The organism is Devosia sp. A369, from assembly GCF_054489345.1.
Window position 1 is genome coordinate 1 of the sequence record NZ_JBTMWV010000020.1, and the last position, 53,486, is coordinate 53,486.

Annotated in this window: 48 protein-coding genes, 1 tRNA gene, 1 pseudogene, 1 riboswitch and 1 other annotated feature; of the genes and pseudogenes, 18 read left to right on the top strand and 32 right to left on the bottom strand. The window is 63.4% G+C overall.

The window, feature by feature from the left end:
• Nucleotides 1-279: 279 nt before the first annotated feature.
• Together ACX3OZ_RS17530 and ACX3OZ_RS17535 are read right to left on the bottom strand one after the other, a co-directional pair.
• Nucleotides 280-2,307 carry an AAA family ATPase gene (locus ACX3OZ_RS17530; RefSeq protein ID WP_459105081.1) on the bottom strand — a complete coding sequence of 676 codons (2,028 nt, stop codon included), beginning with the start codon at nt 2,305-2,307 and terminating at the stop codon, nt 280-282.
• A gap of 337 nt (nt 2,308-2,644) precedes the next feature.
• Entirely contained in the window at nt 2,645-2,860 is a 216-nt protein-coding gene (locus ACX3OZ_RS17535; protein WP_459105082.1) for a hypothetical protein, read from the bottom strand.
• Between the two features lie 345 nt (nt 2,861-3,205).
• Here ACX3OZ_RS17535 and ACX3OZ_RS17540 point away from each other — a divergent pair, with 345 nt between their 5' ends.
• Both ACX3OZ_RS17540 and serA read left to right on the top strand, forming a co-directional pair.
• The gene (locus tag ACX3OZ_RS17540) at nt 3,206-4,387 is read left to right on the top strand and encodes a phosphoserine transaminase (protein WP_459105083.1); all 1,182 of its coding nucleotides are present in this window, start codon (nt 3,206-3,208) and stop codon (nt 4,385-4,387) included.
• A gap of 126 nt (nt 4,388-4,513) precedes the next feature.
• On the top strand, nt 4,514-6,097 hold the full coding sequence (gene serA, locus ACX3OZ_RS17545) for a phosphoglycerate dehydrogenase (protein ID WP_459095679.1): 1,584 nt from the start codon (nt 4,514-4,516) through the stop codon (nt 6,095-6,097).
• 220 nt (nt 6,098-6,317) lie between these two features.
• On the opposite strand, the gene ACX3OZ_RS17550 is transcribed toward serA, so the two are convergent.
• Nucleotides 6,318-7,280: a DMT family transporter gene (locus ACX3OZ_RS17550; RefSeq protein ID WP_459095680.1), complete on the bottom strand. Its 963-nt coding sequence runs from the start codon at nt 7,278-7,280 to the stop codon at nt 6,318-6,320.
• A gap of 163 nt (nt 7,281-7,443) precedes the next feature.
• Here ACX3OZ_RS17550 and ACX3OZ_RS17555 point away from each other — a divergent pair, with 163 nt between their 5' ends.
• Both ACX3OZ_RS17555 and ACX3OZ_RS17560 read left to right on the top strand, forming a co-directional pair.
• Entirely contained in the window at nt 7,444-8,733 is a 1,290-nt protein-coding gene (locus ACX3OZ_RS17555) for an adenylosuccinate synthase (protein ID WP_459095681.1), read from the top strand.
• 48 nt (nt 8,734-8,781) lie between these two features.
• Nucleotides 8,782-10,767 carry a hypothetical protein gene (locus tag ACX3OZ_RS17560; protein WP_459105084.1) on the top strand — a complete coding sequence of 662 codons (1,986 nt, stop codon included), beginning with the start codon at nt 8,782-8,784 and terminating at the stop codon, nt 10,765-10,767.
• 4 nt (nt 10,768-10,771) lie between these two features.
• Here the strand turns inward: ACX3OZ_RS17560 and ACX3OZ_RS17565 are convergent, their stop codons facing one another.
• The 3 genes from ACX3OZ_RS17565 to thiB form a co-directional block, all read right to left on the bottom strand.
• A complete protein-coding gene (locus tag ACX3OZ_RS17565; protein ID WP_459095683.1) occupies nt 10,772-11,410 on the bottom strand; it encodes an ATP-binding cassette domain-containing protein in 639 nt (212 codons plus the stop codon).
• Complete coding sequence (locus ACX3OZ_RS17570; protein WP_459095684.1) at nt 11,397-12,989, bottom strand: ABC transporter permease family protein; 1,593 nt, start codon at nt 12,987-12,989, stop codon at nt 11,397-11,399. The genes ACX3OZ_RS17565 and ACX3OZ_RS17570 overlap by 14 nt, the downstream gene beginning before the upstream one ends.
• A gap of 79 nt (nt 12,990-13,068) precedes the next feature.
• On the bottom strand, nt 13,069-14,076 hold the full coding sequence (gene thiB / locus ACX3OZ_RS17575) for a thiamine ABC transporter substrate binding subunit (protein WP_459095685.1): 1,008 nt from the start codon (nt 14,074-14,076) through the stop codon (nt 13,069-13,071).
• A gap of 70 nt (nt 14,077-14,146) precedes the next feature.
• A riboswitch (TPP riboswitch) is annotated at nt 14,147-14,243 on the bottom strand.
• Nucleotides 14,244-14,263: 20 nt separating this feature from the next.
• Here thiB and ACX3OZ_RS17580 point away from each other — a divergent pair.
• On the top strand, nt 14,264-14,974 hold the full coding sequence (locus tag ACX3OZ_RS17580) for a thiamine diphosphokinase (RefSeq protein WP_459095686.1): 711 nt from the start codon (nt 14,264-14,266) through the stop codon (nt 14,972-14,974).
• Between the two features lie 78 nt (nt 14,975-15,052).
• On the opposite strand, the gene rpoH is transcribed toward ACX3OZ_RS17580, so the two are convergent.
• Entirely contained in the window at nt 15,053-15,922 is an 870-nt protein-coding gene (gene rpoH / locus ACX3OZ_RS17585) for an RNA polymerase sigma factor RpoH (RefSeq protein ID WP_459105085.1), read from the bottom strand.
• 239 nt (nt 15,923-16,161) lie between these two features.
• Nucleotides 16,162-17,190 carry an RluA family pseudouridine synthase gene (locus tag ACX3OZ_RS17590; RefSeq protein WP_459105086.1) on the bottom strand — a complete coding sequence of 343 codons (1,029 nt, stop codon included), beginning with the start codon at nt 17,188-17,190 and terminating at the stop codon, nt 16,162-16,164.
• Here ACX3OZ_RS17590 and ACX3OZ_RS17595 point away from each other — a divergent pair.
• A complete protein-coding gene (locus ACX3OZ_RS17595) occupies nt 17,189-17,542 on the top strand; it encodes a hypothetical protein (protein ID WP_459095689.1) in 354 nt (117 codons plus the stop codon). The genes ACX3OZ_RS17590 and ACX3OZ_RS17595 overlap by 2 nt on opposite strands.
• Nucleotides 17,543-17,560: 18 nt before the next feature.
• On the opposite strand, the gene ACX3OZ_RS17600 is transcribed toward ACX3OZ_RS17595, so the two are convergent.
• Both ACX3OZ_RS17600 and ACX3OZ_RS17605 read right to left on the bottom strand, forming a co-directional pair.
• Entirely contained in the window at nt 17,561-18,505 is a 945-nt protein-coding gene (locus ACX3OZ_RS17600; protein ID WP_459095690.1) for a hypothetical protein, read from the bottom strand.
• Between the two features lie 153 nt (nt 18,506-18,658).
• Nucleotides 18,659-19,228 (bottom strand): DUF1134 domain-containing protein, encoded by a 570-nt coding sequence (locus tag ACX3OZ_RS17605; RefSeq protein ID WP_459105087.1) that lies wholly within the window; start codon nt 19,226-19,228, stop codon nt 18,659-18,661.
• A 144-nt stretch (nt 19,229-19,372) separates the two neighbouring features.
• On the opposite strand from ACX3OZ_RS17605, the gene ACX3OZ_RS17610 reads away from it, so the two are divergent.
• The 3 genes from ACX3OZ_RS17610 to ACX3OZ_RS17620 all read left to right on the top strand — a co-directional run bounded on the left by ACX3OZ_RS17610 (nt 19,373) and on the right by ACX3OZ_RS17620 (nt 21,055).
• A complete protein-coding gene (locus ACX3OZ_RS17610) occupies nt 19,373-19,840 on the top strand; it encodes a YHS domain-containing (seleno)protein (RefSeq protein ID WP_459105088.1) in 468 nt (155 codons plus the stop codon).
• 54 nt (nt 19,841-19,894) lie between these two features.
• Complete coding sequence (gene chpT, locus ACX3OZ_RS17615; RefSeq protein WP_459095693.1) at nt 19,895-20,608, top strand: histidine phosphotransferase ChpT; 714 nt, start codon at nt 19,895-19,897, stop codon at nt 20,606-20,608.
• A 78-nt stretch (nt 20,609-20,686) separates the two neighbouring features.
• A complete protein-coding gene (locus ACX3OZ_RS17620; RefSeq protein ID WP_459095694.1) occupies nt 20,687-21,055 on the top strand; it encodes a response regulator in 369 nt (122 codons plus the stop codon).
• A gap of 35 nt (nt 21,056-21,090) precedes the next feature.
• On the opposite strand, the gene ACX3OZ_RS17625 is transcribed toward ACX3OZ_RS17620, so the two are convergent.
• The 3 genes from ACX3OZ_RS17625 to ctrA form a co-directional block, all read right to left on the bottom strand.
• A complete protein-coding gene (locus ACX3OZ_RS17625) occupies nt 21,091-22,353 on the bottom strand; it encodes an RNA polymerase sigma factor (protein ID WP_459105089.1) in 1,263 nt (420 codons plus the stop codon).
• Between the two features lie 259 nt (nt 22,354-22,612).
• Nucleotides 22,613-23,479, bottom strand: coding sequence for an alpha/beta fold hydrolase (locus tag ACX3OZ_RS17630; RefSeq protein ID WP_459105090.1), 867 nt, complete (start codon nt 23,477-23,479; stop codon nt 22,613-22,615).
• A gap of 160 nt (nt 23,480-23,639) precedes the next feature.
• Nucleotides 23,640-24,347, bottom strand: a complete 708-nt coding sequence (gene ctrA, locus ACX3OZ_RS17635) for a response regulator transcription factor CtrA (protein ID WP_459095697.1) — start codon at nt 24,345-24,347, stop codon at nt 23,640-23,642.
• A 421-nt stretch (nt 24,348-24,768) separates the two neighbouring features.
• Between ctrA and fliI the strand changes: the two genes are divergently transcribed.
• Nucleotides 24,769-26,097, top strand: coding sequence for a flagellar protein export ATPase FliI (gene fliI, locus ACX3OZ_RS17640; protein ID WP_459105091.1), 1,329 nt, complete (start codon nt 24,769-24,771; stop codon nt 26,095-26,097).
• 52 nt (nt 26,098-26,149) lie between these two features.
• A complete protein-coding gene (fliJ, locus tag ACX3OZ_RS17645; protein WP_459095699.1) occupies nt 26,150-26,563 on the top strand; it encodes a flagellar export protein FliJ in 414 nt (137 codons plus the stop codon).
• A gap of 200 nt (nt 26,564-26,763) precedes the next feature.
• Here fliJ and ACX3OZ_RS17650 read toward each other — a convergent pair whose 3' ends face one another.
• The 11 genes from ACX3OZ_RS17650 to fliF form a co-directional block, all read right to left on the bottom strand.
• Nucleotides 26,764-28,248, bottom strand: a complete 1,485-nt coding sequence (locus tag ACX3OZ_RS17650; RefSeq protein ID WP_459105092.1) for a SulP family inorganic anion transporter — start codon at nt 28,246-28,248, stop codon at nt 26,764-26,766.
• Nucleotides 28,249-28,314: 66 nt separating this feature from the next.
• Nucleotides 28,315-28,370 (bottom strand) — a sequence feature (sul1 is cis-regulatory element that is thought to sense ions involved in sulfur or methionine metabolism; They are found in Alphaproteobacteria).
• 46 nt (nt 28,371-28,416) lie between these two features.
• The gene (locus tag ACX3OZ_RS17655; protein ID WP_459105093.1) at nt 28,417-29,340 is read right to left on the bottom strand and encodes a PRC-barrel domain-containing protein; all 924 of its coding nucleotides are present in this window, start codon (nt 29,338-29,340) and stop codon (nt 28,417-28,419) included.
• Nucleotides 29,341-29,412: 72 nt separating this feature from the next.
• Nucleotides 29,413-30,063, bottom strand: coding sequence for a PRC-barrel domain-containing protein (locus ACX3OZ_RS17660; protein WP_459105094.1), 651 nt, complete (start codon nt 30,061-30,063; stop codon nt 29,413-29,415).
• Between the two features lie 419 nt (nt 30,064-30,482).
• Nucleotides 30,483-30,917, bottom strand: coding sequence for a GNAT family N-acetyltransferase (locus tag ACX3OZ_RS17665; protein ID WP_459095703.1), 435 nt, complete (start codon nt 30,915-30,917; stop codon nt 30,483-30,485).
• A 201-nt stretch (nt 30,918-31,118) separates the two neighbouring features.
• Nucleotides 31,119-31,406: a putative quinol monooxygenase gene (locus ACX3OZ_RS17670; protein ID WP_459095704.1), complete on the bottom strand. Its 288-nt coding sequence runs from the start codon at nt 31,404-31,406 to the stop codon at nt 31,119-31,121.
• A 2-nt stretch (nt 31,407-31,408) separates the two neighbouring features.
• Nucleotides 31,409-33,553: a flagellar biosynthesis protein FlhA gene (gene flhA, locus ACX3OZ_RS17675; protein ID WP_459095705.1), complete on the bottom strand. Its 2,145-nt coding sequence runs from the start codon at nt 33,551-33,553 to the stop codon at nt 31,409-31,411.
• Nucleotides 33,554-33,740: 187 nt separating this feature from the next.
• A complete protein-coding gene (gene flbD / locus ACX3OZ_RS17680; protein ID WP_459095706.1) occupies nt 33,741-35,108 on the bottom strand; it encodes a sigma-54-dependent transcriptional regulator FlbD in 1,368 nt (455 codons plus the stop codon).
• An 11-nt stretch (nt 35,109-35,119) separates the two neighbouring features.
• Nucleotides 35,120-35,410 carry a flagellar motor switch protein FliN gene (fliN, locus tag ACX3OZ_RS17685; RefSeq protein ID WP_459096091.1) on the bottom strand — a complete coding sequence of 97 codons (291 nt, stop codon included), beginning with the start codon at nt 35,408-35,410 and terminating at the stop codon, nt 35,120-35,122.
• 56 nt (nt 35,411-35,466) lie between these two features.
• Entirely contained in the window at nt 35,467-36,120 is a 654-nt protein-coding gene (locus ACX3OZ_RS17690; RefSeq protein WP_459095707.1) for a FliH/SctL family protein, read from the bottom strand.
• Between the two features lie 3 nt (nt 36,121-36,123).
• Nucleotides 36,124-37,197: a flagellar motor switch protein FliG gene (gene fliG, locus ACX3OZ_RS17695; protein WP_459095708.1), complete on the bottom strand. Its 1,074-nt coding sequence runs from the start codon at nt 37,195-37,197 to the stop codon at nt 36,124-36,126.
• Entirely contained in the window at nt 37,197-38,825 is a 1,629-nt protein-coding gene (gene fliF / locus ACX3OZ_RS17700; RefSeq protein ID WP_459095709.1) for a flagellar basal-body MS-ring/collar protein FliF, read from the bottom strand. Before fliF ends, fliG begins: the two co-directional genes overlap by 1 nt.
• Before the next feature lie 157 nt (nt 38,826-38,982).
• Here fliF and ACX3OZ_RS17705 point away from each other — a divergent pair, with 157 nt between their 5' ends.
• Nucleotides 38,983-39,597, top strand: a complete 615-nt coding sequence (locus ACX3OZ_RS17705; RefSeq protein ID WP_459095710.1) for a glutathione S-transferase family protein — start codon at nt 38,983-38,985, stop codon at nt 39,595-39,597.
• A gap of 445 nt (nt 39,598-40,042) precedes the next feature.
• Here ACX3OZ_RS17705 and sciP read toward each other — a convergent pair whose 3' ends face one another.
• The 3 genes from sciP to ACX3OZ_RS17720 all read right to left on the bottom strand — a co-directional run bounded on the left by sciP (nt 40,043) and on the right by ACX3OZ_RS17720 (nt 42,742).
• Complete coding sequence (gene sciP / locus ACX3OZ_RS17710; protein WP_035102845.1) at nt 40,043-40,321, bottom strand: CtrA inhibitor SciP; 279 nt, start codon at nt 40,319-40,321, stop codon at nt 40,043-40,045.
• Between the two features lie 261 nt (nt 40,322-40,582).
• Nucleotides 40,583-41,293, bottom strand: coding sequence for a flagellar hook assembly protein FlgD (locus ACX3OZ_RS17715; RefSeq protein WP_459095711.1), 711 nt, complete (start codon nt 41,291-41,293; stop codon nt 40,583-40,585).
• A 12-nt stretch (nt 41,294-41,305) separates the two neighbouring features.
• Nucleotides 41,306-42,742, bottom strand: a complete 1,437-nt coding sequence (locus tag ACX3OZ_RS17720) for a flagellar hook-length control protein FliK (protein ID WP_459105095.1) — start codon at nt 42,740-42,742, stop codon at nt 41,306-41,308.
• Nucleotides 42,743-42,999: 257 nt separating this feature from the next.
• On the opposite strand from ACX3OZ_RS17720, the gene mnmA reads away from it, so the two are divergent.
• Complete coding sequence (mnmA, locus tag ACX3OZ_RS17725) at nt 43,000-44,151, top strand: tRNA 2-thiouridine(34) synthase MnmA (RefSeq protein WP_459095713.1); 1,152 nt, start codon at nt 43,000-43,002, stop codon at nt 44,149-44,151.
• A gap of 168 nt (nt 44,152-44,319) precedes the next feature.
• On the opposite strand, the gene ACX3OZ_RS17730 is transcribed toward mnmA, so the two are convergent.
• The gene (locus ACX3OZ_RS17730) at nt 44,320-44,520 is read right to left on the bottom strand and encodes a hypothetical protein (protein ID WP_459095714.1); all 201 of its coding nucleotides are present in this window, start codon (nt 44,518-44,520) and stop codon (nt 44,320-44,322) included.
• A 141-nt stretch (nt 44,521-44,661) separates the two neighbouring features.
• Between ACX3OZ_RS17730 and ACX3OZ_RS17735 the strand changes: the two are divergent.
• The 3 genes and pseudogenes from ACX3OZ_RS17735 (at nt 44,662) to ACX3OZ_RS17745 (ending at nt 48,049) form a co-directional block, all read left to right on the top strand.
• Nucleotides 44,662-45,173, top strand: a pseudogene (locus ACX3OZ_RS17735) (RNA polymerase sigma factor).
• Nucleotides 45,174-45,367: 194 nt separating this feature from the next.
• Nucleotides 45,368-47,188, top strand: a complete 1,821-nt coding sequence (locus ACX3OZ_RS17740; protein WP_459105096.1) for a vWA domain-containing protein — start codon at nt 45,368-45,370, stop codon at nt 47,186-47,188.
• A 192-nt stretch (nt 47,189-47,380) separates the two neighbouring features.
• A complete protein-coding gene (locus tag ACX3OZ_RS17745) occupies nt 47,381-48,049 on the top strand; it encodes a hypothetical protein (protein WP_459105097.1) in 669 nt (222 codons plus the stop codon).
• Between the two features lie 186 nt (nt 48,050-48,235).
• On the opposite strand, the gene ACX3OZ_RS17750 is transcribed toward ACX3OZ_RS17745, so the two are convergent.
• Nucleotides 48,236-49,186 (bottom strand): ring-cleaving dioxygenase, encoded by a 951-nt coding sequence (locus ACX3OZ_RS17750; RefSeq protein WP_459095717.1) that lies wholly within the window; start codon nt 49,184-49,186, stop codon nt 48,236-48,238.
• A 270-nt stretch (nt 49,187-49,456) separates the two neighbouring features.
• Here ACX3OZ_RS17750 and ACX3OZ_RS17755 point away from each other — a divergent pair.
• Nucleotides 49,457-49,533, top strand: a tRNA-Met gene (locus tag ACX3OZ_RS17755).
• Nucleotides 49,534-49,904: 371 nt separating this feature from the next.
• Complete coding sequence (locus ACX3OZ_RS17760) at nt 49,905-50,117, top strand: cold-shock protein (protein ID WP_046171438.1); 213 nt, start codon at nt 49,905-49,907, stop codon at nt 50,115-50,117.
• Between the two features lie 998 nt (nt 50,118-51,115).
• On the opposite strand, the gene ACX3OZ_RS17765 is transcribed toward ACX3OZ_RS17760, so the two are convergent.
• The 3 genes from ACX3OZ_RS17765 to ACX3OZ_RS17775 form a co-directional block, all read right to left on the bottom strand.
• Nucleotides 51,116-52,147 (bottom strand): autotransporter outer membrane beta-barrel domain-containing protein, encoded by a 1,032-nt coding sequence (locus tag ACX3OZ_RS17765; protein ID WP_459096095.1) that lies wholly within the window; start codon nt 52,145-52,147, stop codon nt 51,116-51,118.
• Nucleotides 52,107-53,198, bottom strand: coding sequence for a hypothetical protein (locus tag ACX3OZ_RS17770; RefSeq protein WP_459105098.1), 1,092 nt, complete (start codon nt 53,196-53,198; stop codon nt 52,107-52,109). The genes ACX3OZ_RS17765 and ACX3OZ_RS17770 overlap by 41 nt, the downstream gene beginning before the upstream one ends.
• 184 nt (nt 53,199-53,382) lie before the next feature.
• The coding region (locus ACX3OZ_RS17775; protein ID WP_459104487.1) for a transposase domain-containing protein at nt 53,383-53,486 on the bottom strand (104 nt) is incomplete at its 5' end.

The window sequence follows — 53,486 nt, forward strand, 5'->3', positions numbered from 1 at the left end:
CCATGGCAAGTTCCTCTGGTTGAAGGGAACTCCATCGTCAGATCAGGTGCGGCTTGATCCCAAGTCTATAATGAAACCGCGACCACGCCGCACCCGCCCTCCCGCAAAGCGGGTTCGTGCATGGGCGCAAAGCCGCTGTCGTCGGTAGGAAAACGAACGGCGGCTTTCGGGAATTACTCCGAAAGGCCGAAATGGGGGTCAGAAGCTGCCGCGGCAAACTCCGCTTAGTGGGCTTTGGGCAACGAGGCGCCCAAAGTCCACATAACTCTTGAGGCACAATCAGTTCAAGAGTCTCAGGTTAGGAGCTGCCCCTTTCACACTCGTTGATGTGCCGGTACTTCCGCGTTCCAGTTCGGCGACATTGTCGAGGAGCAACGTGGATGCGCGCGTCAATGCTGCCTCGATCCGTCGCCGAATACTGTCGGCGACCGGGCCCGGTGGGTTGGAGCCAGTAGCAGGATCTTGGATATATATATGCCCCAACTCTCCAAAGCCGGCCTTCAGTTCCAGGTCACTGGCTATAGCAGTTGCAACAGCCAGATCTGATCCTGCAACGCACGAGCCAAATGTCGAGACATCTCCAAAGACTATCTCCTCGCCTGCTCTGCCCGCCATGATAATAGCAAGGACATCATTCCAGGTTTGCTCCGTGTGGAAACGCTCCGCCGAAAGGCCATGAGTTAAAAGCTGACCCAAATCCTGGGTATTCGGGTCCATCTCTGACAGGCCCAAAATCTGAGCGACAATCTCTTGTGCCTTCCGATAGACGGCAATGCGCCGGCGCGTCCTAGGCGCCAAGTTCGCCAAGGGATCAGGAACGAGAGCTTCGATATGGGCGAGAGAAAATATGTGCTGTGCTCGACGGGCGGAGGCCTTCGCCGCCCGCACCAGCTTTTCGATATCGGCTCCAGTGTGCCCCTTCAGGCGACTGGCGAGGGGGTTTAGGTCCTTTACCCGCACACCGCCACCGACATAGCGCGCCAGAATAGAGCCTATGGCCTCCGCATCAGGGAGCTCGATCCGGATGGTGCGGTCCAGACGCCCGGAGCGCGTCAGTGCTGGATCAATGCGCTGGACGTGATTGGTAGTACCGACAATTACCACTCCAGATGTGGCGAGTGCCTCAGTGACGAGCACCAGCATCAAATTCACGATTTGTGTCCAGTACTCAACATGATCGCCCGAGACAGTGGCTCGGCTCGATATGCCATCGATCTCGTCGATGAGCAGTACACAGGGTGCTTTGGCGATCGCGTCGGAAAAGACCTCCTTCATACGGTTGAGAGTACCCGAGAGGTGTTTATGCGTGTTCCACTCAGCAACACTGGAGGCGATCAGCGGAATCTCGAGGCTGTTCGCGAGCACCGCAGCAAAGCTTGTCTTGCCAGTGCCAGGAGGGCCACTGAGCACGACGGCTCGATGATCAACCTCGTCCCAGCTGAGCGTCCGTGCCCGCCAAAGCATCATGTCCTGGGCGAGTTCCAAGGCCCAAGTCTTGGCCTCGCCGTAACCGGCCAGATCCGCGATCTGAACCGACACTGATTTTGGCGTTGGTATCGTCGGACAAACCGTCTCCTGCAGGCCGGCAAGACACTCCTCTGCTGGCCGAGCCCGCCGAACATGGGCCACAAGGTTCTCGGTGCACAGCTTCTCGGCAGACCTGAAGCCATGGACGCCTGGTGGTACCTCATCATGAGCGACCTCGAAGAGAAGCGCGAGCATTTCTGGAGTTACGGCAGGCAGGTCCAACACCAGTTCTGCACCTGCAAGAGAAGCGGGAATTGGATCGCCAGCGGCCAAGGTGCAAAAGATGGGAAGACACTGCTCGGCTGCTTGGGCAATCGCGCGAACCATTCGATCCGTATGACGCATGCCAGCATCGGTGATCACCACGAGGCGTTCTTCAGCGCGTAAGCCATATTGTGGGTTGTACGCGATCCGGCCTGCTTCATGTCGCATGGCGTCTGCCAGCACCTCGCCCACCGCGTCTGCATCATCACCGGCTCTGCACCTGATCACAATGAAGGCCTTTGTGGCCCCCAGGTCCTCAACCGAGGGGTGGTAAGGGCCGAGGCAGTGCGCCAGTGCAATTGCATATGCCGCTTTGTCTGCCGGCAAGCGCATATTGGTCTGGAGCTTTTCGGTGATGGCCGCTTCTTCTTCGTCGGTGCTGCATTCTTTTGCGAGTTCTGTAGCCGTCCGGTGACGAAGGCAGCAAGCCAGTTGCAGCGCAAGATCGCGGGCGCCAGCAGCGGCCAAACGACATGATGTGGTTTTCTTTGAGTTTGCCATTTTATCCTCGGACACCGGCCACGCCGGTCATCTTATTGATGGTGTCAGAGGAGGCGGCTAAGCGATGTCGCTATCGGCAGGCGCTCCGTTAGTTCATAAGGAACGAAAAGGGAACAAAGTCAAGGCGAACTTCCCACCAAATTATAGCTAAGAATGAAAACAACTTTTTGAGGCCACTGGCAGCCCGCTTAGCTGCAGTGGTGGGGTCCGCCCCCTGTTCAGACAAAATATTGCAAACCGAAAGAGCGCCGGGCTTCGATCAGTTGCTACGCCTTCTGACAAAGAGCGGCCGCTCGTTGCCAACGCTTGTGCCTCTTCCCGATATCGCGTTGCCAATGCCCCGAGAATCGATTCATGCCGCCGCGTTCAATCGAGCCTTCTTAAGTAGCTCCTCGACCAATTCGTACACATTCACCTCCCGATCCAAGGCATCCTTCTTAAGGTCCTTGATTAACGTCGGGTCCAGGTACACCAACAAAGGCCGCCTGCCGTCCTTGCGAACAGGTGTGCCAACTTTTGCCGCAAGGTCAGTCGATGCCGACACCTGGTCCTGATTGCTTTTTCCCATAGTGCAGCACCTCCATCGCCCCTTTTTCGCATCACTAATTTAGTCACCATCTAGTTTCTGACTCGTCAAGGAGGCGCTGCTCAGCTCCGGTATGGCTATCGAGACTAGTGATGGTTTGGCTGTCGCCAGTTCGGCCTTCTCCAACCGCGTTAACTGAAAACTGGGTTACAGCATTGAAATTCAACAGTTTCGCTCGTCGGGTGCGGCCGAACAATGATTTCATGCGCCCTGCTTCACACATTCCGCAATAGGACCCCATTGACGCCGCTTCGGCACAGGCGTATTTCTCGCCTTAGGACATCTCGCCCTAACGCGAGACGCATAGACCTGGGAGGGTCGCTGAAGATGGCTATTACGCCCCAAACCGCACCGGCGGTAAAACCGGCCAATCCAAATTTTTCGTCGGGCCCATGCTCCAAGCGTCCTGGTTGGACTCTTGAGGTGCTTGCCGACGCGCTGACCGGCCGTTCGCACCGCGCCAAGCCGGCCAAGGCCCGCATCCAGCAAGCCATCGATCTGACCCGCGAACTGCTCGAAGTTCCGGCCGATTATCGCATCGGCATTGTCCCCGCTTCCGATACCGGCGCGGTAGAAATGTTCCTGTGGAGCGCCCTTGGCGCCCGCGGCGTTGACATGCTGGCCTGGGAATCCTTCGGGGCCGGCTGGGTCACCGACGTGCAGAAGCAGCTCAAGCTCGATGATGTCCGCGTGCTCGAGGCGCCCTATGGCGAATTGCCCGATCTGGCGCAGTTGGATTTCAACCGCGACGTGGTCTTCACCTGGAACGGCACCACTTCGGGTGTGCGCGTGCCGAATGCGGACTGGATCCCGGCCGACCGTGCGGGCCTGACCATTTGCGACGCCACCTCGGCGGCGTTTGCGCAGGACCTCGATTTCGCCAAGCTCGATGTGGTGACCTTCTCCTGGCAGAAGGCGCTGGGTGGCGAAGCCGCACACGGCATCCTGATCCTGTCGCCGCGCGCCGTTGAGCGTCTGGAAAGCTTCAAGCCCGACCGCCCGCTGCCCAAGATTTTCCGCATGACCAAGGGCGGCAAGCTGATCGAAGGCATCTTCAAGGCCGAGACCATCAATACCGTCTCGATGCTGTGCATCGAAGACGCGGTCGACGCGATGAAGTGGGGTCTGGACATCGGCGGCCTCAAGGCCATGCAGGCTCGCGCCGACGCCAATTTCACGGTGCTGGCCGACTGGGTTGCCAAAACCGACTGGGTGGATTTCCTGGCCAAGAACGTCGATCAGCGTTCCAACACTTCGGTGTGCCTGTCGATCACCGATCCCGAGATCGCCGCGCTCGATGCCGATGGTCAGGCGGCGTTTGCCAAGGCCATAGTGTCCCGCCTCGACAAGCTCGGCGTCGGCTATGATTTCGGCTCCTACAAGGACGCTCCGGCGGGCCTGCGCATCTGGGCCGGCTGCACGGTGGAAGCCTCCGATCTGGCGGCGCTGACGCCGTGGCTCGACTGGGCTTTTGCCGAGGAAAAGGCGCTGCTCAAGGCTGCGGCTTAACGACTCCACCCCCTCCCAGCCTCCCCCATCAAGGGGGAGGTGCTGATCGAGTTTGTGGCGCTATCGCGCTCAATACTCGGAGCTGTTCCGGGAGGGGAACCCCACTCAAAATTCAGGGAAATTCCCATGCCAAAAGTTCTCGTTTCCGACAAGCTCAGCCCAACCGCCGTCCAGATCTTCAAGGACAATGGCGTCGAGGTGGATTATTTGCCCGATCTGGGCAAGGACAAGGAAAAGCTGCTCGAAGTCATCGGCCAGTATGATGGCCTCGCCATCCGCTCGGCCACCAAGGTGACCGAAAAGATCATTGCTGCCGCGACCAATCTCAAGGTCATCGGCCGCGCCGGCATCGGTGTCGACAATGTCGACATTCCGGCGGCGACCAAGAAGGGCATCATTGTGATGAACACCCCCTTCGGCAATTCGATCACCACCGCCGAGCATGCCATTGCCATGATGATGGCGCTGGCCCGCCAGCTGCCCGAGGCCGACGCGTCGACCCGCGCCAGCAAGTGGGAAAAGAACCGCTTCATGGGCGTCGAGGTCACCAACAAGACGCTGGGCCTGATCGGCGCCGGCAATATCGGCTCCATCGTTGCCGACCGCGCGCTGGGTCTGCGCATGAAGGTCATTGCCTTTGATCCGTTCCTCTCCCCCGAGCGCGCCCAGACGCTGGGCGTCGAAAAGGTCGATCTGGACGAGCTGCTGGGCCGCGCCGATTTCATCACCCTGCATACGCCGCTGATCGATGCGACCCGCAACATCCTCGACGCGGCCGCTTTGGCCAAGACCAAGAAGGGCGTGCGCATCATCAACTGCGCCCGTGGCGGTCTGATCGACGAAGCGGCGCTGTTCGACGCGCTCAAATCCGGCCAGGTTGCCGGCGCGGCGCTCGACGTGTTCCTGCAGGAGCCGGCCGAGAACAATCCGCTTTTCGATCTGCCCAACGTCATCTGCACCCCCCATCTGGGTGCGGCGACCACCGAAGCGCAGGAAAATGTGGCGCTGCAGGTGGCCGAACAGATTTCGGCCTATCTGATGAGCGGTGAAATCACCAATGCGCTGAACTTCCCGTCGATCTCTGCCGAGGAAGCGCCGCTGCTGACCCCATGGGTCAAGCTGGCGGAAGCGCTGGGTCTGTTTGCCGGCCAGCTCACCGAGACGGCGATCACGGGCATCAAGATCGAGTTCGAGGGCAATGTGGCCGAGCTCAACACCAAGCCGATGATCGCGGCCGCCATCAATGGCGTGCTGAAGCCCTCGCTGGGCGATGTGAACATGGTCTCGGCGCCGCAGATCGCCAAGGATCGCGGCATCACGGTGGAAACCACCAACCGGGACCGCCAGGGCGCCTATGAAGGCTATATCCGCCTGACGGTGACCACCGAGCGGCAGGTGCGCGGCGTGGCCGGTACGCTGTTCGCCAATGGCAAGTCGCGCATCATCCAGGTCAAGGACATCAACATGGAAGCCGAGCTGACGCCGTCCATGCTGTATGTGACCAATGAGGATAAGCCGGGTCATATCGGCCGTCTGGGCACGCTGCTCGGTACGCTGGGCATCAACATCGCCAACTTCAACCTCGGCCGTGCCGATGTTGGCGCCGACGCCATCGCGCTGGTCTCCATCGACGGCACGCTGACCGAAGCACAGCTGGCAGAGATTGCTGCGCTTGAGGGCGTCAAGCAGGCTAAAGCGCTGCATTTCTAGGGCAGGCGTAATTTGATGAAAAAGGCCGGTGCGTGAGCACCGGCCTTTTTTGTTTGGTACCATCGTCCCTCTCACCTTGAGGGAGAGGGACAGTTCGTCCGCGTTCAGCGGCGAACAGGGTGAGGGGTGCCGAGTATCCCCATGCTTTTATGCTCGTGGAGGCGACCCCTCATCCGGCGCTGCGCGCCACCTTCTCCCTCAAGGGGAGAAGGGAAGAACGCTATCGCGTCGCCAGCGCCGCCGTCCGCCGACGCGCGGCCCATTCGGCCAGCACGATGCCGCCGATGATGATGCCGGCCGCCAGATAGTGATACAGCTCCAGCCGTTCGCCCAGGATCAGTACCGAGCCCAGCGCGCCGAACACCGGAATGAGATTGTGGCTGGGTGCGGCGCGGTTGGCGCCGACCAGTTCGACGCCGCGCGCATAGGATACCTGGCTGAACATCGAGGGGAAAATCATCACATAGATGATGACGCCCCAGACCAGCGGCGAGGCCTCGGTCAGGGTGGCGAACTGGCCCAGCCCGCCGCCGAATAGTTGCAGGATCACCAGCCCGGCCAGCGCCGCTCCCGAAAAGGTGACGGTCATGAAACTCATGATGTGCATTTGCGGGCGGTATTTCAGCGCCAGCGTATAGGCGGTGTAGGTCAGGCAGGCGAGAATCACATAGCCGTCGCCGACATTGATATCGAGCGTCAGGATGCGGGTCGGGTCGCCATGGGTGGCCACCAGAATCACCCCGAAAATGGCGGTCAGCACGCCGACGATCTGCAGCCAGGTGGCGCGGACGCGGAAGATGATGAAGTTGGCCGCCATGATCAGCATCGGCAATGCGGCCTGCTCGATGGAGGAATTGACCGCCGTGGTGGTGGTCAGGCCGACATAGAGAAAGACGTTGAATAGCGCATAGCCGACCACGCCATACATCATCAGCAGCGGCCAATAGCGGCGGATCACCGGCCAGTCGGCAGCGAGGAAACGCCAGGCAAAGGGGAAGATGAACAGCGTCGCCCCGAGGCACCGCGAGGCCAGCAGCAGCAGCGGGTCGATTTCCCCCACCACCAGCTTGGCCGCGACCACATTGCCACCCCAAAACAGGGGTGCCAGAACCAGCAACAGATAGGGTTGCTCGAGCAGTCCAGCGGAAATGCCGCGGTTTTCGTGTTTTAGCGGCTTTGTCATCGGGGCACGGGTGATGTAAGGACAGTCGGACTTAGCAGTTATTCGGCCCCGATGGAATGTGTGCCAAGGGTTGCCGGAGGAACGGACGTCCAATATCTGGAGAAGGGAGCGATCGGAGCGATCGGGCCCTTTATGTCGCGCCTATCCTGGAGAAGGTATTTCTATGGCTAATGTGGTTGTCGTCGGCTCGCAGTGGGGTGACGAGGGCAAGGGCAAGATCGTCGATTGGCTTTCCGAGCGCGCCGATGTGGTAGTGCGCTATCATGGTGGCCACAATGCCGGCCACACGCTGGTCATCGACGGAGTCAGCTACAAGCTGGCGCTGCTGCCCTCGGGTCTGGTGCAGGGCAAGCTGTCGGTCATCGGTAATGGCGTGGTCGTCGATCCGCATCATTTCGTCGCCGAAATGGCCAAGCTGCGCGCGCAGGGCGTCAAGATCACCCCGGAAATTCTGCGCATCGCCGACAACGCGCCGCTGATTCTGTCGCTGCATCGCGAGCTGGATGCGATCCGCGAGGATTCCACGTCGGGTCTCAAGATCGGCACCACCAAGCGCGGTATTGGCCCGGCCTATGAAGACAAGGTTGGCCGTCGCGCCATCCGCCTGATCGATTTGTCCGAGCCCGAGACGCTGATGGTCAAGGTTGAGCGCCTGCTCGGCCACCACAATGCGCTGCGGCGCGGCATGGGCCTGCCCGAGATTGCGGCGCAGACGATTTACGACGAGCTGATCTCGGTTTCCGCCGAAATCCTGCCCTTCATGGACCGGGTGTGGCAGGTACTGGACGACAAGCGCAAGGCTGGCGCCCGCATCCTGTTCGAAGGCGCGCAGGGCGCCTTGCTCGACAATGACCACGGCACCTATCCCTTCGTCACCTCATCCAACACCGTTGCCGGCCAGGCTGCGGCCGGTTCGGGCCTTGGCCCCACCGCCATCGGCTATGTGCTGGGCATCACTAAGGCCTATACGACCCGCGTCGGCGAAGGCCCGTTCCCTTGCGAACTGGATGACGAGATCGGCGAGCATCTGGCCATTGTCGGCAAGGAAGTCGGCGTCAATACCGGCCGGCCGCGCCGTTGCGGCTGGTTCGATGCGGTGCTGGTACGCCAGACCGTCAAGACCTCGGGCATTACGGGCATTGCGCTGACCAAGCTCGACGTGCTGGATGGCCTCAAGGAGATCAAGGTCTGTGTCGGCTACGAGCTGGACGGATCACGGATTGATTATTTGCCTGCCTCAATGGGGGCACAAGCCCGCGTTAAGCCGATTTATGAGACGCTTGAAGGCTGGTCCGAGACTACTGCCGGCGCTCGCACATGGGCCGAATTGCCGGCGCAGGCGATCAAATATGTCCGCTTTATCGAGGAGCAGATTGGGGCGCCCGTCGCCATGCTGTCGACGAGCCCGGAGCGGCTGGATACGATCCTTGTCGTTGACCCATTCCAAGACTGATATTTTTTGTTACAAGACGTCGCTGCAATTGTGAGTACCAACTGACCAATGGCGGACTACAAGGAGCTGTTGCGCCGCGCCATCTCGGCGCTGCCGGAGAATAATGGGGCCGCCCGGCGGGCGGTTTATGAGAAGGCGCGTTCGGCCCTCGTTGGCCAATTGCGCGCCATCACACCCCCGTTGCCGGCGCGTGACATCACCCAGCACCGCCTGCAGCTCGAAGATTGTATCCGTCAGGTCGAACAGGAAGCCAGCGAAGCGGTCATCACGCTGGGGCGCGAACATGCGTTGGCGCCCCATCCGATCACGCCGCCCGTTGCCCGGCCGGCGGCGGTCGAACCCGCTGCTCCACCACCCATTGCACCCAGCCGGCCTGCACCAGTGGCAGCCGAACCGGCACCGGTCGTCGAGCCCAGCCGGCCTGCGCCGGCGGCCGAGACGCCCAAGCCGGTTGAACCCGAGCCCGCGCCTGTTGCTGCCCCTCCGCCTGCCGCGATGTCGATCGAGGACATCATCTCGCAGGCTTCGAGTGCCCAGGTGACGCTGGTTGAGGACGAAGCCAAGCCGGCCGAGCCCGCCAAGCTTGAGCCGCGTGCCGTGCCCAGCATCGTGGGGCCGTCGGTGCCGGTCACTCCACTGCCACCGGCCTCCAATGTGCGGCCGCTGGAAACCCCGCTCAAGGCGCCGAGTTTCGAGCCGCGCCGCGATGCGCAGCGTCTGGCCGCCAATTCCACCGCCGAGCCGGCCCGCACCACAACCCGCATCGAGCCGTCGATGGGCGGGCAGGGCGTCGCCCGCCAGCAGGTCACCATGCCGGTCGGCGTCGTCGAAACCGAGCCGGTCGAAACGGCGCTCTCCAGTGTTCGTGAAGTCGAGGTCGAGCCCGATCCGAGCGAAGCCCAGGGCGTCATCGAGCGCGCCATTGAAACGCTGGACCGTGAGGCGCGCGGCGAAACCACGCCGCCCCCGCCCGAGCCAGCGCCGAATAGTTTTTCCATGCCGCCTGCCGAGGACAGCGACGATGCCGGTTTTGCCCGGACACCGGTGTCGCGCGGTGGCGGCGGCCTCACCATTTTCCTCGTGGTCTTTGCCATCCTGCTGGCCGGTGTCGGCGGCGGCGGCTTCTGGGCCTGGCGCGAGGGCTATGTCGATCTCGACCAGATGTTTGGCCAGGCATCGGCCCCGGTGACCGAAACCACCGATGCGGCGCCCACGACGCCGACTCTTGATCCGGTGCAGCCGGCCGATAATAGCGATGTCGCGGCGGGCCCCGGCAATACCACGCCGACGCCGGCCAGCGGCGAGGCCAATTCCGGGCTTGGCGGGCTCGAACTGGAAGATCGGCTTGAGCCGACGCCCGTACCGGTGCAGCCGACGGGCAATGAAACCGTCCTGCCCGATGTAAGCGGCGGCGAAATCAAGAGCGAAGAGCGCTTGCCCGATGCGGAAGCCACGGCGCTGGCAGCGGCCAATGATCCGGCCGCCTCAGTCGATCCGGCGGTGCTGGCAGGCAGCCAGTCGCTGCTGCTCGAAGCCAGCCAGGACGGCAGCACGGGCGCCGTGCCATTCTCGGGCACGGTGGAGTGGAGCGAAGGTGTCGATGAACTCGGCCTGCCGACGCTCAAGGGCACGGCCAGCATTCCGGCGCGCAATCTGGGCGTCGACATCACCATCCGCAAGAACTCCGATCCGAGCCTGCCGGCCAGCCATCTGATGGAAGTCGATTTCAAGGTGAGCGACACCTTTATCGGCGGCACCATCGCCAATCTGCCGGGCGTGCTGCTGAAGGACCAGGAACTGGTGCCGGGCACGGCGCTGGTCGGCGCCTCGGCGCGTGTTGTCGGCAACTCGTTCCTGTTCGCGCTGAGCGCGACCCCGGCCGACGCCACCACCAACACCGATCTGCTGGAAAATCGCCAGTGGATGGATCTGGCCGTGGTTTATGGCACCGGCCGCAACGCCATCCTCACCCTCGAAAAGGATGAGACGGCCCAGGCTCTGTTCGGCAAAGTCTTCGCCGCCTGGGCGTCGTAAGCAGTCAGGCTGCCGCCAACCGCCCATCCGCCAGCATGTAGCGGCGCTGGGCCAGGGCGGCGATGTCGTCGGCATGGTGGCTCACCAGAATGGTGTGCCAGCGGTGGCGAATGGTCAGCAGCCGCACCAGGTCGCGCACCGCCAGCCGGGTTTCGTCATCCAGCGCCGAGAATGGCTCATCCAGCAGCAGCACCGGGCGTGCCCGCAACAGGGTGCGGGCCAGCGCCACGCGCTGCTTCTGCCCGCCCGAAAGCGTGCTGGCGACCTGCGCACCGATACCCTCCAGCCCGACTTCGGCCAGCGCTGCGGCGACGAGCCGGTTGGCCTCGGGTTTGGGTGTGCCCGCAGGCAGGCCCAGCGCCGTGTTATGGGCGGCGCTCAAATGCTCGAACAGGCTATCCGCCTGCAGCAACAGCGACACGGGCCTGGCCTCGGGCGGCAGCTTCAGCAGATCGGCGTGGTCGAGGATCAGGCGGCCGGCGGCTGGGGTCAGAAAACCGGCCAGCAGGTCGAGCAGGGTCGATTTGCCCGAGCCGCTGGCGCCGGAAATGGCGGTGACGTCGCCGGGATGGGCCACGAAGGAGAACAAATAGGGCGCGGTCTGGCCGGGATAGGCAAAACTGAGGTTCTCAGCGCGCAGCATCGGCGATCCTTTCGAAAAGTTTGGGCAGGCCGACAAAGGCGATAATGGTACCAATCAGCAGGATGGCGGCGATGGCGGCGGCATCATTGCTGCGATAGGAGCCCAGCGCGCGGAACATCAGCAGCGGCAGGGTCTGGAAATCCTGCGTGCCGAACAAAGCGATGACGCCCAGATCGCCCAGCGAAAAGCAGAAGGCCAGCGCCAGCATTACGCCGATATCGCGCCCCAGCAGGGGATATTCGACGGCGATAAATTGCCGCCAACCGGAGAGGCCGAGCGAGCGGATCAACTTGCCCCGGCTGCGGGCAATGGCCTCCAGCGGTGGCCCCAGCGTGGCCATGGCGAAGGGAAGTGCCAGCAGGCTATTGGCCAGGATGACGACGAAGGGCGCAGCCGTGGCGGGGGCAATGCCAAGCTGGCGTACCAGCAAGAAGAACCCCAGCGATAGCACCACAGCCGGCACCGCCAGATAGGCAAAGGCCGGCATGCCGAGCACAGTGCGCAAGAAGCCGCTCCCGGTGGCGCCGCGTCCCAGCGCCAGCGTCAAGGCCAGCATCAGGGTCAGCAGCGCCGAGCTGGCGCCGATGACGAGGCTGCTGGCCGCGGCCCACCAGAATACCGGCCGGCCCAGCAGGGCGCCGAAGCCACTGCCCAGCCCATCGACCAGCACCGAGACCAGTGGCAGCACGAAGCCGATGGTGCAGAGCGCCAGCACCAGCCATTGCAGCAGTCGCGCCGGCCCGGCATCGCGCCAGCGCGGCGCGGCGGAGGCGCCGAAACTGGCTGGGATTGGCGCCAATGCCGAGGCGGCCAGAATGACCAGCGAGCATACCGCAATCTGGGTGGCGGCAAGGCGCACCGCGCCGGTCAGGTCGAAATCCTGTCGTACGGCGGCATAGATGGCGACTTCCAGCGTCTGGTTGGCCGGGCCGCCGCCGAGCAGCAGCACGATGGGGAAGCTGGTGAAGGCCAGAAGGAAAATGATCGCTGCGAGGCCCGGCATGGTGCCGCGCAGGGCCGGCCAGTCCAGAATGGCAAAGCGCTGCCAGGGCGACAGGCCCAGCGATTGCCCGGTCTTGAGCCGGCTGGCAGGAATGGCGTCGAGCCGGGCCAGCATGATGCGGGCGGCAAAGGCGCCATCGAGCACCACATGGGCAAACAGGATGCCCGACAGGCCAAAGGCCGGATTGCCGATGGAAAAGCCGAACAGCGCCTCGCTGGCCTGATTGATCCAGCCATTGCGGCCCCAGATCGACAGCAGCCCGAAGGCGACCACCATGCCGGGGGTGACGATGGCCGAGGCGAACAGCCCCACCACCAGATCGCGGCCGGGGAAGCGCAGCCGGTTCAGCGCCCAGGCCAGCATGGTGCCGACGGCGAGCGACAGGATGGTGGTCAGCCCGGCCTGAATGGAGGTCATGCGCAGCAGATGGGGAATATCGATACGCGAGGCGCTGCCACCGCTATCGGTGGCCGCGGCCAGAATGGCCCAGAGCACCAGCCCGATGAGGGCGGCGATGGCCCCTGCCAAGGCAATGGAGGCCGCGATGCGGTAGGGGCGGTGGGGCAGGGTCAGCATGATTGCCGCCCCAACCACCGAGCTTCACCTCCCCCGTGACGGGGGAGGTGCCATTTCGTGATAGCGGCCATCTCGACGCCTACTGCACCGCTGCCAGCATCTCGTCGATCCAGGCCTGGCCGTTCGCCGCGATTTCTGCGTCGGTGAAGGTCAGGGTCTTGTCCGGCTGCGGCAGCGCGGCAAAGGTCGGATCGAGATCGCCGGCCAGATCGGCCACCGGGAACATCCAGTTGGTATGCGGGATGATCTGCTGGGCGTCGGGCGACACCAGATAGGCGAGGAACTGCTTGGCCAGCTCCTGCTGGTCGGACGATTTCAGCACGCCGGCCACTTCGATCTGCGGGTAGTGTCCCTCGGTGAACAGCGCTGCCTTGATGGTCTCGTCGCCGTCTTCGATGATGTGATAGGCGGGCGAGGTGGTGTAGCTCAGCGCCATATCGGCTTCGCCGCTGAGGAAGAGATTATAGCTCTCGCTCCAGTCGCGGGTGATGGTCAGGATATGCGGCTTGAGGCCACTCCAGATTTCCGCGGCGCGGTCGCCATAGGCAGCCTTGACCCACAGCACCAGGCCAAAGCCCGGAGTGGACGAGCGCGGGTCCTGGATGACGATCTTGACCGACTCCGGCAGGGCGATCAGTTCCTCGAACGAGGTCGGTGGCACCGTCATGGTGTCGGTGTCGTACATGAAGGCGAAATGGGAATAATCGAAGGGCACGAATTGCGCGTCGGTCCATTCGCCCGGCAAGGCCAGATCGGTGAGGCTCAGCCCGTGATCGGCAAACAGGCCCGTGGCGCGGGCTTCGCCGGCGACGGCGGTATCGAGCCCGACGATGAGGTCGGCCTCGGTGGTATCGCCTTCAAGCTGCACGCGGCGTAGCGTGCCGATGGAGCTGTCGGCAGCGATCCATTCGACGGTGCAGCCGCCGCATATGGCTTCAAAGCCGGTCTTGAGCGCCGGGCCGGGGCCCCATTCGGCGGCAAAGCCGTCATAGGTGTAGATGGTGAGCTTGGGCGTATCCTGCGCAATTGCAGGTGCGACGAACAATCCGGCAAGGACCGCAAGCGCCAGACGAGTGGATTTGACCATGGGTCATCCCTTCAATGGTGTGCGGTCATGGGTGAAGGGATATGTGTCAATGGCGTGGACCGACGAGAGGCCCTTGCCATCTCGAACTTCCTCCGCCAGCATGACCTGGTTCAGGTTCAATGGGTAACTCTCAGCTCCGGAACCCCGGAACACCCCAGCGAGACACCCCACACTTAATGAGACCATTGTGACAGTGCAAGACACTTCGGTGCCGATAGCCCATGGGCCCTTGGTCGTATGCGATGGGCCGCTGGCCATTGTGGGCGGTGGCGCGGTCGATCCGGCGCTGCTGGTGGAGCTGGCCGGGCGCGGCGTCATGCTGGTGGGGGCCGATGGCGGCGGCGATGCCATTGGCGATGCCGGGCTGCTGCCCGCCGCCATCATCGGCGACCTCGATTCGCTGCGGGACCGCGCCCGCTGGGAGGCGCGGACGCGGGTGATCCATATTCCCGAGCAGATCACCACCGATTTCCAGAAAGCGCTGTATTCCACCGACGCGCCGGTGACGCTGGCGCTGGGCATGACCGGCAAGCGGCTCGACCATACGCTGGCGGCGCTCAGCGCCGTGCTGCAATTCGCGCCGTCGCGCCGCCTGCTGCTGGTCGACGAGGTGGATGTGGCGCTGGCGGTGACCGGCTGTATCGCCTTTGAGGCCGGTATCCGCGAACGCGTCTCGATCCATCCGCTGCTGCCGATCGATTTCGTCCGCTCCAGCGGGCTGCTCTATCCGATGGACGGGCTGACGCTGGAACCCGGCGGGCTGATCGGCACCTCCAATGAAGGCACTGGCGGCCGGGTGGTCATCGAGCCGATGGACGATACGCCGTGGCTGCTGATCCTGGGCAAGGAGCGGCTGTGGGATTTGATCGCGGCAAGCCAATTGGCCGCCCAGCCTTAGTTCGCGGTGACACCGTGCAAGCGTGCAGAAAACAAAAAAGGCGGGCACCGGGCCCGCCTTTTGAATATTTCATCGCGCTCAGTTAGCGCGCGCGGCTTCCTTGACGGCGTCTTGCACCTTTTCGAAGGCCCGCACCTCGATCTGCCGGATTCGTTCGCGGCTGACCTCATATTCCTGGGCCAGCTCTTCGAGCGTCTTGGGGTTGTCCTGCAGGCGACGGGCCTGGAAGATCGCCCGCTCGCGCTCGTTGAGCACGTCCATGGCATTGTTCAGCAGGCCCATGCGCTCGGAAAACTCCTGGCTTTCGCCCAGCGAGGTTTCCTGGCTCGGCGTGTCGTCGACCAGCCAGTCCTGCCATTCCGAGGCGCCTTCGTCGGCCCGCATCGGCGAGTTCAGCGAAGCGTCGCCCGACAGGCGCGCATTCATCGACACCACGTCGGCTTCGCTCACCTTGAGCGTGGTGGCGATCTGCTTGATCTGGTCGGGATGCAGCGCCCCATCGTCCAGTGCCGCGATCTGGCCCTTCACCTTGCGCAGGTTGAAGAACAGCCGCTTCTGGGCAGCGGTGGTGCCGATCTTGACCAGGCTCCAGCTGCGCAGCACATATTCCTGAATGGCGGCACGGATCCACCACATGGCATAGGTCGCCAGGCGGAAGCCCTTTTCCGGCTCGAAACGCTTGACGGCATGCATCAGGCCGACATTGCCCTCCGAAATCACTTCGGAAATCGGCAGGCCATAGCCGCGATAGCCCATGGCGATCTTGGCCACGAGCCGCAAATGGCTGGTAATGAGTTTTTGGGCCGCGCCGGGATCCTCATGTTCCTTGTAGCGCTTGGCCAGCATGTATTCTTCATTCGGCTCCAGCATGGGAAACTTGCGGATTTCCTGAAGATAACGGCTCAATCCGCCTTCGGCGGAGAGCACTGGTAGATTGGTCTGGGCCATAGACACGCACCCCTTTCTGGTTCCCTCGCATTCCGCGAGCGGACAACAATCCGGCCATGGCCACAACGGCCCATCGCCAGACTACGATGGATACATAGGCGCCAATGCGGCCATTGTAAGGGGCGGCAACCAGAAGAAACGTTACAAAGCCGTAATGGTTGCGCGCCCGTAGCGGGGCACCGCTAGATTAGACTCCTGAACCGCAGTTTGGTTCATTCACCTTGTGGTGAAGGTCGGGTCTAGCGCGCGAACGCCTTGTTGTAGCCATCCAACGCCTCGTGCAGCGCCTCCAGATCGGGCGGGAGCGGGGCCTCGAAGAACATTTCTTCCTTGGTCATCGGATGCTCAAAGCCCAGTTCGGCGGCGTGCAGCGCCTGCCGGCCCAGCGCGATCACCGGCTCGGCGAGGTCGGGCGGCAGCTTGTTGATCTTGGTGGCATAGCCCGAGGCATAGACGCTGTCGGCGACCAGCGGGTGGCCGATATGGGCCATGTGGACGCGGATCTGGTGGGTGCGGCCGGTTTCGAGCTGGCACTGGACCCGGGTGATGTCCCAGCCGGGATCGCCATAGCGGGCTTCGACGACATAATGCGTGACGGCTTCGCGGCCGTCCTGGCGCACCGTCTGCTTGAGCCGGTTGTTCTGGTCGCGGCCGAGCGGGACCTCAATGGTGCCCTTGGCTGTTTCGGTGGTGCCCCAGACAAAGGCGGTATAGGCGCGGTGCAGCGGGCCGCTGCGGCCATGATCGGCAAACTGCGCGGACAAATGCCGATGCGCGCGCTCGGTCTTGGCGGCGACCATGACGCCGGAGGTGTCGCGGTCGAGCCGGTGCACGATGCCGGGGCGCTTGACCCCGCCAATGCCCTGCAGGCTATCGCCGCAATGAAACAGCAGCGCATTGACCAGCGTGCCATCGGGCGAGCCGGGGGCAGGGTGGACCACCATGCCGACCGGCTTGTTGATGACGATGAGCTGATCGTCCTCATAGAGGATGTCGAGCGGGATATTTTCCGGGTGTGGTTCGGCGTCTTCGGGGGGTGGGGCAAGAAGGATGATTGTCTCGCCCGCCGTTAGCCGGTATTTGGGCTCGCTGACGGTCTTCCCGTTCATGCTGACGGCGCCGGCCAGGATCAGATCCTTGATCCGGCTGCGGCTCAGCACCGGATGGGCCTTGGCCAAGGCGGCATCGAGCCGCAAGCCGGCCAGATCGGCATCGACCACGACCTCGACTTCGTCGCCCTCGAACTCTGCAGCGGTATTTTCGGCCATGAGCGATCCTAATCAGACTGGGCCAAGCGGCCCCAAAGCGGACGAGCCACTGTCCCCCGAGGCGCTGGCAATGTTTGCCAAGGCGCGCCGTTCCTTCGGGATTTCGATCGGCATCCTGTTGCTGGGCTTTATGGCGATTGGCATCGCCCTTGTCTATCGCGTGATGCGCGACGCTCCGCCGCCCACGATGGCGGAAAGCGTTATGCTACCCGCGGGTGCCGAAATTGTGTCGGCCATGGTGAGCGATGGCGCCCTCAACGTCACCTATGTGGCGGGCGGTACAACGACGCTGGCATTGTTCGATCCGGCAACGGGCGAATTGCTGCGCGTGGTGGTGCTGGCGACGGAATAGGGTGGCAAGGGCTAAGCCCTAGCGCCCCTGGATTTCCCGTAGCGCCGTCAGCCGATCCGTCACCGAGCCCTTGCGCTGGCCCTTGGTCGGCAGCAGGTCACTGCCCTCGCTATCATCGGCGAAGCGCTGGACGCGGTCGAACAGGCTTTCCTCTTCGGCCGTGGCTGCCGGAGTTTCTGTATCGACGGTATAAACCAGCCGGCTGACGCTGGCGGCGATGTCGTTGAGCTTTTCGCGCAGATAGGCATCCTCGATCCGCTCGCTGTCCCAATCGGCCAGGATGCTGGCTTCGACATTGCCCACCTGCTGGTGCAGCGCGTCCACCTCGGCGTCGAGGCTGAGCTTGTCGGCCAGCAATTGGTCGGCCTGATCGGCGGATTTTTCCACCACGTGGCTGGTTTCGGCGAGCAGGGCATTGAGCTGGTTTTCGGCGCTGGCCATGCGCGCTTCGGCGGCGACCAGGCTATCAGCCTCGGGGGCTTCGACCGGATCAGCCTGCACTTTATGCTGGGTTTCCAACGTGTCGGCTCGCGCCGCCAACTCGCGCTCGCGCATGCGCAAGTGCTGGGACAGATCGGTATTCTCGCGTTCCAGCTCGCTCAGCCGGGCGCGCAATTCGGCTTCGCGCGTCTCCAGTTCCTCGACAATGGCGCTGTGCTGCGCGCGTTCGGCTCTCAGCGCACCAAGGTCGCTGCGCGCCTGATTAACGTCGCCCAATTGCTCGGCGAGGCGGCTGCGCAAGGTCTCGACGGTGATTTCGAGGCGGCGGGTGGAAAGGGCGAATTCGGCGCGCAACTGATCCTTGTCGGCGCGGAATTCAGCCATGGTGATGGGAGTGGCGGCTTCGATGCGGCGCTTGGTGAGGCGCACGGCGCGCTTCCACACGGCCGGCAGGATGATCAGCGACACCAGGCCGGCCATCAGCAGGCCCAGCGCGAAATACATGATGTTCTCGATGACCATCGGCCAAACTCCGAAACCGCATCGGCACGCAATACGGGCAATCCCTATCTGGCAGCATCAAGGCGCGGCCGCCAGGTTTGCCAGGGTTTAACCCTAACGGTTCTGGGAGGTTCCGTCACGGCCCCGCTGCAAGCGGGGCCAGTCAGGATTGCGTCAGAAGGGGTTCCAGGTCGGCTCGTTGGTGAATTTGAGATAGCCGACATTGATGCCGAGGCGGGCGCCGACGCCGGAGCGGATCGGCACCATCACCACATTGCCGCGCTTGATCACGGTCATGCCGAAGCCGCCCATGATATAGGCCGAGCCGTCGACGCCGGCAAAACGGCCAAGCGCATCCGGCACCTGATTGAGATTATAGACCAGCATCATCACCTTGGAGCCGTCGCCGCCAATGTCGAAGCCGATGGATGGGCCCTGCCAGTAGATATTGTATTCGCCCACATTGCGGGTGTGCAGAATGCCTTCGCCATAGCGGGCGCCGGCAAACAGGGCGCCACCGGCGTCTTCGCCCAGAATATAGCCATTGGGCAGGCCAAACTGGCTGACGGCGCGTTCGACCAGCGAGGCCAGGCCCTGCGAGGCGGAGCCAAAGAATTCCTTGCCGCTGTCGACCAGATCTTCGCCGGAATAGCTGTCGCTGAGCGAGCCCTGAGCATAGGCAGTTTGCATCGGCGCGACGAGCGCGGCCATGACGGCAATGATGAGGGCGAGGCGCTTGAACATCGAAATCTCCCGGGGGCGAGGGGCGACGCCGGCGGTTACGGAGTCGTTAAGGCTTGGACCGTAGTTTTGTCGGGCAGACTTTGGTCGCCGACAATGCCGATCATTGGGTCCATGATGAAGCAAATCTCTAAACAAATCTTAACCATGCTTGCCTTTGTTTTGCCGCTATTGAGCATGGCCAACCTCGCTATTTTGCCGGTCCGGGCACAGTCGATGGTGACGCTGATCGTCACCGATCCGCTGACCGGGGTGGCCATTTATGGCATGGACCCGGTGAGCTATTTCACCGAGTCCGACCCGCAGCTGGGGCGGGGGGATTTTGAATTTATCTGGAACAATGTGTCCTGGCATTTCGCCAGTGCCGCCAATCGCGACATCTTCCAGCGCTCCCCCGAGATCTATGCGCCGCAGTTTGGCGGGCATGGGGCGATGGGGGTGGCGCGCGGCTATGTCGCTGATAGCGACCCCCGCATTTACACCGTGTTCAAGCAACGGCTGTATCTGTTCTATTCGGCCTCCAACCGCGAAGCCTTCCTGCTGGCGCCCGACGTGGCCGCCCAGCAGGCCGAGACGCATTGGACCGAATTGTCGAAGACCCTCTCGGTCAATTGATCGCCGGCCCGGCGCCACAATTTCACCTGTCCCACTTTTATGGATCACCCTCTAATGTCGGCTGAACTGATTCTTACGGAGACTGCCCAGATGGACATCATCGAGCTGAAGGCAACCGATCTGGCGGCCATGCTGTGCAGCCGTGTCTGCCATGACCTGATCAATCCCATCGGTGCTATCGGCAATGGCCTTGAAGTGCTGGCCGATCCCAACCAGACCGAAATGGCTGAAGGCGCGCGCGATCTGATCGCCAGCGCTGCCAAGCAGAGTCGGGCCAAGCTGGAATTTGCGCGGCTGGCCTATGGCGCGTCGTCGACCTCGGGCACCGATATCGACACCCGCGAATGCGAGCGCGTTGCCCGTATCCTGTTCGAGATCGAAAAGGCCGATCTTGAGTGGAATGTGCCGCTGATCCTGATGCCCAAGCACAAGGCCAAGCTGTTCATGAATCTGCTGCTGATCGCCGCCATGTCGGTGCCGCGCGGCGGGCAGGTCAAGGCCACCATCGAGGGCGAGGCCGGCCAGGAGCGGTTTGAATTCACCTCCAAGAGCGACCCAGAAAAGCGCCAAAAGACTTTGATTCCAGCGGGTTGCGTCGGATTGCTGGCGGGCACGCCCGAGGAGGGCTTCGTCGATGCGCGGGGCATCCAGCCCTTCTACACGGGTGTGTTGGCACGGATGACGGATATGGAAATCAAGATCGGGCTGGAGGACGCGCAGTTTGTCCTCACCGCCACGCCCAAAGTGGTCGAGCCCGTCGCGGCCTGAGCCGGAAATGCTAACCAATTCCTAGGATGTGCGAACGCATAATCGGAGTGTGCGTTCGCCTCAATGGAGTCTTGGGGGATGAAATCCTGCCTGATTGTCGATGATTCCAGTGTGGTGCGCAAAGTGGCGCGCCGCCTGCTTGAGGACATGGACTATATCGTCGAGGAAGCCGAAGACGGGCAGGACGCCTTCGAAAAATGCCGGCAAGAAATGCCGGATGCCATCCTGCTTGATTGGAATATGCCGATCATGAGCGGGCTCGAATTTCTCAAGCTGCTGCGGGCCTATGTTGGCGGCGAGAAACCCCATGTGGTTTATTGCACCGTCGAAAACGATATTGGCGCCATAGCCTTAGCGCTGAAGGCCGGCGCCAGCGACTATATGATGAAGCCGTTCGACCGAGCCCTTCTCGAAGCCAAATTCGAGCCGGTCGCAGCAGCAGCCTAGTGCTGCATGCTGACAGATTTCTTGTGGTTTTCTTGTCAGGCGGACTGTTCCGCCCGCCCCATCAGATAGACCCGTTCCCGTTCATTGCGGGTCAGCTCGGCAGCGCGGCGAAATTCCAGCGTCGCTTCGGTATGGCGACCCAATTTGCTCAGCAGGTCGCCGCGCACGCCATAGAGCAGATGATAGTTCTGCAGTGTCGGATTGTCCTTGATGGTCTCGATCAGCGCCAGCGCCGCCGCCGGACCATCGGCCATGGAAATTGCCACTGCGCGATTGAGTTCGATCACCGGCGAGGGGGTGAGCTGGGCCAGCCTTGCATAGAGGTCGGCGATGCGACGCCAATCGGTATCGACGGCTTTGCGGGCCCTCGCATGGCAGGCGGCGATGGCGGCCTGTAGCGCATAGGGCGCGTCGGCGCCGCCCAGGGCGACGGCGCGGTCGAGGGCGGCCAGCCCCCGGCGGATCAGCAACTGGTCCCAGCGGGCGCGATCCTGATCGAGCAGCAGCACCGGGACGCCCTTGGCATCGGTGCGGGCCGGAATGCGCGAGGCCTGGATTTCCATCAAGCCGATCAACGCATGGACTTCGGCATCGTCGGGGGCCAGCCGGGCCAGGGTGCGGCCGAGCCGCATCGCCTCTTCGCAGAGTTGCGGCCGCATCCAGTCTTCGCCGGCGGTGGCCGAATAGCCCTCGTTGAAAATCAGATAGAGTACCCCCAGCACCGAGGAAAGGCGCTCGACCCGTTCGGCGCCGCGCGGCACCTCGAAGGGAATGCCGGCCTCGGCAATGGTTCGCTTGGCGCGGACGATGCGCTGGCCGCTGGTGGGTTCGGCGGCGAGGAAGGCGCGGGCGATCTCTTCGGTGGTGAGCCCGCCCAACAGGCGCAACGTCAGCGCTACCCGCGATTCCGCCGGCAGGATGGGATGGCAGGCGGTAAAGATCAGCCGCAGCAGATCGTCGCCGACCTCGTCATCCAGCGCCTCGACCAGTTCGGTCTCGTGATCGGGGGTGTCGTCCTCGATGAGGCGTCCGACTTCTTCCAGCTTGGTCGCGGCCATTTTGCGGTGGCGGAAATAATCGATGCCGCGCCGCTTGGCGGTCTGCATCAGCCAGGCGCCGGGATTTTTCGGCACCCCGGATTCGGGCCAGGCCTTGAGCGCGATGAGCAGGGCGTCCTGCGCCAGTTCCTCGGCCAGCGAAATGTCGCGCACCATGCGCGTCAGCCCGGCGATCAACCGCGGCTGCTCGATCTTCCAGACGCTGGTGATGGCGCGGTGAGTCTCGGACTGAGAGGTCATGGCGGGGGATGAAATCAGGATGATGTGGCGGGGGCAAGGTGGTTGTGGGGGCTGGTTCGCGCTCCACCGTTCGGTGGCTGTGGCTCCACCCCCTCCTAGCCTCCCCCATCAAGGGGGAGGTACAGGGCGGCGGTTGGGAGGGGCTGGCCGAACACGCCAAGGCTGCTGATCACACCAGTGGCTGCATCTCAGGATGGGTCCCGGCTCAAGGCCGGGATGACACCGTGTTTTTTGATGCCTCGGTGCTCAAGAACTGCCACTACATCCCCGTGAAGCCTTCCGGGGTCTGTCCCTGCAGGAAGGGTTCGATGATGCCGTAGAGCAGGTCGACCTGGTTGATGACGGCGGTGTGGGAGGTGGCGGGGAGGATGGCCAGGCGCGAGGGGGAGAGGGGGGCGCCCATGTCGCCCATGTCACCGCCACCGAGCAGGCGGAACAGGGCGACATTGTGCTCCAGGGTGGAGACATCGGCGTCGCCGGCGATGATCAGCATCGGCGCGGTCAGGGTCTTGACCTCGGCCTCCCAGGCCATTGGCTCGCTTTCCAGCGCGATGAGCTTTTCCACCACGGGGCGGAAGCCGTCGGGATTGACGGCGAGCTTTTTCCACTCGTCTTCCATCGGGGTGCCGACAAACATTTCGGGGGCCATGTTCGGAATGAAGGCGGTAAAGGCCGGCTGCCAGCCGGAGACGTCGTAGGCGACCGAGGCGGCGACCAGCTGGTCGACTTTTTCGGGATGGTCGATGGCGAGGCGCAGGCCGGCGGCGGCACCCATGGAATAGCCGAAGATATCGGCCTTCTCGACGCCCACAGCATCCATGAAGGCGGCGACGTCATTGGCGAGGTTGGGATAGGTGATGGGGCGGTCGATATCATTGGTGCGGCCGTGGCCCTGGAACTCGAGGGCATAGACCTTATGGGTTTCGGCCAGCTTGGGGATGATGGCGCCCATGGTCGGGATATTCATATAGGCGCCATGCAGGACGATCAGCGGATCGCCGGTGCCGGACACCTCGTAATACATCTCCATGCCGTTGACCGGCACGGTGGCGCCGACCGGTTCGGACTGGGCGAAGGCGGCGCTGCTGGCAAGCAACAGGCCGGTGATGATGGCAATGCGGAACATGAAATTCTCCTCGGTGCGGCGCTAGGCGCTTCTGACCCAACGACGAGCCGGGGGCGCCGGTTTCGACAGAGGCCGGGAGAATTTTTGGCACAAGGGCAAAGAAAAAGCCCCGCGGGACAGGGTCACGCAGGGCTTCAAGTAACGTCAGAGCCTGGGAGGGCTAGGCGACGTTTTCTGAATAGGTTTCGACCTCGTCCGGCTCGCGCAGCACATAGCCGCGACCCCAGACGGTCTCGATGTAATTTTTGCCACCGGTGGCCACCGAAAGCTTCTTGCGCAGCTTGCAGATGAACACGTCGATGATTTTCAGCTCAGGTTCGTCCATACCGCCATAAAGGTGGTTGAGGAACATTTCCTTGGTGAGCGTGGTCCCCTTGCGGAGGGAGAGCAGCTCGAGCATCTGATATTCCTTGCCCGTGAGGTGGACCCGCTGGGTCTGCACTTCGACGGTCTTGGTATCGAGATTGACGGTCAGCTCGCCAGTGGTGATGACCGACTGGGCATGACCCTTGGACCGCCGAACGATGGCGTGGATGCGGGCCACGAGCTCGTCCTTGTGGAAGGGCTTGGTCATGTAGTCATCGGCGCCGAAGCCGAGCCCGCGTACCTTATCCTCAATGCCGGCAAGGCCGGACAGAATGAGAATTGGCGTCTGAACCTTGGCGACGCGCAAGGTGCGCAGCACCTCGTAACCGCTCATGTCAGGCAGGTTCAGATCGAGAAGAATGATGTCGTAATCATAGAGTTTGCCGAGATCGACACCCTCTTCACCAAGATCGGTGGTGTAGACGTTGAAACTTTCGGACTTCAGCATCAGTTCGATGCTTTGCGCTGTCGCGCTGTCGTCCTCAATAAGGAGTACCCGCATTATATTCCCCTTGTCATGCGTTCCTGCTGGAACCGTGGGACCTGGCCTGCCCACGCCAACCCTACTGGATATGACTGAACCCTAAGTCCAAATAGTTAACAAAGTTTAATTCGGTTGGGCAATACGCAAATGCCATCCGTACAAATTAAGTCTAAGTTATTGAAAATTAACAGCAATTTATATGAATTTTTCTTAATAAAATGGTTTAAGTCGCCGCTCTAAACGACTCTTTAGACTCAAGCAATTGCAGGTCTGGCAAGGGTTTGGCGGCGGGTCCGGCCAAATGGCGCACGGACGGGTCCACCGCTTGGAATAGCGCCATTTGCTTAACGATGGGTTACTGTGTGATTCGTGATTGACCATGGTTCGGCCGGTTTGGAAACCATAAACGGGCCACCAGCGAGCGGACATTAAGCGGAACATGAAGGCGCTGATCTCGGCCATTGAGGCCATCGACGACATCGAAGTGTTCGGTCGCGTCAAGTCGGTGCAGGGGCTGCTCATTGAAATTGTCGGGCCGGTGCGCGAATTGCGCGTCGGCGGCCGGGTGCAGATCGAGACGGTGAACAGCGAAGTGCTGGCCGCCGAAATCATCGGCTTCAAGGATGGGCATGCACTGTGCCTGCCATTCGGGCAGCTCTCCGGCGTGCGCATGGGCTGCAAGGCGGTGTTCCAGCGCCATGACGGCGCGGCCTTTCCCTCGGAAGGCTGGCTGGGGCGGGTGATCAATGCCAATGGCGAGCCGATCGATGGCAAGGGACCGCTGCCGCGCGGCGCCACGGCCTATCCGCTGCGACAGAATCCGCTGCTGGCACATGACCGGGTGCGGGTAGGCGATCCACTTGAACTGGGGGTGCGCTGCCTCAACACCTTTACCACGGTGTGCGAGGGGCAGCGGCTGGGGATTTTTGCCGGTTCGGGCGTCGGCAAGTCGGTGCTGATGTCGATGCTGGCGCGCAACACCAATGTGGATGTGGCGATCATCGGGCTGATCGGCGAGCGCGGGCGCGAGGTGCATGAGTTCATCCAGGAATATCTGGGTGAGGCGGGGCTGGCCAATGCCGTGGTGGTGGTGGCCACCAGTGACGAAGCGGCGCTGATGCGGCGGCAGGCGGCCTATATGAGCCTGGCGCTGAGCGAGTTCTTCCGCGATTCTGGCAAGCGCGTGCTGTGCATGATGGACAGCCTGACCCGCTTTGCCATGGCGCAGCGCGAAATCGGGCTGGCGATCGGCGAGCCCCCCACCGCCAAGGGTTATCCGCCTACCGTGTTCACAGAATTGCCACGATTGCTGGAACGGGCGGGTCCGGGGACTCCATTAACCGGTTCTGTTACCGGACTATTTACCGTTTTGGTCGAAGGTGATGATCACAATGAGCCCATCGCGGACGCCGTGCGCGGTATTCTGGATGGTCATATTGTGATGGAGCGCGGGATTGCCGAGCGGGGACGCTACCCGGCTGTGAACGTGCTCCGGTCCATCTCGCGCACCATGCCAGGGTGTGTGCCAGCCGAATTTCGGCCGGTTCTGGCCAAGGCGCGAGAACTCATGTCGATTTATTCCGACATGGAGGAACTGATCCGGCTGGGGGCTTACCGGAAAGGGTCAGATCCGAAAGTGGACCGCGCTATCGCCATCTATCCCGCATTAGAGGCTTTTTTGAGCCAGGAGCGGGAAGAGACGACGACGATTGCCGAGGGCTATAGCAGGCTCGCGGAGATCGTGGCCGAGGCGGGCGCGGCAGGCTGATGGGACTGGGTATGGGTCCCGGAACTGACTTGGTGTGTAAGGAGTACAGGTCTTGAAATCGCGCAGCGAGAGCCTCATTCGGCTCAAAAAGTTCCAGGTGGACGAAAAGCGCCGTCAGGTCGCGCAGATCGAGATGATGGTGGCCGATTTCGAACGCATGGCGTCCGAACTCGACCAGCAGATTGAAATCGAGCAGACCAAGACCGGCATTTCCGATGTGGCGCATTTCGCCTATTCGACGTTTGCGAAGGCCGCGCTGACCAGGCGCGACAATCTGCTCAATTCGGCCGGCGACATGAAGGGCAAGCTCGAAGCGGCCCAGGACGCGCTCGCCGAAGCCCTTGAAGATCTCAAAAAGGTCGAACTGCTCGACCAGCGCGAGCACCAGCGCGAGGCTGCCGAGCAGCTCAAGCTGGAACAGGCCGAATATGACGAAATCGGCCGGCTGCGGTTTCGCAGCCAGTAGGCGTTACGGAGTTTGAAAAAAAAGGCCCGCAGTTTGCGGGCCTTTTTGCGTTTGGGGGTGTGTTCCGGTGGTCAGGCAAAACGCAGTGTCATCCCGGCCTTGAGCCGAGACCCATCTCGAGATCTCAGGATGGGCCCCGGCTCAAGGCCGGGGTGACATCGGGGGTGGGGTGGGCCTGGTGGGTCGAGGTCAGGTTTGCGTCAGGGGCCGAGGACGCGGTCGATGGCGCCGGCTTCGTCGTGCACGGCCAGCCGGTCCATGATGGTGGCGCTGGCTTCGTTCATGCCCAAGAGTTCGACTTCTACCCTGGCGCGGCGGAATTTGAGGATCGCCACATCGACGGCGTTGACGCCGCTGAGGTCCCAGATATGGGCGGTGCTGACGTCGATGGTCACGCGCTGGAGCGGTTCGGCGAAGTCGAAGGCGTCGAGGAATTTTTCGGTCGAGGCGAAGAACAGCTGGCCTTCGATCCGGTAGTGCCGCTCTTGGCCATCATCGGACAGCGTGGTGGTGACGCGGAAAATCTGCGCCACCTTCCAGGCAAAGAAGATGCCGGAGAGCAGCACGCCGACGCCGACGCCGAGCGCCAGATTATGCGTGCCGAGCACGGTCAGCACCGTGGCCAGCATGACGATGCTGGAGCGGCGCGGATGCTTGCGCAGATCGGCGAAGGACGACCAGTTGAAGGTGCCGATGGAGACCATGATCATGATGGCGACCAGCGCCGGCATGGGAATGAGCCCGACCACGTCGCCAAGCACCATCAGCAGGAACAGCAGGAAGGCTCCGGCGATGAAGGTGGAGAGCCTTGTGCGGCCGCCCGATTTCACGTTGATCACCGACTGGCCGATCATGGCGCAGCCGGCCATGCCGCCGAACAGGCCGCTGACCATATTGGCGATGCCCTGGCCGATGGATTCGCGGTTCTTGTCGCTTTTGGTGTCGGTCATCTGATCGACAATGGAGGCGGTGAGCAGGCTTTCGAGCAGGCCCACGGCGGCGACGGCAGCCGAATAGGGCAGGATGATCCACAAGGTTTCCAGCGTCAGCGGCACGTCGGGAAACAGCAGCATCGGCAGGGTGGAGGGCAGCTCGCCCAGATTGGCGACGGTGCGCACATCGATCTGCAGCGCCAGCGACAGCAGGGTCAGCACCAGGATGCAGATCAGCGGCGAGGGCACGGCGCGGGTGAGGCGCGGGAACAGATAGAGGATGGCGAGCCCTGCCGCGATCATGGCGTAGGTCTGCCAGGAGACGCCGATCAGCTCGGGCAGCTGGGCCATGAAAATCAGGATGGCCAGCGCATTGACGAAGCCGGTCAGCACCGAGCGGGAGACGAATTTCATGATGCCGCCGATGCGCAGATACCCGGCGCCGATCTGCAGCAGGCCGGCCAGAATGGTGGCGGCCAGCAGATATTGCAGGCCATGCTCGCGCACCAGGCTGCCCATCAAGACGGCGGTGGCGGCAGTGGCGGCCGAGATCATCGCCGGGCGGCCCCCGGCGACGGAAATCACCATGGCGATGATGAAGGAGGCATAGAGGCCGACTTTGGGGTCGACCCCGGCAATGAGCGAGAAGCCGATGGCTTCGGGGATCAAAGCGAGGGCGACGACGATGCCGGCCAGCACATCACCACGGATGTTGCTCAGCCAATCGCGCCGCAAGGTTTGGGCAAAGGTCATGTTGGGGTCCAGACGACCAAACGGAACGGGCGCCAAGGCGCGCGGGTCAGTGGGTCATGTCAGCTGGAGTGTCCGGCGGATTGGCGGCCGGAAGAGCCACCCGGAATTGCACCGGGTCCGATCGAGTACAGGCTTTGTGCCTGCCTCGACCGGAGAAATCAAGCGCGGCTAGGGGTTGATCACCATGCGCTGGCTGGCGCGGTCATTGGCGTAGGTGGTGGGGTCGTAGGTGGCCTGGACCTCGAGCTGGGTGCTGGTGGTGTTGAGGAACAGATAGCGGTTGCCGAAGGTGTCGGAGGAGAAGGCCAGATTGTCGAAGCCCACCGCCACCGGCTTGGCGCCGAGGCCGAGGAAGCCGCCGACATCGACGATCACCGCGTCAAAGCTGCCATCGGCATTGGTGATGATGTCGCCAATGGTGCCGATCTGCTGGTCGTCGACGCCGAAGACGCCGATGCCGCGCAACTGGTCGGCGGTCAGGCCGGATTCATCGAAATCGGAAAAGCCGGTGCGGTCGAGCGGGGCGCCGATCGCCGGGCTTTCGGGCTGGTCGGTGGTGAGGGCAGGATCAATGGCGGTGGCGTTGGGGTTGCCGTCGACCAGCTGGTCTTCTTCTTCCTGGGTGGTGAGGGCGGGCTTGCCGGTGGTTTCCTCGCTGTCCGACCAGATGAAGGCCGGCGCGGCGGTGAGCAGCTCGGCAGTGGTGGGCAGCACCCAGCGGCGCGAGCCATCGTCGCGCATCGCCCATTCGAGCTGGGCGAAATCGACGGCAATTTCCTTCTCGCCGACGCCGAGGAAGCCGCCAACGCTGACCACGACGGCCGAAATACCCAAGCCAGCGGTGACCACCAGATTGGTGACGGTGCCGATGTTTTCAGCAGGGTCCTCGACCGCCGAATAAATGGTTTGGCCGAGCAACTGGGTGACCAGCACATCCTCGCCGCCAGCCGCATAGCCTTGCGACAGCACTGTGGGCGGCGTCAGGCCGCTCTGTTGCAGCTCCGTGGGGGCAACGGGGGCAGCGGCCTGGCCCAGGGCGGGCGACGCCAGCAGCAGAGCGAGGGCGGTGGCAGTCAGAAACGGACGCAGCATTGAAGAATCTCCTGTGACGCAGAAAGGGCCGACCCGAAGGCCGGCCCTCCCCAAGGGATAATCCGCGAGGGATTAGTTGGTTGCGGGTGCGGCAGGCGCTGCGGCAGGCGCCATGGCGTCAGCCGGTGCCGGCGCCGGCTCATCCTCGAGCCAGACGAAATCGGGCGCAGCGTTCAGCGCTTCGGCGGTGGTGGGGACCACCCAGCGCTCGGTGTTGTCAGCGGCGATGGTGAATTCGAGGCTGCGGAAGTCCACCGCGACCGACTTTTCACCCAGGCCGAGGAAGCCACCGACGCCAATAATGGCGGCGACGATCTGGCCGTTATCGTCAAACACGATGTCGGTGATCTTGCCGATATCCTCGGCATCGTCACCGGTGGAGGAAAACACCGACTGGCCGATCAGGCGGGTGCCCAGATTGTCGGTATCAACGGCGGTGTAGCCGGTCGACAGCTCGAATTGCGGGCGGGTGGCATTGTCGACGGCCACAGCGGCATTGTTGGCTGCATTATTGGCAGCGTCAGCGGCCTTGCCGGCGGCCTCCTGCGTGGCTGCGGCAGCATCCTTGGCGGCAGCGGCGTCGGTGGCGTCTTTCACCGCATCGGCGGCGTTATCGACGGCATTTTCCACTGGAGTGGGGGCGGCCGGAGCAGCGTCCTGGGCAATTGCGCCGGTGGTCAGCAGGGCAGCAAGGGCTGTTGTGGCCAAAAGAGTGCGGATCATTGTAGGCTCCAAAGGTTCATCGTCAAAGGTGAACGGGCCGTACGGTGCAAAACTTGCCGGTAGCGCATCGTGCGGCCCTTTATGTCCACGACAACGCAGGTCGGCCGGAGGCGTTCCGAAAGATTATTGAGCGCTGGCTGGGATTTGGTGGGAACCGGCATTGAAAAGGCCGGCTAGCGAAATCGCTGCCGGCCTCCTCCGCCTCCCTGGCGGTATTGTTCGGGCGCTGCGCAGCACAGGGCGCGCAAACCTCCCGACATCGCCAATAATAGCGCAATCAGCGGGGCAGGAAACGGCTTGCCGCGCGACAGGCTTAAGGCCCTGCTAATTGGTTAATACGGCACCGCCATTCGGGCGTAGCCCTCATGGCCTTGTTCACTCAAATCGCTCCACCGGAGCGATTTGTCCCTGCGAGCCGCTCACAAGTCATAGCTGCGCATGGCGCGGTGCGGCATGCCGCCATCCTGAAACTCGGGGCCGAAGGCGGCGAAGCCGAGCTTTTCATACATGCCCAGCTTGTCCGATTGCGCCGTGAGGTAGAAGCGGTCGCGACCCTGGGCGCGGGCATGATCCATCGCCGCCAGCATCATCGCCTTGGCAATGCCCTGGCCGCGAAACGACTGGCGCACGGCGACCCGACCGATCTTGATGTGCTCGGGCAGGGTGATGAGCCGCAGCGTGCCGACCACTTCGCCGGCCACGATGGCGACGAAATGGGTGGCGGTCATGTCATCGGCATCGTGCTCGTCTGCCTCGGGGACGTGCTGCTCCCAGACAAAGACTTCGCGGCGCAGCGCGAAGGCGGCGTTGCACAGGGTGGAAAAGGGCGGGACGGTGAGGATGGTGATGGACATGGGGGGAGAATAACCAGTGGTGGATGCGGTGTCATCGGGGTTGGAGGCACAACAAACAGGGTGTCATCCCGGCCTTGAGCCGGGATCCATCTTGAGATGGTTTTGCCGGCGGGATCTCAGGATGGGCCCCGGCTCAAGGCCGGGGTGACATCGTGGGTGGGGTGAGTTTTGGGATCAAACTGACGCTGCGTCTTATGGCGATCAGGGCGTGGTGGTGATGGTGTAGTGCCGGGGCAGGCCGGCGGTGATGCGGGCCCAGGCGGAGGCGCCGGCGCGGTGCTGGTGGGCGTCGAAGGCGGCCTGGTCGGTGAAAAGTTCAGCGACCAGCAACCGGGTCGGGTCATCGGCGCTGTGGACGATTTCGAAACTGAGGCAGCCGGGCTCGGCCCGGGTCAGGGCGATGTGCTCGGGCAGGGCCTGCAAGACGGCGGCCAGCCGGTCGGCGGGAATTTCGACATAGCCCGTCAGATGGATTTGGCCGGTGGTCATGGCTAGACGCTGCCGACGGTCTTGAGGCGGATGCGGGGATGCACCTCGTTCTGGCTCATCACCACGGTCTGCGGACGGAAGCGCTCGATGATCGAGCGGACATGCGGGCGGATCGAGGGTGAGGTGATCAGTACCGGCAATTCGCCCTGCTGGGCGGCGCGCTCGAAGGCGGTCTGGATGGCGCCGATGAATTGCTGCAAGCGGCTCGGGGCCATGGCCAGATGGCGGTTTTCGCCCTCGCCAACCATGGCTTCGGCGAAATCGCGTTCCCATTGCGGGCCCAGGGTCAGCAGCGGCAGATTGCCGTCCGGCCCCAGATTGGCGGCGCAGAGCTGGCGCGACAGGCGGCTGCGCACATGCTCGGCAATGGTCTGTACCGAGCGGCCGGGGCCGGCGATTTCGGCGATGGCTTCGAGAATGGTCGACAGGTCGCGGATCGAGATGCGCTCGTTGAGCAGGGTTTGCAGCACCCGCTGCACGCCCGAGACGGTGATCATGCCGGGCACGATGTCTTCCACCAGCTTCTGCTGCTCCTTGGGCAGGCCCGACAGCAGGGACTGCACATTGGCGTAGCTCAGGAGGTCCGCGACATTGGCCTTGAGCACTTCGGTCAGATGGGTGGAAATGACCGTGGACGGATCGATGATGGAGAGGCCGCGCAATTCGGCCTCGTCGCGCAGCGCCGGCTCGATCCAGGTGGCGGGCAGGCCAAAGGTGGGCTCGGTGGTGTGGGTGCCCGGCAGGTCGATCTGGTTGCCATAGGGGTCCATCACCATCAGCTGGCTGGCATAAATCTCGCCGGTGCCGGCTTCGACTTCCTTGATGCGAACCTTATAGACATTGGGCTCAAGCTGCATGTTGTCGAGGATGCGCACCGGCGGCATGATGAAGCCCAGCTCGATGGCGAGCTGGCGACGCAGCGCCTTGATCTGCTCGGTCAGGCGGTCACTGCCATTCTCATCTTCCTTGACGAGGCTGAGCAGGCCATAGCCGAGTTCGAGCTTGAGTTCGTCGATGCGCAGGCTGTCGCTGATCGGGGCCTCTTCATGGGCGGCCGGGCCACCGGGGGCGCCGGGCTGCGACGGGGCCTTGCTCAACTGCTGCAGCGTTTCGTCGGCGGCTTTCTCGTCCTTGGTGCGGGCGGCGCGCCAGGCGACGTAGCCGACGCCGGCGGCCAGCGCCAGGAAGGGCAGGATCGGCATGCCGGGCAGCAGGGCCAGCAGCGCCATGACGGCGGCCGACATGCCCAGAGCGCGCGGATAGCCAGTGAACTGGGCCGACAGGGCCTTGTCGGCCGAGCCGGTGACGCCGGATTTGGAGACCAGGATACCGGCAGCGGTGGAGACGATCAGCGCCGGGATCTGGGAAACCAGGCCATCGCCGATGGTCAGCAGGGTGTAGACATTGCCGGCTTCCTGAAAGGTCAGGCCTTCCTGCATCACGCCGATCAGAATGCCGGCCGAGATGTTGATGAAGGTGATGATCAGGCCGGCAATGGCGTCGCCGCGCACGAATTTGCTGGCGCCGTCCATGTTGCCGAAAAAGGCGCTTTCGCCTTCGAGTTCGGCGCGGCGCTTCTTGGCGCTGTCTTCGTCGATCAGACCGGCGGAAAGGTCGGCGTCGATGGCCATCTGTTTGCCGGGCATGGCGTCGAGGCTGAAGCGGGCGGCCACTTCGGCGATACGGCCCGAACCCTTGGTGATGACGATGAAGTTGACGATCACCAGAATGATGAACACCACCGCACCAATGACGAAATTACCGCGGGTGACGAAATTGCCGAAGGCCTCGATGACGTGGCCGGCAGCGGCGGTGCCGTTATGGCCTTCGGAGAGGATCAGGCGGGTGGTGGCCAGGTTCAGGCCCAGCCGCAGCATGGTGGCGATCAGCAGCACGGTGGGGAAGGCGGAGAATTCGAGCGGCTTCTGAATGAACAGGGCCGTCATCAGGATCATCACCGAAAAGACGATGGAGACGGCGAGCAGCCCGTCGACCAGCAAAGCCGGCATCGGCACGATGAGCAGGACGATAAGGCCCATGACGCCGGCGGCCAGGGCGATATCGCCCGAGCGCAGCATGTCGAAGACCGAATTGGCGGTCGGGATTTTGAACGGAGCGCGCGGGCGGCCACTGGGGAGATCGGTCATGGGCTACACTGCGTTCCCCTTCTCCCCTTGCGGGAGAAGGTGCCCGAAGGGCGGATGAGGGGTGTGTGTCCGCACATCGCGTATGCGGAGGCAGACCCCTCACCCTGGATTTCTGCTGAACGCAGAAATCCTGTCCTTCTCCCGCAAGGGGAGAGGGGAATCCGGTGGGTGGGGAAGGGGTGTGCCATCAAGCTACGCTGCGCCGTTCACCCGGATCGGGCACGTTGGTGCCTTCGTCGGCATATTGGTTGAGTTTGTTGCGCAGGGTGCGGATGGAGATGCCCAGGATGTTGGCGGCGTGGGTGCGGTTGCCCAGCGTGTGATCGAGGGTGTCGAGGATCAGCTCGCGTTCGACCTCGGCCACGGTCCGGCCGACCAGGGCCCGGGACATGGTTTCAGCGGTCTGAGCGAGCTGGGCGGAGAGCGAATTGGCCGAAGCGGCTTCGACCAGGCCCATGCCGTCCGGCAGCACGATGGCATCGGGGCCGATGATATCGCCCGAGGATAGCAGCACGGCGCGGTGCAGGGTGTTTTCCAGCTCGCGGACATTGCCCGGCCAGGGGGCTTGCAGCAGAGCGGCACGAGCGTCGGGGGACAGCTCGCGCGGGGGCAGGCCATTGGCCTTGGCGTATTTGGCGACGAAATGCTCGGACAGAGCGGCGATGTCGCCGGGGCGGTCGCGCAGAGCGGGGAGCTTGAGATTGACCACGTTGAGGCGGAACATCAGATCTTCGCGGAAGCTGCCCTCGCGCACCGCTTCGGCCAGGTTGCGGTTGGAGGTGGCGAGGATACGGATGTCGACGGGCACGGGCTTGCCGCCGCCGACGCGGTCGATCAGGCGTTCCTGAATGGCGCGCAGCAGTTTGGCTTGCAGGCGGACATCCATTTCGCTGATTTCGTCGAGCAGCAGCGTGCCGCCCGAGGCTTCCTCGAACTTGCCGATGCGGCGGGCGATGGCGCCGGTGAAGGCACCCTTTTCATGGCCGAACAGCTCGGATTCGAGCAGCGCCTCGGGGATGGCGGCGCAGTTGATCGAGATGAAGGGCTTGTTGGCGCGCTTGCTGCGGGAATGGACGTATTTGGCCAGCACTTCCTTGCCGGTGCCGCTTTCGCCGGTGATCAGAATGGAAGCGTCGGAGCCGGCGATCTGGTCGGCCATGCGCACGACACGCTCCATGGCCGGATCGCGGAACAGGAATTCGGAAGAGTCGCGGGCGACGGCGGCGATGACGGCGGCAATCAGCTCGGCATCGGGCGGCAGAGGAATATATTCCTTAGCCCCGGCGCGGATGGCGTTGACGGCGGCGGCGGCATTGGCTTCGACGCCGCAGGCGACCACCGGAATGGCGATGCGTTCGGCCTCGAGGCCGGCGATCAGCCGGGAAATATCCATCACCACATCGACCAGCAGCAGATCGGCGCCACGGCCGGCACGCAAAGCGGCCAGCGCGATCTCGACGGAGGGCGCATGGGCCACCTTGGCCCCGCCATTCATCGCCATCTTGGTGGCTTCGCTGAGTTGGCCCTCGAGGGCTCCGATGATGAGCAGACGCATCCTGGCCTCCCTTACTGTGGTTTGATGATTTCGGTCATGGTGACGCCGAGCTTGCTTTCGACCAGGACGATTTCGCCGCGGGCGACGAGGCGGTCATTGACGAAAATCTCGACGGCTTCACCGACCTGACGGTCGAGTTCGATGACGGTGCCGGTATCGAGGCGCAGCAGGTCGCTGACCGCCATCTTGGTGCGTCCGAGCACGACCGAGATGCGGACCGGCACGTCGAATACCGCTTCGAGATCGGAGGCGCTGCGCTCGCCATAGGCTTCGGGGCCGTCGGGCTTGCTGGGGGCCAGCATTTCTTCGAAGCTGATGGGTTCCTGCGTGGTGATGTCGTCACCGGGATCGGAAGCGCTCATTGGCTGCTCTCCTGTTGGCTGGCCCGGCCGCTGCGGGCGGCGAGATAGGCCGAAATCTTGCTATCAATGTCACTGGCGATGGCGCCGATATCGCGGACCAGCCCGCCATCGACCCATTCGAGCCGCCCGTCGCCGAGGCGGATATCGGGATCGCCCATCACCACCAGCCGACCGGCAAAGCCGGAAGTGTGCATATGGGCGGTGGCGATGTCGCGAATGCCGTCGGCAATGGTGGGGTGGCAGCGCACCACCAGATGCGGCACCCCATTGAGGTTTTGCATGCACTCGGCGATCAAAGCGTCGAGTTCGATGGTGGGGTAGCGCGCCAGCAGATGCAGCGCCAGCTTGCGGCCGATGCTGGCCGCCAGTTCCACCGCTTCGCGGCGCGACTGGCCGGTGGCGGCGTCGAGCGCTGCCGCCATGCCGGCGGTCTGGGTGGCCAGGGTGCCGGCGGCAGCGGCCAGGGTCTGCGCTGCCATCGAGGTGGCATTGCGCTCGCCGGCGGCGACGCCCTCGGCATAAGCCTCTTCGCGCGCCTGGGCCAGCAGGTCGGCGACGAGGCGCTCGGGCATGGTGGGCTCGGGCGGCGCTTGCGGGGTGGTGCGCTGGCCGAGGTCGAGATCGAAGGTGAAGCGGGCGGGTTGGGCCATAAGTTACGCCACCATCTGATCGTCGGACTTGGATTTGACGATGAGGATTTCGCCCTTGGCGGCGAGATCCTTGGCGGTGGAGACCATGCGGCCCTGCGCCTCGTCGACGTCCTTGAGCCGCACCGGGCCCATGACTTCCATATCGTCCTGCAGCAGCCGGACGGTGCGGCCGGACATGTTCTTGAAGAAGGTTTCCTTGACGGTCTCGTTGGCGCCCTTGAGCGCCATGGCGAGTTCCTTCTTGTCCATCTTGGCCAGCAGGGTCTGGATCGCCGAGGATTCGAGCTTGGCCAGATCCTCGAAGGTGAACATCAGCGCCTTGATGCGCTCGGCATCGTCGCGGTTGTGCTCTTCCAGCGTGGTGATGAAGCGGGCTTCGGTCTGACGGTCGAAAGAGTTGAAGATTTCGGCCATCTGTTCGTGGCTGTCGCGGCGCTTGGAATGGTTCAGCGTCGACATGAATTCGGTGCGGAGCGTGGTTTCGATCTTTTCGAGGATTTCCTTCTGAACCGGATCGAGGCCCAGCATGCGCTGGACCACATCCATGGCGAGTTCCTCCGGCAGGACGGCCAGGACCTTGGAGGCGTGATCGGTGGCGATCTTGGACAGCACCACGGCGATCGTCTGGGGATATTCATTCTTGAGGTAGGCGGCGAGCACGTCGGCCTGCACGTTGGAGAGTTTCTCCCACATGTTGCGACCGGCCGGCCCGCGAATTTCTTCCATGATGGAATCGACTTTTTCCTGCGGCAGGAAGCTGAGCAGCAGGCGTTCGGTGGAGTCGGTATTGCCCGAGAGCGAGCCATTGGACGAAATGGTGGTGACGAATTCCACCATCAGATCGTCCAGCATCTCCTGGGTGATCGGGCCAAGGCGCACCATGGCGCGGCTGAGCTGTTTGACTTCAAGGTCGTCCAGCTCATCGAAAATCGGCTTGCCGTAGTCGGGGCCAAGCGCCAGCAGCAAAGCGGCGGCTTTCTCGTCGCCCTTAAGCACGCGCGCGGTGGTGGCGTCGCTGACGATCAGCTGGCGGCTGACGCCTTCCTGGGAATCAAGGGATTGCGCGGTGAGGGCCATTACGCTGCGCTCCCCAGCCAGTCACGCACGATCAAGGCGGCCTGACGCGGATTTTCTTCAACCAGGGTGCCGACGGTCTTGAGCGTCTGCAGCTGGGTTTCGCCCATGGATTTGGCATTGGCGACCCAGGCGGGGGTCTTGTCATGCGGGCCATCGTCGATTTCGGCGATGATCTGGCCATCGGCGCTGAGCAGGCCATGATGGCCCAGTTCGGCGGCCGGCGGCAGGGCCAGCGGCAGGTTCTCGGGGGTCAGCGCCTTGCCCAGCAGCGGCCGCATGACGAAGAACACCAGCGCCAGGGCGATCAGCAGGGTGACCGCCATTTCGGCGCCGTTCATCAGATCGTCGCGGGTGAAATCGAGCAACCCACCGGCGCTGTCGGTCCCCGGCACCGACAGCTCGGGCCGCTCGGCAAACTGCATGTTGACGACTTCGACGCTGTCGCCGCGCAGCTCGGAATAGCCAACCGCCGAGCGGACCAGGGTCAGCAACTGGGCGACCTCGTCGGCGGAGCGGGGGGTATAGACCGGGGTGCCCGAAGTGTCGGCGGCGTAAACGCCATCGACCACCACGGCGACCGACAGGCGCTTGATGGCGCCGGCATCGGTCACGGCCACCTGGGTGGTCTTGGAAATTTCGTAATTGGTGACTTCCTCGGAAGAAGTGCCCTGTTCGGTGGGACCGGCGGCGCCGGCATTCTGGCTGGCACCGGGCAGCTCATTGGCGACGGTCACCTGGCCATTGAGGCCGCCGGACAGGTTTTCGGTTTCGCGGACCTGGCTGGAGCGAACCACCTGGCTTTCCGGATCGAAGGTTTCCTGGGTGGTGGTCGAGCGGTTAAAGTCGATCTCGGCGCTGACTTCGACGCGGGCCCGCCCGGCGCCAACGATATTGGCCAGCATGTCCTCGACGCGGGTGCGCAGGCGGTTTTCAAAGCCCAGCGTGCGCTCGGCGGCTTCCCCGGCAATGGCGCCCTGTTCGTCGGCGGTGCCCGAAGCCAGCAGATTGCCCTGATCATCGACGATCGAGACGCGGCCAGGCGTCAGACCTTCGATGGCCGAAGCGACCAGATGCTGGATCGAGCGGATCTCGCCGCTGGCCAGCTGACCGCGCACCGCCAGCACAATGGAGGCGGACGGATCGCTGCGTTCGCGGCGGAACAGCTCGCGCTCGGGTAGCACGAGGTGAACGCGGGCGCTCTTGATGCGGGTGAGCGAGCCGATGGTGCGGGCCAGTTCGCCTTCGAGGGCGCGCACATTGTTCAAATTCTGCACGAAGCTGGTGGCGCCCAGCGTCGACTGTTCGTCAAAGATCTCGTAGCCGACCTGGCCCCGCTGCGGCAGGCCCGAGCCGGCCAGCGTCATGCGGGTGGTGGTGATCTGGTCGCGCGGAATGAGGATGGTGTCGCCTTCGCCGCGCAGTTCAAACGGAATATTGAGGGTCTGCAGCTCGGTGACGATGGCCGAGGAATCTTCGAGGCTCAGCCCGGTATAGAGCGGCGCCAGATTCGGGGTCTGGGCGCGTAGCACCAGAAAGCCGAAAAAACCGAGCATCAGCACGGCGACGACCGCCATCGCTGCCAGACGGGGCAGGCCAATGCGGTTGATGAGCTGGGTAAAATTATCCACGCCGGCACTCGATTCCAGATATGGCCAGCACCGCGAACACGCGAAACGACCGGTGGGCAAAAATTACCTAGCTGATGGTAAATATTGTCTTAACCCCCGGTTGCAGTTTGCAAATTTCGGCAGAAACTGCCGGGATAAGTGGCGAAAGGATGAATGAATGCTGAAACTGCTGGGGCGCATCACCTCGATCAATGTGCGCAAAGTGCTGTGGGCGCTGGACGAACTGGGTCTGGCCTACGAGCGCGAGGATTGGGGTCTGCCGCTGCGCGATCCCAAAGCGCCCGAATTTCTGGCGCTCAATCCCAATGCGCAGGTGCCGGTGCTGGTCGAAGGGGCCTTCGCGCTGTGGGAAAGCAATGCCATCCTGATCTATCTGGCCGAGCGCGAGGGACGGTTATTGCCCGAACAGCTCGAATTGCGCGCCTTGGCGCTGCAATGGCTGAGCTGGCAGGCCAGCGAACTCAATCCGTCCTGGGGCTATGCGGTGCAGGCGCTGATCCGCCGCACCCCGGGCTATGACGATGAGGCCAGGATTGCCGCCGCGATGACCAGCTGGGGGACGCGGATGGCGATGCTGGAGGCGCAATTGACCAAGAGTGGACCGTTTATCAGCGATGGCTTCAGCATCGCCGATATCGCGCTCGGGCTGTCGGTGCATCGCTGGCTGGAAATCAAGGCGGAGAAGCCGGTGCTGCCGGCGGTGGTGGATTATTATCAGCGGCTGAAGGAGCGGGAAGCGGGGGCACGCTGGATGGCGGTGGAGACGCCGTAGGGGTTGGATATTGGCACCACCCACGATGTCACCCCGGCCTTGAGCCGGGGCCCATCCCGGGATCATGCCGCTGAATAAATCTCAGGATGGGTCCCGGCTCAAGGCCGGGATGACACCGAGTTTTTGGATGCTTGGGGTCGCTGGTCTTTCAGCATCTGGGAGCGCGAGTTTGCGCCATTCGAACGTAGCTCTCATGGCCTTCTTGCTTCAAATCGCTCCACAGGAGCGATTTGCCCGGCGGGACAGCTCGAAGCCCCTCACCCTGACCTTCCGCTGAACGCGTCAGGTCTGTCCCTCTCCCGCAAGGGGCGAGGGAGGCCGGTGGGTGGGGCGAGGGAAGAACTGGTCGGGCGCGAGGGGAAAAGGGGCTCTGGGCCCCGCCCAGACAACACAAAGCCCGCCGGGAAGACCTGGCGGGCTTTGAAATTGTTCCGGATCGGTGCACTCAGCCTTCGCGGTAGTGCTGGATCCAGGTCGTGCGTAGTCCGGCGAGGCCATGTTTATCGATGGCGGCCTGCCAGTTCAGAAATTCATCGACGCTCAGCGTGTAGCGGTCGCACGCTTCTTCGAGGCTGAGCAGTCCGCCGCGCACAGCGGCGACGACTTCGGCTTTACGGCGGATGACCCACCTCCGCGTGTTGGCGGGGGGAAGGTCTGCGATCGTGAGCGGACTTCCGTCCGGTCCGATTACGTACTTAACGCGAGGACGCATTTGTACGGTCATTTTACTCTCTACTCAACCTGACCATATGAGACTGAGAGTAGGCCAACGGCCTTAAAATTCGACTAAGGGGAAACTTACAACAGGTTAAGAATGGTCTGGGATTTCAAGGCATTGGATTGCTGTACCAAGGGACAGTAAAACGCCAAGCCGGTGAGCGTCGGTGGGGTGTGGGAGCTCCCACAGCTCGGTGTATGTGGAGACCACGACACCCCCACCCTAACCCTCCCCTCAAGGGGGAGGGGACGGCATCGGGGCAAGCCGCTAGGCGGCGTCGGTTTCCTTGTCGTCGGCCGGTGGCGGCTTGGCGGTTACGTCGGGAATGCGCACGTCGGTGACGTCGGTGATGGTGACGCGGCGGCTGCCGACGCTGAGCACCGGTACGGCGCCGGTGAAGTCCACGGCCGTGACGATGCCGATCGAGGCGGTGCTGATGCGCACGGGCTTGCCATTGGCATCGGCGCCCTTGATCTCGACACTATAGACGCCGTTGGGGCGAATATTGCCGTCACTGCCCTTGCCATCCCAGCGGAAGGTGCCGGGGCCCATTTCCAGCGGGCCGGTCTCGACATAGACGATCTCGCCCTTGGCGTCCTTGATGGTCACGGTGGCGTTGGCGGCGTTGGCGTCGGCGCTATAGGCCCAGAACACCGCATTGGTGTCGCTGAGCTCGCCGGTCTTGCCCGAGGAGGTCACTTCCTTGCCGATATAGGACACCGCGTCCGATTTGGCGGTGTTCTGGCTCGACTGCATCAGCGCGGCCAGGAACTCATTGGTCTTGAGCTGCTGCTCGACGCCGGTGAACTGCACCAGCTGGGCGGTGAACTGGTTGGTGTCCAACGGGTCCATCGGGTTCTGGTTCTTGAGCTGGGTGGTCAAGATGTTGAGGAAGGTGTCGAAATTATCCGCGATGGTCGACCGCGAAGTCGCCATCTGGTTGGCGCCTGAATTGCCCGAAACACCGCTGACGGCCATGCCACCTGCTCCTTATGCGAGAATGTTGACACCGCTGGCACTGAGATTGCCGCGGTAAAGGTTGACGGTCGGGGGCGGCGCCTCGTCGGCAGTCGCGGCCAGCTCGGCGTCGAACAGGGAGCGGCCGCCATTGCCGTCCTGCTGGCCACCGCTGAAAGGGTTCTGCTTGAGCGAGAATTCCAGATTGGTCTTGGCGCCATCAAGGCCCGCCTGCTGCAGCGCCCGTTCCAGCCCGCGCTGGTCGCGCTGCATCAGATCGAGCGTTTCGGCCTTTTCCACGGTCAGTCTGGCATTGACCTTGCCGGAGGCGTCGATATCGAGCCGCACATCGATCTTGCCCAATTCGGCCGGGTCGAGGCGGATCTGGAAGCGGGTATTGCCGTCGCTGACCTGGCGCACCAGCTCGAAAGCAAGCTGGGGCAGGTTGAGCTGTTGCTGGTTGGTCTGATAGCCGGCCTGCACCACGCGCGGCGCGGCCACGATATCGGCGCGCGCTGCCGGCGCGGACTGGGTCGCGACGGGTGCCTCGGGCTGGGTGTCGACGGCAGCGGCAACCGCCGTGGGGCGGGCATCCACCGGCTTGCGGTCATCGGGCTTGGCCTCGGCGGTGGTGCCGGTGGGCTGGGGCTTGAGCGGGGCGTCGGCGGGCTCGGCGTCGGGATCGGTGGCAATGTCGGCTTTGCCCTTGCCGGTCAGGGCCGGCTCGGTCAGCTTGAGTTCGGGCGTCGCCAGCACGGGTTCGGCCGGCTTGGGCGGGGTGGTGAGCCGGGCCAAGGCGGCCTCCAGCTCGGCGTCATCCGGCAAGGTCAGCTGGTCGTCGCCATTGAGCGCCGCGAGCAGGGCGGTAAGCTTTTCGCCCAGCGTCTTGGCTTGGGCGCTCAGCGTCGCGTCGGTGGTGGCCGCGCCGTCGAGCAGGGATTTGGCGATTGGGCCCAAAGCTGCGGTCAGCCGGGCTTCGAAACTGGACTCATCGGTTGCCAGCGCGGCGAGATCGCCGAGCACGGGCAGGGCATCGAGGTCGAGGCCGAGCGCTTCGCTCAGGCTGGTCAGCGCGGCGTCGAGGCGCTTGAGGGCTTCAGCATCGAGCGGTTCGCCGGCAGCGAGCCGGGCCTGCAGGTCGGCCAGGCCGTCGATGATTTCGGCGAGTAGCGGCGCGGTTTCCGGCGCGGCCTGGGCTGGGATGACGGCATCGATGACGGCGGCAATCGCGTCGGGGTCGTCCTGGCGCTGGGCCTCGTCGCCGCCGGAGCCGGCAGACGGCGTGGTCGGGCTGCGCTCGATAGCGGGTTCGGGCTTGGCGGCGGCAGTCGCTTCGGCCGGCTTGGCGGCATTGCCCACCAGCGCAGCAAAAACATCACGCGCGCCACGATCCGCCCCCGCAGCGCCATTGAGGCTCTTGCTGGAGGTGATGCCGGCGACGGCGCTGGTAACGGTCAGATGTGATGCCACGCAAGCGGCCCCGTAAAAGTGAGACTAGTCCGCCAGAGCTGATGCAAGTGTGGTGCCAAGTTGGGATGTGGTGAAAATCGACGCAAAAACAATGGCTTGATGGCGCGGGCGTGAAAGTGGCTCAGGCCCCGGCGGCAAGAGCTGCTGCGGCAGCGGCAATTGTTGCCGGGCGGTGGCGTTGCAGCCGCGCCGAGAACAGCGTAAAAGCCGCCCACTCGTCCGCTGGCCCTTGAACCCACCCGGATACTGGAACACACATGTTGAACTCGCTTGATATTGCCAAGCGTCCCGAAGACACGCGCATTGTGGTCGCGATGTCAGGGGGCGTTGATTCCTCGGTCGTTGCCGGCCTGTTGGCCCGACAGGGCTATGACGTCGTCGGCGTCACACTGCAGCTGTACGACCATGGTGAAGCCACCCATCGCAAAGGCGCGTGCTGTGCCGGGCAGGATATTCACGACGCGCGCCGGGTCGCTGCCGCGCTTGGGATTCCCCATTATGTGCTCGACTATGAAGAGCGCTTCAAAAAGAGCGTCATTGCGCCCTTTGCCAATGCCTATCAGCAGGGGGAAACCCCGGTGCCCTGCATTGCCTGCAATCAGTCGGTCAAATTCGTCGACCTGATGGCAGTGGCGCGGGATCTGGGCGCCGATGCGCTGGCGACCGGGCATTATGTGCAGTCGCGGCTGGGTGACGATGGGCGGCGGCAGTTGTTCCGCCCGGTCGATGCCGAGCGCGACCAGACCTATTTCCTGTTTGCCACCACCCAGGCGCAGCTGGATTATCTACGCTTCCCGCTGGGCGGGATGAGCAAGGCCGAAGTGCGCGAGCTGGCCCGCGACATGGGGCTCGAAATCGCCGAAAAGCACGACAGTCAGGACATCTGCTTCGTGCCGCAGGGCAAATATTCCGACATCATCCGCAAGATGCATCCCGAGGCGGTGGCGACCGGCGAGATTGTGCATCTCGACGGCCGCGTGCTGGGCACGCATGAGGGGATCGTCAATTACACTATCGGCCAGCGCAAGGGTCTGGGCGTGGCGGCGGCCGAGCCGCTCTATGTCATCAAGCTGGAGCACAAGACCGGCCGGGTGATCGTTGGCCCGCGCGAGGCGCTGAAGACCCATACGGTGCGGTTGCGCAATGTGAACTGGCTGGGCGGCACGCCGCTGAGCCAGCTGAGCGCCGGCAATGGCGCGCCAGTGGAAGTCAAGGTGCGCTCGACGCGGGGGCCGCAGCCGGCGGTGATCCAGGAACGCGATGGCGAGGTGTTCGTGACGCTGGTGTCGGGCGAATATGGGATTTCGCCGGGGCAGGCCTGCGTGTTTTACGCCGATGATACGCCGACTTCGGAAGTCTGGGGCGGCGGGTTTATTGCCGAGGCGGTGCCGCAGGTGTTTGCGGCATAATTTGCCTTCAGCATCCAAAAACGCGATGTCATCCCGGCCTTGAGCCGGGACCCATCTTGAGATGGTTGCAACGGCGCGATTTGGGGATGGGCCCCGGCTCAAGGCCGGGGTGACACCGTGGATGGGGCGTGTTTTGTTTGCCCCTCCCAAGGGGCGAGGGGTGGGGCGCTATTGGGCGGCCGGAGCCTCGGCCGGGGCCTCAACCGCGGCGGCGTCTTTGGCGGCGGTGCTGGCTTCCTTGAGTTCCTGGTAGGAACTCAGCCCGCCCATGGCGGTGGAAATGGCGATCAGCACCAGTGCGGCGCCCAGGATCAGCAGCACGATACGCGAGCGGGTCAGCGCGAAGGGGCTCAGCTTGGGTTCGTCCATCGGATCAGCCTTCAAATAAATCTGCGCAAAGCACCCAAGGACTGGGCGCGCACCAGCGTCTTATCACTACAATGCAGCCGACTCTAGGCAGGGATGGTGATGGAGCTCTATGCCGCAGCGCCGGCCGAGGCAGCGAACGCGGTGACGCGGGCGCTGGTGGTGCGTGCGCAAAATGGCGATCCCGACGCCTTCTCAGAGCTGCTTGAGAGCCATTATGACCAGATCTTTCGCACCGCCTGGAAATGGTGCGGCAATCGCGCCGATGCCGAGGATATTGCCCAGGATGTCTGCGTCAAGCTGGGTGCGGCGCTTGCCGATTTGACGGGCGCAGTGCGTTTTCCAGCTGGGTCTATCGCATCACGCTCAATGCGGTGCGCGATCTGCAGCGGGCTGGACAACGGCGCGGCAAATATGCCGATGCCTATGCCGAAGTGACGCCGGACGAACAGCCCGCCGACCAGGAAGAGGCCGCCACCAGCCGCCAGCTGTGGATCGCCGTGCGGGGCCTGCCGGAGAAGCAGCGCGACGCGGTGCTGTTGGTCTATGCCGAAGAATTGAGCCACGCGGACGCGGCCGAGATCATGGGCATTCGCGAGGCCACGGTGTCCTGGCATGTGCATGAGGCCCGCAAGACCCTGAGGGGGCTGCTATGAGTGACCACGATCCCCTGAACCGGCTAGAAGGTGCGACCACGCCCGCCCCGCATGCGGATGCTAAAGCGCGTGCGCTGGCGGCGGGCCGGGCCGCGTTTGCCGCCAGCCAGCAAAAAACCGCCCCGACGCCCCAAGGAAGTCATTGGGGCCAGCGTCTCAAATCCATCATCAGCTCCTCCAAAAGGATTTCGATCATGGATTTGCGTCTCCCCATTGGCACTGCCGCCATTGCGCTGCTCGTGCTGCCGCTTGGCTATCAGCTCTATACGACGACCTCGATGACTCCCGCCGAGAGCGTCGCGGTGCCGCAGCAGGTCGAGATCGCGCCGGCGCCGGCCGACGTGCCGGTGGCCACTGCCCAGACCAAGGCGGAGGCGCCCAACATCGCCGCCCGGCCCGCCCCCGAAATGGCGCGCCAGCCGGCGCCGAGCATCGCCCTCGACAGCAGCGTGGCCAACCGGGTGCAGTCGATGGCGCCTGCCGGCGCCATGGCAGAGAGCGAGGCGCTGTATGCGCCAGCGCCCATGCCCGTCGGCGGGGCAATGCCGAGCGAGCCGAGCGGCGACCAGTTCACCAGCTTTGACGAGCAGCGGCTCAAAATCGTGGCCGATGAGCCGGTGTCGACCTTCTCGATCGATGTCGATACCGCCAGCTATGCCTATGTGCGGCGGCTGCTGGAGGACGGCTATCTGCCCGGGCCCGATGCGGTGCGCATCGAGGAGCTGATCAATTATTTCCCCTATGATTACAAAGCTGCCGAAAGCGCCGCAGTGCCGTTCCAGCCGAGCGTGGCGGTTTATCCGACGCCGTGGAACCCCAAGACGCAATTGCTGCAGATCGGCATCAAGGGCTATGTGCCGGCGGCTGGCGAAGACAGAGCGAGCAATCTGGTGTTCCTCATCGACACCTCGGGCTCGATGGATGCGCCGGACAAGCTGCCGCTGCTCAAGCGCGCCTTTGGCCTGCTGGTCGATCAACTGTCGGGCAATGATAGTGTGTCCATCGTCGCCTATGCCGGCTCGGCCGGGGTGGTGCTGGAGCCGACCTCGGCCACAGACAAGGCCAAGATTTTGGGCGCGCTGGACCAGCTGTCGGCGGGCGGCAGCACGGCGGGCGCCGAGGGGATTACCCTGGCCTATCGGCTGGCCGAACAGGCCAAGGTGAGCGGCGGCACCAATCGGGTGATCCTGGCCACCGATGGCGATTTCAATGTCGGGATCGATGATCCTGAGGCGCTCAAGGACTTCATCAAGCTCAAGCGCGATAGTGGCGTGACGCTATCGGTGCTCGGTTTTGGGCGCGGCAATCTAGATGACGCGACGATGCAGGCGCTGGCCCAGACCGGCAATGGCAATGCCAGCTATATTGCCAGCTTCCGCGAGGCGCAGAAGGTGCTGGTCGAGGAAATCGGCGGCACGCTCGACATGATCGCCAAGGATGTGAAAATCCAGGTCGAGTTCAATCCGGGCGTGGTCAGCGAATATCGGTTGATCGGCTATGAGACGCGGGCGCTCAACCGCGAGGATTTCAACAATGATGCGGTGGATGCCGGCGATATTGGCGCCGGGCATACCGTAACCGCGCTCTATGAAATCACCCCGGTGGGTTCGGGGGGCGAGCTGGTTGATCCGCTGCGCTATGGGCAAGCGAGCGAGACGGCGGCGGCGGGCGATGAAATCGCCTTCCTCAAGATGCGCTACAAGCTGCCGGACAGCGATGTCAGCCAGCTGATCGAAACGCCGGTGACGCCGAGCGTGGTCTATGGCGATATCGCCGAGGTTAGCGACGACATGCGCTTTGCCGCCGCGGTGGCGGCGTTTGGGCAGAAGCTCAAGGGCAGTGACTATGGCAGCGCCATGGACTGGGACGGGGTGGAGGCGCTGGCCCGCTCGGGCAAGGGGGCGGATGAGGCTGGCTATCGGGCGGAGTTTATCCAGCTGATCAAGACAGCGGCGTTGTTGCAGCCGGATGGGGCGAGCAAGGCGACTGGCGCGGACAACGCTATCACGCCCTGACGCATTCCATGCGGCTGGCTGTTGCCCCGCCCACCCACGATGTCACCCCGGCGAAAGCCGGGGCCCATCCTGAGATCTCAAGATGGATCCCGGCTCAAGGCCGGGATGACACCGCGTTTTTGATCGTCTCGACAACCCCAGCGCCATCCCCGTCCAATCATGTACACTCCCTCCCAATCCCCGGAGGTCGCATTGCGCAATTTCGATTTCAGTTCCTGGCAGGGCGTGCTCACCACTGTGCTCGGCCTGGCCATGTTCACCCTGATCGGTATCGGTATTCGGCTGCTGATGATGGTCACCATCCAGCAGCGGCAGCAGCGGCAGAATCGGCAGATCAACGAACGGCTGAAGACGCTGATCGCCGCCTATAAGGTGCTGGGCGGCTCGTTCACCGGCACGCTGACAGTCAGCCCGATCCATTTGCGCCAATTGCGCCGCGATGAGGCCGAAGGCGATGCGGTGGCCGAACCCGTTGGCGATGGCGAAGGCTCGGACCGGACGCGGCGGATCCGCGATGCGGTGGAGGCCTCGCTGTCCGACATCATCCTGCTGGGCACCGAGGAGCAGGTGCGGCTGGCCGAAAAGGCGGCGCGCGAATTGGTAGCTGGCCGGCCGGTGCATACTCATGATCTCGTGGTGTCGCTGCGCAATTTCATTCGCAAGGCGCTCGACCTCGACGCCATTCCAGCCGATCTGACCATCCCGATGCAGGGGCCGACCCGTCCCGGCAGTGCCGGCGGCGGTCGCGGCAAGGGCGAAGGCGGGCAGGGTGGTGGTGGAGGCGGCGGAATGGGTGGGGGTGGCATGGGCGGCGGCATGGGCATGGGCGGTGGTGCCGACGACCCGACTCCGTCGCGCTAGCCAGCCCACAAAAAAAAGCCCCCTTCCCCAGCGGGGAGAGGGCGGACCAGCGCTTTACAGGACCTCGTTCCACCGTCACCACCCGGCTTGTCCGGGTGGTCCAGGGATGCGCGAACATCGCTGGATTGCCGGGACAAGTCCGGCAATAACGGTTGTACCAAGATCCAGGCCTAGACAGGCATCGCCTTACACCAGCGGCTTCAAGCCGGCTTCGATGCTGGCGCGGCGGCCTTCGAGGAAGGGCGGCAGGGCCAGGCTTTCGCCAAGGGTCTCCAGCGGCTCGTCGGCGGTGAAGCCGGGAACGTCGGTGGCGATTTCGAACAGGATGCCGTTCGGCTCGCGGAAATAGAGCGAGGTGAAATAATAGCGCTCCACTTCGCCGCTCGAGCGCAAACCGGCCTGGGTGACCCGCGCGATCCACTGGCGCAGGCTATCCTGATCCGGGGTGCGGAACGCCACGTGATGCACGCCACCGGCGCCGGGACGGGCGGGCGACAAGCTCGGATCGACCACCACATGCAGTTCGGCGCCGGGGCCGCCCGGGCCCATCTCGAAGACATGGGTTTCGGGGGTGTGGCTGGTCATGGCGTAGGAGCGAACCTTGCGCATATTCATCACCTGGGTCAGCACCGCCTCGGTGCGATCCAGCCGCGGCACGGCCATGCTGATCGGCCCGAGGCCAATAATCTGGCGCTCGACTGGCACCGGGCTTTTGGCCCAAGGCTTCACCTTGTTGGCGGAGTCGATCACCATGCGGAAGCGCTGGCCCTCGAAATCCTCGAAATCGAGCGAGAGCTGGCCATTGCGCTCCTTGATGGCGCTGGTGCCGACATTGTGGGTCTGCAGATGGTCCTTCCACCAATTGAGGCTGTCCTCGCTATCGACGCGCAGACCGGTGCGGCTCACCGTGTGGTTGCCGCGCTTTTCCGGGGCAGCGTCGAAGTCGAAGAAGGTCAGGTCGGCGCCGGGCGAGGCCACCCCGTCACCGTAGAACAGGTGATAGGCGGTGGTGTCGTCCTGGTTGACGGTCTTCTTGATCAGCCGCATGCCCAGGGTCTGGGTGTAGAAGGCGAGGTTCTTCTTGGCCTCGGCGGTGACCGCCGTGAGGTGATGGATGCCTCCGAGTTCGAGCGTCATGTTTTGGTCTCCTGCTGTCGGCGGGGTTGGGCGCCGCTGTGTTGAGCTAGATGTAGGCTAGACGGGGCGGTTTGTGCAGGCGGACAATTTCGACAGACTGGTGTCGATTATCGAACGATGGGCAGCGGGCGTCCGGCGCACCCCGTTCCGGCGCCCAGAAGCGTGCGGCGACGAAATGGTGTGTTGAATCATCGTCACTGGTGTCTTGACAGCACGGCGTGCTAAACTTAGGTAAGTCGCGTCGCCGGGGAAACCCGCGCAGCCCCTTGGGGCGGAGTAGCTCAGTTGGTTAGAGCGGCGGAATCATAATCCGTGTGTCCCCAGTTCAAATCTGGGCTTCGCTACCAAATTTAGCTGAATGATTTCAGCAACGTAACGGTAAGGCCGTCTCACGTAAGTGGGGCGGCCTTGTCACATCCGATATCCAGCATTTCCGGGCCTCTCCGCATGGGCGCATAGCGACTTCTGGATTTTCGCCGCTTGAGCGCTACCACCTCCGCATACCAGGCAAACTGCGGAAAGCAGCTTTGGCCTTGCTTTTGTGCGGCTTTGGTCCGAATAGTGGCCGCTATACGTTTGCAGCCTATGACGGCTGCCCTTTGCCGGTCATCTCCGGTCCTCGGCTCACTGCTCGAATGTGAACGTTTCTATGCCCCGCAGCATGTCGCTGGCGGGCAGCGCTCGCGCCAAGGCACCGAGCTTTAAAAGGACTATTTCAATGGCCACCATCACCGGCACTGTTAAATTCTTCAACACCACCAAGGGCTTCGGCTTTATCTCGCCTGAAGGCGGCGGTAAGGACGCCTTCGTGCACATTTCTGCCGTTCAGCAGTCGGGCCTCCAGGGCCTCTACGAGAACGACAAGGTTACCTACGACATCGAGAGCGGCCGCGACGGCAAGGAATCCGCCGTCAACCTCACGCTGCTCTAGTATTTCAGGTGATTGGCTTGCCTGCGAAGGCGGGCCAGATCGCCGGCGCTCCAACTAAGTTGGCGCATTGCGTCAGATAAGGCCCGCTTCGGCGGGCCTTATCTATTTCAGAGCTAGCGAACCGGAGCCTAGAGCGCGCACGGACGAGCGAGATGCGCCGGGCCGGCGATAGTTCGGGGTGAATACGCGTAAACGGGCGGATTGTTCTCATCCGGGTTTGGAATTGGATCATTCGGAGGCGGTGTTTCCGGCTCAATGGGCGGAATGTTCGGTATAGGGGCAGGCACCGGGAAAGGCTCAGGCATGGGTTTCGGATTAGGGCCTGGTGCCGGCGGAGGATCAGTCTCGGGAGGGCCTGGCAACGTCATGGTCAATCTCCTTGGATCTCCGGTGAAAACGGGCGGAGCGCTGGCCTAGTTCCAAAGAGGAGAGCGATGCCTTGCCTCTCGACGCCGGTCAGGTGGCTCGCGTGGTCCCGAGACCGGGCGATCGACGCTCGCCGCTGCAAACACCAGGTCGGCTTTTTTGATACTCGTCCCAGACAAAGCCTGAAGGCACGGGCACAACAATCGGGTGTGAACGCCGGCAAGGGATCTGGTTGGAGCATCGAAGTTGGCGCGCGGTTCGAAGCGCCAGAGGCTGGAGCGGAGCGCTCGCCTGAAATCAAAAGGCGGGCTGAAGGGTATTACAAGCACCACATCAGCCCTAACCAGAGGCCGATCGGCGAGGATCAAACCAAAGGCTGACGGTGAAGTGCGCCATTGAGCGCGCATTTGCAAGGCCCACGACGATGGCGGCAAGCGCAGATGGAGATAAGCCTGTGGGCGGCGGGGTGCTAGGCCCGGTCGTGCTCGGGCTCACCATCCGCAAGGCGTGGCTGAAAAGTCAGATCGCCAGCCGGAAGCTGAAGACTTGGACGAGTGGCGCTGACGAGGGTTTCACGCCCGAGTTTTTCGCGACTTTGTAGTACATACTCGGGAGCCGCTTGGCCAAAACCGTCAGAACGTATTGTTCCACGTCGCCTTCAGGGCGTGGGTCTGCGCCGCGCTGCCGAGCTGGCCGTCATAGGTGAGGTTCAGCGTGGTATTGGCGCTCACGTCGAGGTTGAGCCCGCCGCTCAGTATGAACATATCGGCTGCAAGGGGCGCCCCCAGCACGGTGAAGCTCGTGCCGCCGGCGAGACTGTGCAGGGCGCTCGGCGTTTCGGCGAATGCATGCTGCCAGCCAATGCCCCCGCTGACCGTCAACAGCATGTCATCGGCAACGACGAGCTTATGCTCGGCGCCCAGCCCCAGTGTTGCGAATGTCGCCTCGATGAGGTTGGCAGCGCTGCTCAACGCCGCTGGTCCGCCTGTCTCGGTAAAGGCGTCAGTGGCGTGGCGCACATGGCTGAGGCCCGCATAGGGGATCAACGAGACGGCGCCGAGGTCGACTTCGTGGGACAGCCGCGCAAAAGCCTGCGCCGTTGCCGCCGAATAATGCGCGGTCAGCGCATCGCTGAAGCCGGGGAAGGCTATTTCGCGGCTGGCGCTGATGTCGTGCCGCGTCAATGCGGCCCCCAGCGACAGGCTGGTGTCGCCCCACTGGCGGCCGCCATAGAGCCCGAGGCCAGCATCGACGCTGGTGCTGCGCGCGTTGAGTCCGGCCACACTGGTGCCGGTCGCTCCGGCCTGCAGCATCATGCCCAGTCGCCAGTCGGCGAGCAGCCCATCGATACCGGCGGCGAAGCCCCCTGTCATCGATTCCACGCCGGCTGAACCAGGGCTGGCTGCGATGCTCCCATGCGCGCCGTAGAATTGTCCCCACATGCCGCTGGTAAGCGCGGGGCTCGAGAGCAGCGTCGGGCTTTCGGCATAGCTGCTGACACTGTCGCCGCCGCCGAGGGCGTCGAACGCCTGGTCGATGCGACTGGTCGCCAAGCCGGCGATCAGGTTCGCCGACTGCATCGTCACGCTGGCGGTCGAGGGCTGCGCTGCGCCCGAGAGCGCGTCAAACGCCTGCTCGGCCTGGCTGGCGTTGAGCCACAGGATGGCATCGGTTGCCGGCGCCGAGCGATTGCGCGCCCGCGGCGGCGGCGCGCTGCGTCCCGGTCACCCCCACTTGGGCGAACCCCACATTGTTGCGCGCCAGATTGAGCGTCACGCTGCCCGCCGTCTGATAGTCGAGCCGCGGATCGAGGAAGGCGAGATCGGTCGTCACCCCGCTGAAGGCGCCGCTGATGCTGCCGGCGCTGAGGATCGTATAGGGCGTCAGGTAATTGTAGCTGTTGCCTATCGGGCTGGCCGTAACGCGGACCGTGCCGTTGAGCGCCGCGCTGGTCGCGATCAGTCTGTCCGCATGCCCGGTCGAGTCGACACTGACATTGTAGCTGGAACCGGGAGCAAAGCTCGCGGTCGCCGCCGTCAGCGTCTGGCCTGCCTTGGTGCCACGCATGTCGAGAATGCCGTCATTGCGCAGCGTAGTGATGCCGGTCAACGCACCCCTGAGCCGCAGCAGGCCGGTATTGGTGAAAGCGCCATTGATCTGGTTCCGCGCGTTGACGGTGCCGGCGCTGGTGAAGGCGCCGTTCCACACGCCGCTTGTGGTGATCGTGCCGGCATTGCCCAGCACATCGCCGCTCCAGGTGCTGTTGGCGCCGTTGGAGATGGTGCCGGTATTGCCGGTATTGCCATTGTCGGTGTTTGTGGCCAGCACGGCGCCGGTCCACAAACCGGAATTGAAGATGGTGCCGGCATTGCCCGTCAAGGCCCCGGTCCACTCGCCACGATTTTCGATCCGACCTTCATTGCCGCGAACCGCGCCGGCCCACGCGCCCAGTGCGTCGTTCTTGATGTAGCCGCTGGCGGCATTGCCGAGCACGGACCCCGTCCAGACACCGCCGCCGCCGTTGAAAATGCTGGCATTATTGGCGACCACGTCGCCGTTCCAGTAGCCGGTGCCGACCTCGCCGGGCGCGTTGTCGTTCGACACATTGCCATTATTGCCCAAGATCTTGCCGTTCCAGGTCCCGCCCTCGTTGCCGATCCAGCCGGAATTTCCGGCGACATCGCCGGTCCATATGCCCGTGGCCGAGGTGACCACCCCGCCATTGGCGCCGTTGCCGCTGATGGTGCCGCCGAGCCAGGTGCCGTGATTGTTGATCGTCCCCTGGTTGCCCTTGACGCTGCCGGTCCAGCTGCCGCCCAGATCGTTGGTGATGACGCCCCGGTTGGCGTAAACATCGCCTGCCCAGCGCGCCTGGTTCGTAAGCGGTTAGCCGGAGCCGTTACCGGCTGAAGTTCCATGGCATGAGGTCGGCGATCTGGCTGTTTGGCCAGCCGCCTGCGATACGGTCAAGCGTTTGAGTGAGCCAGGCGTGCGGGTCGACGC

Bases quoted from the DNA above. Each gene is read 5' to 3' on its own strand.
- ACX3OZ_RS17535 (WP_459105082.1), bottom strand. From the start codon at position 2,860: ATGGGAAAAAGCAATCAGGACCAGGTGTCGGCATCGACTGACCTTGCG.
- ACX3OZ_RS17540 (WP_459105083.1), top strand. From the start codon at position 3,206: ATGGCTATTACGCCCCAAACCGCACCGGCGGTAAAACCGGCCAATCCA.
- serA (WP_459095679.1), top strand. From the start codon at position 4,514: ATGCCAAAAGTTCTCGTTTCCGACAAGCTCAGCCCAACCGCCGTCCAG.
- ACX3OZ_RS17550 (WP_459095680.1), bottom strand. From the start codon at position 7,280: ATGACAAAGCCGCTAAAACACGAAAACCGCGGCATTTCCGCTGGACTG.
- ACX3OZ_RS17555 (WP_459095681.1), top strand. From the start codon at position 7,444: ATGGCTAATGTGGTTGTCGTCGGCTCGCAGTGGGGTGACGAGGGCAAG.
- ACX3OZ_RS17560 (WP_459105084.1), top strand. From the start codon at position 8,782: ATGGCGGACTACAAGGAGCTGTTGCGCCGCGCCATCTCGGCGCTGCCG.
- ACX3OZ_RS17565 (WP_459095683.1), bottom strand. From the start codon at position 11,410: ATGCTGCGCGCTGAGAACCTCAGTTTTGCCTATCCCGGCCAGACCGCG.
- ACX3OZ_RS17570 (WP_459095684.1), bottom strand. From the start codon at position 12,989: ATGCTGACCCTGCCCCACCGCCCCTACCGCATCGCGGCCTCCATTGCC.
- thiB (WP_459095685.1), bottom strand. From the start codon at position 14,076: ATGGTCAAATCCACTCGTCTGGCGCTTGCGGTCCTTGCCGGATTGTTC.
- rpoH (WP_459105085.1), bottom strand. From the start codon at position 15,922: ATGGCCCAGACCAATCTACCAGTGCTCTCCGCCGAAGGCGGATTGAGC.
- ACX3OZ_RS17595 (WP_459095689.1), top strand. From the start codon at position 17,189: ATGAGCGATCCTAATCAGACTGGGCCAAGCGGCCCCAAAGCGGACGAG.
- ACX3OZ_RS17590 (WP_459105086.1), bottom strand. From the start codon at position 17,190: ATGGCCGAAAATACCGCTGCAGAGTTCGAGGGCGACGAAGTCGAGGTC.
- ACX3OZ_RS17600 (WP_459095690.1), bottom strand. From the start codon at position 18,505: ATGGTCATCGAGAACATCATGTATTTCGCGCTGGGCCTGCTGATGGCC.
- ACX3OZ_RS17605 (WP_459105087.1), bottom strand. From the start codon at position 19,228: ATGTTCAAGCGCCTCGCCCTCATCATTGCCGTCATGGCCGCGCTCGTC.
- ACX3OZ_RS17610 (WP_459105088.1), top strand. From the start codon at position 19,373: ATGCTTGCCTTTGTTTTGCCGCTATTGAGCATGGCCAACCTCGCTATT.
- chpT (WP_459095693.1), top strand. From the start codon at position 19,895: ATGTCGGCTGAACTGATTCTTACGGAGACTGCCCAGATGGACATCATC.
- ACX3OZ_RS17620 (WP_459095694.1), top strand. From the start codon at position 20,687: ATGAAATCCTGCCTGATTGTCGATGATTCCAGTGTGGTGCGCAAAGTG.
- ACX3OZ_RS17625 (WP_459105089.1), bottom strand. From the start codon at position 22,353: ATGACCTCTCAGTCCGAGACTCACCGCGCCATCACCAGCGTCTGGAAG.
- ACX3OZ_RS17630 (WP_459105090.1), bottom strand. From the start codon at position 23,479: ATGTTCCGCATTGCCATCATCACCGGCCTGTTGCTTGCCAGCAGCGCC.
- ctrA (WP_459095697.1), bottom strand. From the start codon at position 24,347: ATGCGGGTACTCCTTATTGAGGACGACAGCGCGACAGCGCAAAGCATC.
- fliI (WP_459105091.1), top strand. From the start codon at position 24,769: ATGAAGGCGCTGATCTCGGCCATTGAGGCCATCGACGACATCGAAGTG.
- ACX3OZ_RS17650 (WP_459105092.1), bottom strand. From the start codon at position 28,248: ATGACCTTTGCCCAAACCTTGCGGCGCGATTGGCTGAGCAACATCCGT.
- ACX3OZ_RS17655 (WP_459105093.1), bottom strand. From the start codon at position 29,340: ATGCTGCGTCCGTTTCTGACTGCCACCGCCCTCGCTCTGCTGCTGGCG.
- ACX3OZ_RS17660 (WP_459105094.1), bottom strand. From the start codon at position 30,063: ATGATCCGCACTCTTTTGGCCACAACAGCCCTTGCTGCCCTGCTGACC.
- ACX3OZ_RS17665 (WP_459095703.1), bottom strand. From the start codon at position 30,917: ATGTCCATCACCATCCTCACCGTCCCGCCCTTTTCCACCCTGTGCAAC.
- ACX3OZ_RS17670 (WP_459095704.1), bottom strand. From the start codon at position 31,406: ATGACCACCGGCCAAATCCATCTGACGGGCTATGTCGAAATTCCCGCC.
- flhA (WP_459095705.1), bottom strand. From the start codon at position 33,553: ATGACCGATCTCCCCAGTGGCCGCCCGCGCGCTCCGTTCAAAATCCCG.
- flbD (WP_459095706.1), bottom strand. From the start codon at position 35,108: ATGCGTCTGCTCATCATCGGAGCCCTCGAGGGCCAACTCAGCGAAGCC.
- fliN (WP_459096091.1), bottom strand. From the start codon at position 35,410: ATGCTGGCCCCCAGCAAGCCCGACGGCCCCGAAGCCTATGGCGAGCGC.
- ACX3OZ_RS17690 (WP_459095707.1), bottom strand. From the start codon at position 36,120: ATGGCCCAACCCGCCCGCTTCACCTTCGATCTCGACCTCGGCCAGCGC.
- fliG (WP_459095708.1), bottom strand. From the start codon at position 37,197: ATGGCCCTCACCGCGCAATCCCTTGATTCCCAGGAAGGCGTCAGCCGC.
- ACX3OZ_RS17705 (WP_459095710.1), top strand. From the start codon at position 38,983: ATGCTGAAACTGCTGGGGCGCATCACCTCGATCAATGTGCGCAAAGTG.
- sciP (WP_035102845.1), bottom strand. From the start codon at position 40,321: ATGACCGTACAAATGCGTCCTCGCGTTAAGTACGTAATCGGACCGGAC.
- ACX3OZ_RS17715 (WP_459095711.1), bottom strand. From the start codon at position 41,293: ATGGCCGTCAGCGGTGTTTCGGGCAATTCAGGCGCCAACCAGATGGCG.
- mnmA (WP_459095713.1), top strand. From the start codon at position 43,000: ATGTTGAACTCGCTTGATATTGCCAAGCGTCCCGAAGACACGCGCATT.
- ACX3OZ_RS17730 (WP_459095714.1), bottom strand. From the start codon at position 44,520: ATGGACGAACCCAAGCTGAGCCCCTTCGCGCTGACCCGCTCGCGTATC.
- ACX3OZ_RS17740 (WP_459105096.1), top strand. From the start codon at position 45,368: ATGGATTTGCGTCTCCCCATTGGCACTGCCGCCATTGCGCTGCTCGTG.
- ACX3OZ_RS17750 (WP_459095717.1), bottom strand. From the start codon at position 49,186: ATGACGCTCGAACTCGGAGGCATCCATCACCTCACGGCGGTCACCGCC.
- ACX3OZ_RS17760 (WP_046171438.1), top strand. From the start codon at position 49,905: ATGGCCACCATCACCGGCACTGTTAAATTCTTCAACACCACCAAGGGC.